The following is a 57,136-nucleotide window of genomic DNA, read 5'->3' as shown; positions in this document are numbered from 1 at the left end:
TTGAGTTCGTGTGCGCTGTGGTTGGACTTCTCGACCAGCAGCGCGATGGCCGGCTTGAGTACATGGCTGATCTGCGCCCAGACCAGGTTATGCGAAGCGGCGAATACGGCCTCATGGAACGCGACATCGTATTCGTCGTGGGTTTGCCCCTTCCAGCGTAGATCGTCTCGCTCCAGGGCGTGAATCATGCCTTCATAGGCCGTCTCGATGGCCAGCAGGTCCGCGGCCGTGGCGTGCTCGGCCGCCAGGCGCGCCACGAAGGGTTCGACGGCGACACGAAAGGCAAATATTTCGCGCTGGATACGGGGATTGGGCTGTGCGAACTTGGCCATCCAGGCACTAACCTGAGGGTCGAGAAGGTGCCAGTTGGCCAGTTCGCAGACACGCGTCCCCTGCCCCGAGATGCGCTTGATCAAGCCTGCCGTCACCAGCGTCTGAAGGGCACTGCGCACGGTACTGCGGCTGACCCCGAACTGGTCGCAGAGGTCGAGTTCCTTGGGCACGAAGTCACCCGGCCCGTAACGACCGCTGAAAATGGCTTCAGCCAGGTGTTCGGCAATGTCTGGCCGAGCGGTGCGGCCCGGTGGCGTTGCGGCGTGACTCATGGCGACCCTGCCCCGCTCCTTGTAGGACTCGATTTCTATTATGTCGGACATAGGATCGGACAAGCACGCAAAGATTGCCTTTAGACGTTAGTCCAAGGCCAGCCAGGCATACCAGTAACGCAAAGCAAAAAGGCCGCTCCGGAACGGAGCGGCCTTGTCAGGCGAGCATACGTCGCGTTATGCGATCAGTCGCGATACACCGGGTAACGCGCGCAGACGGCTTCGACCTTGCTCTGCACTTCGGCTTCGGCGGCGCTGGAGTCGCCGTTGCCCATGGCATCTAGGATGTCGCAGATCCAGCCGGCCAGGTCGCGACATTCAGCTTCACCGAAACCGCGCGTGGTCACCGCCGGGGTACCGATACGCAGGCCGGAGGTGACGAACGGGCTCTGCGGATCGCCGGGCACGGCGTTCTTGTTGACGGTGATGTGGGCGCGGCCCAGGGCAGCGTCCGCGTCCTTCCCGGTCAGGCCCTGCTTGATCAGCGACAACAGGAACAGGTGATCCTCGGTACCGCCAGAGACCACCTCAAAACCGCGCTCGATGAACACACCGGCCATGGCCTGGGCGTTCTTGACCACCTGCTGCTGGTAAGCCTTGAACTCCGGTTCCATGGCTTCCTTGAAGCACACCGCCTTGGCGGCGATGACGTGCATCAGCGGGCCACCTTGGCCGCCCGGGAACACGGCGGACTGCAATTTCTTCTCGATCTCGGCGTCGCCTTCGGCGGAGAGGATCAAGCCGCCACGTGGGCCGCGCAGCGTCTTGTGGGTCGTCGTGGTCACTACATGCGCATGAGGCAACGGGCTCGGATAGATGCCGGCCGCCACCAGTCCAGCGATGTGCGCCATGTCGACCAGCAGGTAGGCGCCCACCTCGTCGGCGATCTCGCGGAACCTGGCCCAGTCGATGATCTGCGAGTAGGCGGAGAAGCCGGCGATGATCATCTTCGGCTGGTGCTCGCGTGCCAGTCGTGCCACCTCGTCGTAGTCGATCAGGCCGCCCTCGCCCAGGCCGTACTGCACCGCCGTGTAGTGCTTGCCGGAAAAATTGGGCTTGGCACCGTGGGTCAGGTGACCACCGGCATCCAGACTCATGCCCAGCACGGTGTCGCCCGGCTTGACCAGCGCCTGGAACACGGCACTGTTGGCCTGCGACCCGGAGTGCGGTTGTACGTTGGCGTAGGTGGCATCGAACAGCTGCTTGGCATACTGAATCGCCAGGTCCTCGACCACGTCGACGTGCTCGCAGCCGCCGTAGTAGCGCTTGCCGGGATAGCCTTCCGCATACTTGTTGGTGAGCTGCGTGCCCTGGGCCTGCATCACGCGCGGGCTGGCGTAGTTCTCGGAAGCGATCAGCTCGATGTGCGCTTCCTGGCGGGCCACTTCCAGCTGCATGGCATTCCACAGGGCGTCATCGAATCCGGCGATCTGCATGTCACGGGTGAACATCGGCGAGAGTCCTCGAAATCACGGGAAAATCTGAGGCCGCAATGATACCCCAGCGACCCCGCCCTTTCACATGAAAGGGCATCATGGTTAACCGAGAATTTCTCATCATGGGTTTAGCGCAGCTCAAGCCTCCCCCAGCAGACCCAGGCTGGCCATCGGCGTCTGGCGGCGTACGCTACGTGACAACACATGCCCGATCACGCCAATGAGCAGCGCCCCGCCCAGCGGCAGGGCCAGCCACATCGTCCAGTGAATACGCGGCACGAGGTCGAGCCAGCCGATATAGACCCCGGCGGCTGCCAACTCGGCCAGCAAGGCTCCCATCAGCCCACTGGTGAAGCCGAGCAGGGCGAATTCGACGCCTTGGACGCGCGAGATCAAGCGGTCGCCGGCACCGAACACGCGCAACAGGCCACTCTCATGGGTGCGCAACGAATGACTGGCAGTCAGCGCGGCGTACAGCACGCTGACGCCGGCCAGCAGCACGAAGGCCAGCACGAACTCCACGGCACGCGTGACCTGGGCCAGCAATTCGCGCACCCGGCCCAAAATCGCCTCGACATTGATCAGCGAGACGCCGGGATAGGCCGAGACCAGCTCGCCGAGCACTGTCCCCCCGGCTTCGCGTTCGAGATGAAAGGCCGTGATGTAGCTATGACCGAAGCGCTCGAGCACCTCCGGCGGGAAAATGACGAAGAAATTGGGGCGGAAGCTGTCCCAGTCGAGATCGCGCAGGCTCATGATCTCGCCGGTGATATCCTGACTGCCGATGGCGAAGGTCAGCGTATCGCCCAGCCCGATGCCCAGACGCCCGGCCAGGCCGCTCTCCACCGAGATCGGCACGGCCCGCTCCCCGCCGGCATCGTTGGTGCCGGCATCAGGCCCGAACCAGTCACCCGCCACGACGCGATTGCCCTCGGGCAGATCGTCTCGCCAGGTCAGGTTGAGCTCGCGGCGCAGCGAGTTATCGCCACGATGCGCTTCCGGCACCACCTCACGGGGCGGCTGCCCGTTAATGGCCGTGATACGTCCACGCACCATCGGGTAGAGCGCCGTCCGGCTCTCCACTGCGTCATCGACGATGTCAAGGAAACCGTCACGCTCGCCAGGCTGGATATTGATGGCGAAGTAGTTGGGCGTATCTTCGGGTAACTGCGCCTGCCAGGTGGTCAACAGGTCGCCGCGCACCAGGGTGATGATCGCCATGGCGGCGAACGTCACGGCAAAGGCCAGTAACTGGCCCAGGCTCGCCTGGCGCCGCCGCGCCAACTGCCGGGCCCCCAGGCGCAGTGCCTGGGCAACGCCACCCTGCCCATTGCCCCAGCGGCCGGCCAGACGCAGCACGCCGCCGAGCAGCAGCCAGCCCAGCCCCCAGAGCACGACCAGCGCCACCAGGCCGCCCGTCAACAGGCCCAACGACAGCCACAGGTCGCCCGAGTAGAGCCATAGCAGACCACCAAAGACCAGGCTGGCCACGCCGATGACCAACCACGCCGACGCCGGCAGCGGATCGAGTTCACGGCGCAGAACCTTGAGGGCGCTGACCCGCTTGAGGCGCAGCAGCGTCGGGCCAGCAAAGCCGATCAACACCGCCACGGCCGTCAGCACACCCATCAATAGCGGCAACCAGCCGGGTGGCGGTAACTCCAGCGGCAGGAATTGCGTCAACAATGCCAACAATGCCGCTTGCCCGGCCAACCCCAGCAGGGCTCCAATGATGGCCGAGGCCAGGGCCAGCCATAGCAACTGCAGCGCGAACAGCCGTGCCAGCTGGCGCTGGGAGGCGCCAAAGCAACGTAACAGCGCTGCGGTATCCAGGTGTCGATCGACATAGCGCCGCGTAGCCATGGCGACTGCCACCCCGGCCAGCAATACGGCGGCCAGCCCCGCCAGGCTGAGGTACTTCTCGGCACGCTCCAGCGCACTGCCCAACTGCGGCCGGTCCTCGCGCACGTCCTCGACCTCGATGCCGTCGGTCTGCAACCGAGCCAGCAGCCCTTGCACGCTATCCACCGCCTGGGGCGACCCCTTGGCCAGCAACTCGAACTCTACCCGTGAGCCGGGACGCACCAGCCCGGTCGCGTCGAGATCGTCGACGTGCATCATCAGGCGCGGATTGAAGCTGCCGAACCCGGCAGACTGGTCGGGTTCACGCTCGATCAGCCCGCCCACGGTCAAGGATGCTTGCCCCACCTGAACGACGCCGCCAACCTCAACGCTCAACAGTTGCGCCAGACGCGGCGCAATCCACACCTCACCTGCCACCGGCCCGTGCGGGACCCGAACGACACCTTCGCCGCGATCGACCAGCACCTGGCCGTACAGCGGATAGGCACCATCGACGACCTTGAGGCTGGCCAGTTGGAAGGCATCGCCATGGCTGGCCATCGACACCAGGTCGACCTGATCGGCCAGGGTCAGGCCCGCCTGTTCGAGCTGGCGGCGCAGGTCGCTACCGAACGGCTCGTCCTGCTCGAGTTTGATGTCGCCGCCCATCAACTGGCTGGCCTGGCGTGTCAGGCCACGGTCGAGGCGGTCGAGAAAGAAGCCGATCATCGTCGACGCCGCCACGGCCAACGCCAGGGCAACGAATAGCGCACGCACGTCGCTGGCTCGCAGGTCGCGGCGCAGCCCCTTCAGGGACAGGCGAAAGATATCGTCGTGCCCGGCATGTCCCGTCATGCTTCCACCTCGTCGCGGTCGAGCTCGACGAGCCGCCCGCCATCGAGCTGCAGGCAGCGCTGACAGCGACGGGCCAGGTGATGATCGTGCGTAACCAAGACCAACGTGGTCCCGGCTTCACGGTTCAGGGCAAAGAGCAGGTCGATGACCTTGCGGCCAGTGGCGCGGTCGAGGTTGCCGGTGGGTTCGTCGGCGAAAACCAGTTCCGGCTCGGTAACGAAGGCTCGCGCCACCGCCACGCGCTGCTGCTCACCCCCGGAGAGTTGCTTGGGCAGATGGTCGAGGCGTTCGCCCAGGCCGACCCGCCCCAGCCAGTCGCGTCCCCGTGACTGATGATCCCGGCCGGGCATCAGTTCGAGCGGCAGCAACACGTTTTCCAGCGCCGTCAACGTGGGCAGCAACTGGAAATTCTGAAACACGAAGCCGACGCGCCCGGCCCGCAACTGTGCGCGTCCATCCTCATCAAGGCTCTGCAGGGACTTGCCGAACAACATGAGTTCACCATGGGTCGGCGTGTCAAGGCCGGCCAGCAAGCCCAGCAAGGTCGACTTGCCGGCGCCCGAGCTTCCCAGAATCGCCACGCTCTCGCCGGGGAACACATCCAGGTCGAGACCTGTCAGGATATCGAGGCGGCGCTCGCCGCTGTCGACCTGCTTGCCCAGGCCACGGGCATGTAGAATAGGAGTGGTTTCACGCGCATGGGAGTCGGACATGGTGCAAGGTTTCCCTGTGGTTAGCGGTTTCAGAGGGTCGCTATCACTCAAATGGATTCGTCAGCTGGTGCTGGTGATTGGCCTAGTGTGGACCGGCGCAGCGTTTGCCGCCCCGACGACCGTCATGGTCATGGGCGACAGCCTGAGCGCCGCCTACGGCATCGAACGTGAATCCGGCTGGGTCAACCTGCTGCGCAAGCGCTTGCCCGAGGAGGTCGATGTCGTCAATGCCAGCATCAGTGGCGAGACGACCTCCGGCGGCGCGGCGCGGCTGCCCGAGTTATTGGGACAGCACGACCCGGACATCGTTCTGCTCGAGCTGGGCGGCAACGACGGCCTGCGCGGCCTGCCCCCGGGCCAGATGCGCGCCAATCTGGCACGCATGATCGAGGCTAGCCGGGAGAGCGGTGCCAAGGTGCTGCTGCTGGGCATAGAGATACCGCCCAATTATGGCCAGGCATACACCGACGCCTTCCAGCGCGTCTACCGTGGCCTGGCCGACGAGTACGGCATCCCGCTGGTGCCGTTCCTGCTCGACGGTATCGCCTTGGACAAGTCATTGATGCAGGATGACGGCATCCACCCCACCGCAGCGGCCCAGCCCCGGATGCTCGACAATGTCTGGCCGGCCCTGGCCCCCTTGCTGACCGATGAACAGCAACTCGCCGACCGGCCTCACTAGGCGGCTTCGGGTGTCGGGGCCTTCTGCAATTGCTGTAAGCCCAGGCCAGCCAGGATCAGCGCCAGCCCCACCAGGGTCGAAACCAGGATCGGTTCGCCAACGATGACATGCAGCAGCAGCAGCGAGACCGGCGGCGACAGGAAAATCAGGTTGGATACCTTGGCGGTACGCGAGACGCTATGTACCGCCATCTGCCATAACACGAAGGCAATGCCCATCTCGAACAGGCCGACATAAATGCCGGCCCCGACACCCTGCCAGCCATACCAGTCGAACCCCGGCCCGAAGGCCACGAGCGCTGTCAGCACGGGGAGCCCGACCGTAAAGTTCTGCCACTGGGCGACCAGCGGCTCGCGATGATCGCGGGCGTTGAGCAACCAGTACAACGCCCACAGCACGGTCGAGACCAGGGCCGCCGCCACACCCCAGGGATCGGCAAAGGCCACGTCGAACACCTGCCCCCGGGTGGCGATGGTCCATACCCCGGCATAGGCGACCAGCCCGGCCAGCAGGTCGATGCGTGTCAGCCGCTGCCCGAGGATTGGCACGGCGAGAAACGCCATAGCCAGCGCCCAGGTATAGTTGAGCGCCATGGCCTCCTGCCCCGGCAGCCGGTCGTAGGCGGCGAACAACACCAGGTAATAGGCCACCGGGTTCATCAGCCCGGCCCACAGCGCCGTACCCCAGCCTCGCCGCAAGGCGAGGCCCAACTGGTTGCGTCGCCAGACCAGACCGCCGATCAACAGCCAGGACACCAGCGCCGCGATCCACATCAGCTCCACCGGCGACATGGTCGCCAGGGCCAGCTTGAACGCAGTGGCTACCGTTGACCACAGTCCCACGGCCCCCACGCCGTAGAGCATTGCCCGCTGATCCTGCGTCATTCCTGCTCCCGTTCGACTTTTGCCGCCAACATCCATTAGGTAAGGTGCGTAGCCTAACCGTACCGCGCAAGGCAGACGAGCCTGCCGTCCCCATTTTGCCCTGTCCCTTGAGAGGTTACCCCGTCATGGCGACACCCAACGACACTGCGCCGGCAGCCCCCACCACATCCTCCCCACCCCAGACCGGCGCTTTCGTGGTTGCCTACCGACTGGACGGCAAGGGCGGCGGCCAGGCGCTCGACACGACGCAACTGCACCAGGCCTGGCATCAGGACGAGGCACCGTTATGGCTGCACCTGGACTTTCGCCATGACGATGTCATGGATTACCTGCACTCGCTGGCCGGCCTCGACGAGGCGGTCATCGAGGCACTGCTGGAAGAGGACACCCGCCCGCGTGTGGCGCGTTTCGGGCGTGGCGTGGTCACTACGCTGCGCGGCATCAACTTCAACCCTGGCGCCGCACCGGAGGATTTGATCTCGCTGCGCGTATGGATCACGCCCAAGCGCCTGATCACCCTGCGGCGGCGCTCGTTGCATGCGGTCAGCGTGGTACGTGAGCGCATCGACAGCGGCCAGGGAGCTCTCTCGATACCCGACCTGCTGGCCTGGATGATCGAGACATTGGTCGATCAGGTCGGCGACGTTACCCACCAGCTCGAAGAGCGCATGGCCGAACTGGAGGACGCCCAGCTTGCCGACGACGGCTGTTTCGAGGCAGACGACCTGACACGCCTGCGCCGCCCGTTGATTACCCTGCGCCGTTTCATGGGGCCGCAGCGCGACTGCCTGGCGCAGCTCGCCCAGGGTCCTCTGTGGCTGGATGAAGAAACCAAGGTATCGATTCGCGAGAGCGCCAATCAGCTCTCGCGCTACGTCGAGGACTTCAATGCCATGCAGGAGCGTGCGCTGATCCTGCAGGAACAGTTATGGAGCGAGCACAACGAACAACTCAACCAGCGCATGTACATGCTCGCCATCATCACCACCGTGTTCCTGCCACTGAGTTTCCTGACAGGTCTGCTCGGCATCAACGTCGGCGGTATTCCCGGTGCCGAGAGCCCCTATGGCTTCGCCGCGTTCCTCGGTATCACCCTGACCGTCGGCCTGCTGGTGTTGGGGCTGCTCAAGCGCAAGCACTGGTGGTGAACCAGGGACGGCACGGTGAACCGGGTTTACAACGCAGCATGGCCGAGCGCAGCTGTTTTCAGCCAGGCTAGCGGTCGATGTGGCCCAGATCGCGCTCCGGATCCAACCGGTCGCGCACCCGGCGCTTGAGTTCCTTGACGTCGGGAAAGCCGCCGTCACGCTTGCGCTCCCAGATCACCTCGTCGTCGAAGAGCACTTCGAAGTGGCCGCCGTGACTGGGCGCCAGCGCGACCTGCTCGAGGTCCTCGCCGAAGGTCGAGAGCAATTCCTGGGCATACCAGCCCGCACGCAGTAGCCACTGGCACTGCGTGCAATAATGGATGCGAATCCGTGCCATCGTCGTTGTCTCCGTGTCATGGACGATGGCTATCATAACAACTTGCCGGCAGACCTTCGCAGGCCACTCCCGGCAGGAATGCGACAGGCACGAGGAGTCAGTCCATGGCCGAGACCGGCATCAGCCAGTCGAAACTGTTCGAGAAGTTGACCGGCGACGAGGACAGCCGTCTTTGTCAGGATATCTCCGACGATGCCTGCCGAGAGCAACCGGGAAACTTCGTACGCCAGCTACTGGCCTCGCTGGGCAACAAGCTGGCTGACGAAATGGCCAGCGCACGCCTGGTCCTGCCCTGGCTGCTCGGGGCGATCGGGGCGCCGGTGTGGATGGTCGGCCTGCTGGTGCCGATTCGCGAGGCCGGTTCGCTGCTGCCCCAAGTCTTTGTTGCCGGGTTCATCCGCGGCATGCCGCAACGTAAGTGGGTATGGGCCATTGGCGGCGTGCTGCAGGCAGCCTGCGCCGTCCTGCTTGCGTTGACGGTGCTACTGGCCGGAGGCGTCCTGGGCGGGAGCCTGGTGCTGGGCCTGTTGGTCGTGCTGTCGCTGTCACGCGGCTTGTCCTCCATTGCCACCAAGGACGTGATGGGAAAAACCATCGCCAAGCGCCGGCGCGGCACCCTGCAGGGCTGGAGCGGCAGCGTTGCCGGCGCAGTCACGCTGCTTGCCGGCGCCATACTGATACTGTTCGACGACCAGCCAAGCATCCAGGCGCTGGCCATCCTGCTCGGCATTGCGGCGCTGGGCTGGCTGGGCAACGCCCTGTGTGTGGCCCTGATCCGCGAGGAGCGTGGCGCCACCCAGGGTGGCGAGAACGCCTGGAAAAGCGTTAAACGCGGCCTGGGCCTGCTGCGCAAGGATCGGGCTTTCCTGCAATTCAATGTCGCTCGCGCCCTGCTGCTTTCCAGCGCCCTGGCACTGCCCTACATCGCCCTGCTCGGCCAGCAGCGCAGTGGCGAGAACCTCGGTGGGCTGGGCATCCTCATCATCATTTCGGGAGTGGCCAGCATGCTCGCCAGCCCGCTATGGGGCAAGCGGGCCGACGTCTCGAGCCGCCGGGTCATGCGCGATGCCGGTCTCATCGCGGCCTTGTGCTGCCTGGCTGCGGCAGCGATCGCCTGGGCGCCGAGCGACTGGTCTACCTCGATCTGGCCATTCGCCCTCGTCTACGGCCTGCTGGTGATTGCTCATGCCGGCGTGCGGCTGGGGCGCAAGACTTATGTGGTCGACCTGGCCGACAACGACAACCGCGCCCTGTATGTCGCGCTGTCCAATACACTGACCGGGGTGCTGCTGTTGCTGGCAGGCGGAATGATCGGCTTGCTGGCTCAATGGCTAGGCAGCGACATCCTGTTGCTGGCACTGGCCCTGCTGGCGCTGGCGGCAGCCGTGACTGCGCATCGGCTACCCGACGTGGAGTGAGTGGGCTGGCTTGTGCCTTACGATATTGAAAAGCCCAGCGTGGCTGGCCATGATGAAAGATTGATCGAGCCAACAGGACCGCAAGGCGCATGAAAAGACCCCCGATGATCAACGCAGAGCTGCTGGAACGGATCGTCAACTCCTCGGAGGATGGCATCACCGTGGCCGAGCAGGAAGGCGACGATACCATCCTCATTTACGTCAACCAGGGGTTCGAACGCCTGACCGGTTACTCTGCCGACGATATTCTCTACCAGGACTGCCGATTCCTGCAGGGCGACGACCGCGACCAGACGGCCCTGGCCCACATTCGCCAGGCCATTGCCGAAGGGCATCCCTGCCGCGAAGTCATTCGCAACTATCGCAAGGATGGCAGCCTGTTCTGGAACGAGCTGTCAATTACACCGGTGTTCAACGAGCAGGACCAGTTGACCTATTACATCGGTGTACAGAAGGATGTCACGGCCTATATGGAAGCCCTGCAGGAGCTGGAAGCCCTGCGTGGCAAGCCGGAAGATATCGCAGGCTAGAAAAAACGTTCTGCAAGTCTTGTCATTGCCCTTCACTAGCGCTATATAGCGGGCAAAGGCATCATTGGGATGCCGGCTCGCTATACAGCGTCTGTGGAGGGTTTAGCATGAGCCGCGAAACGCTTGTCGACGACCAACTCGAGCAGGATTTCTTCGACGCCGTCAATGACGCGCAATTCTCCCGTTCCCGCAATAATCGCACCGATACATTGCGAGCACGCCGCCAGGTCGAAGCCCTGCTGGAAGAACGGCGACTGAAGCGAGCCATCGAGGACGACTGGCTCAACGAAATCGATGACGACGAAGACGACGCATAGCCGCTCAGGCTCGTCTTCGACGGCACGTGTCATTACTTGAATTGCTTCGATGGACAACGGACGCTATGGCGTCCGTTGCCGTTCACGCCGGTACCGACTGGCGTTTCGCCCGAGCGGCCACTATCATCTGCCCATTCTTCACTTCCAACCAGACCGGATTTCCATGGCGCAATACGTCTTCACCATGAACCGGGTGGGCAAGATCGTGCCCCCCAAGCGCGAGATCCTCAAGGATATTTCGCTGTCCTTCTTCCCGGGTGCCAAGATCGGTGTGCTCGGTCTGAACGGGGCCGGCAAGTCGACCCTGCTACGCATCATGGCCGGCGTCGATACCGAGTACAACGGCGAAGCCCGTCCGATGCCGGGCCTGAACATCGGCTATCTGCCCCAGGAGCCCGAGCTCGACGATAGCAAGACCGTACGCGAAACCGTCGAGGAAGCCGTCGGCGCGATCAAGGAAGCCCAGGCCAAGCTCGACGAAGTCTATGCCGCCTACGCCGAACCCGATGCCGATTTCGATGCCCTGGCCGCCGAGCAGGCGCGCCTGGAAAACCTGATCGAGGCATCCGATGCCCACAACCTGGAGCGCAAGCTCGAAGTGGCCGCCGAGGCTCTACGCCTGCCGTCCTGGGACGCCAACGTGGGTGTCCTTTCGGGAGGGGAGCGTCGCCGCGTGGCACTGTGTCGCCTGCTGCTTTCCAACCCGGACATGCTGCTGCTCGACGAGCCGACCAACCACCTCGACGCCGAGTCGGTGGCCTGGCTGGAGCGTTTCCTTCACGACTACCCGGGTACCGTGGTAGCGATTACCCACGACCGCTACTTCCTGGATAACGTTGCCGGCTGGATCCTCGAACTCGACCGCGGCCACGGCATTCCTTTCGAAGGCAATTACTCCAACTGGCTGGAAGCCAAGGAGAAGCGTCTCGAACAGGAAGCCAAGCAGGAAGCCTCCCGCCAGAAGGCCATCAAGGAAGAGCTGGAGTGGGTACGCCAGAATCCCAAGGGCCGCCAGGCCAAGAGCAAGGCGCGCTTGAACCGCTTCGAGGAAATGCAGTCAGGCGACTACCAGAAGCGCAACGAGACCAACGAGATCTACATTCCGCCCGGTCCGCGCCTGGGCGACAAGGTCATCGAGCTGCACAACGTTTCCAAGCGCTACGGCGACAAGCTGCTGTTCGAGAACCTGTCGTTCCAGATTCCCAAGGGCGCGATCGTCGGCATCATCGGCGGCAACGGTGCGGGCAAGTCATCACTGTTTCGCATGATCAACGGTACCGAGCAGCCCGACGAGGGTGATGTGGTGATCGGCGAGACCGTCGACATCGCCTACGTCGAGCAGCTGCGCGACAACCTCGACAACAAGCAGACAGTGTGGGAAGCGGTCTCCGACGGCCAGGATATTCTCAACATCAACGGCTACGAGGTTTCCTCGCGCGCCTACGTCGGACGCTTCAACTTCAAGGGCAACGACCAGCAGAAACGCCTGTCGGACCTTTCCGGCGGTGAACGTGGTCGCCTGCAACTTGCCCAGACGCTCAAGCAGGGCGCCAACGTGCTGCTGCTCGACGAGCCGTCCAACGATCTTGATATCGAGACCCTGCGCGCCCTGGAAGAAGCCCTGCTGGCCTTCCCTGGCTGTGCCATGGTGATCTCGCACGATCGCTGGTTCCTCGACCGCATCGCCACCCATATCCTCGCCTATGAGGGTGACTCGCAGGTTGTGTTCTTCGAGGGCAACTACAGCGATTACGAAGCGGACCATCGCAAGCGAGTCGGCAACGACACGCCCAAGCGGATGAAGTACAAGCGCATCGACGCCTGATACGCCTTCGCTGCTCCGTGCGCCCGACGCCCCGCCTCACGAGAGGCGGGGCGTCGCTTTTCAGGTCATCGAGATGTCTCTCGACGTGCCGGAAGGCATACCGGCAGTTCGGTGGTTTCCCGATGTTCGGGGGCACTGTGATGACGCCGGGTCGTGTGCCTGGCATAACGTTCGCTGAGCGACGCAGCGGACAGGCCATGCAGATAGATACTCAACAGGATGGTCCAGGCCGCGACCACGAAGACCAGCTCCGCCCCAGGCACGCCCGCGGCCTCGGCAATCAGCACCGTATAGACGATGGATGCCAGCCCACGGGGTCCGGCCCAGCCAATGAAGGAGACACTGCCTAGCGACAGCCTCGCCCCCACCAGGGATAGCGCCACGGCAACCGGGCGCACCAGGAACAAGCTGACCAGGGCATAGGCGATGATTCGCCAGGAAACATCGCCAAAAACGTCAACAACCATGATAGTGCCGAACAGCAGGAAGGTGATCAGCGTCAGCAGTTGCCCTTCAGCCTCGGCAAACCCGGTAGTGCGCGGCAGCAGCGTTCGTGCCGATGTCCCGACCGCCAGCCCTGCAGTGAAGGCCGCCACGAAGCCGTTGCCTCCCAGAAGCTCGGCACCGGCATAGGCGATCGCCGCCAGCGAGATGGTCGCCAGCCGCTGGGTGGTTTCCGTCGCCCAGTCGCGGGAGGCGCTCCACTCGAGCACACGCCCCCCCAGCCAGCCGACCAGAATGCCGATGCCAATGCCGATACCCACCAGCGAGACGAACAGTTCGGCGTAGCCCCAGGCCCCCCCTGTCTGATGCCTCGCCACGTCGAGCAGGATGGTGATGAACGGTACGGCGAGGCCATCATTGAGCCCGCTTTCCACATTCAGTGTCTGGCGAATGCGTTGGGGAACGGACGTGTTGTTGACGAACGATTGGCCCAGTGCCGCATCGGTGGGTGCCAGCGTCGCCGCAAGCAGCGCCACGGCCCCCAAGGACAGCTCGGGGAGCAGCAGCATGCCGGCCCCGGTGCCGATCAGCAAAGCCAGCGGCAAGCCGATAGCAAGCAGCCGCAGTGCCAGCGAATGTTCCTTCCAGACCGTGCGCAGGTCCATGCGCGAGGCATCGGTGAACAGCACGACGACCAGCGCCGCTTCGGCCAGCAGGCTGACCGTCTCGTTCTCGACATCGAAGTGGATGACCCCCAGCATGCCCGGCCCCAGCAATAGCCCCACCGCCGTGAAGACCATCGGCATGGTGATCGGGGTGCCCTGCAGCCGCCCGGCCAACAGGCCGAACAACAGCACGGCCAGGGCAACGACGAAGACATTCGCATCCATGCGTATTCTCCTTATTGAAGCGTCGTGCCGTATCGGCTAGTACGTCCCTCAGTAGAACCCCGCCTCACCTCTCGGCCGGGTCTTAAAGCGTCGATGCAACCACAGGTACTGCTCGGGATGCCGGCGTATCGCCGCTTCGATGACGGCATTGACCCGCGCCGCATCGGCGACCTCGTCGCCGCTCGGGAAATTCTCCAGGGCTGGCAGGTACTCCAGCGTGTAGGTGCGATCATCGGGGTTGCGATGAAAGATCAGTGGCATGACCGGCGCATCTGTCATGCGAGCGATCTTGGCAGTCAGCTTGATGGTGGCGGCCTCCACCCCGAAGAACGGCGCAAATACGCTGGCCTCGCGACCGAAGTCCTGATCCGGCGAGTACCACACGGCATGTCCCGCCTTGATCCGCCGCACCACGCCACGCAGGTCATAACGATCAATGGCCTTGCCGAAGATGCGTGAGCGCGCCCGGGTCATGAAACGCTCGAACAGGGCATTGTCATGTGGACGGTAGACGACATCGGCAGGAAAGAACAGGGAATGCAGCGCCCCGCCAAGATCCAGCGTCGAGAAGTGAATACCGATGATCAACGCCCCCTTGCCCTGCGCCATGGCCTGGTGCATGTGCTCCTCCCCCTTGAAGGACACCCGATGGCGAAGGTGCTCGGGATCGCGACACCAGCCGGTAGCGGTCTCGACGATGCCAATGCCATTGGCAACGAAGGTGTCACGCACCAGCCTGGCCCGCGTGGCTTCGTCGAGCTCAGGAAAGGCCAGGCGCAGGTTGGTCTCGGTGATATGGCGGCGACGCTTGGCAAAACGCCAGGCGAGGAGTCCGATGGTCTTGCCCACGGCCAGTTTCACCCGCCAGGGTAACCAGGCGCTCAGGCGCATCAGGCCGATCGATCCCCAGGTCGGCCAATAACGAGGATGCAGAAAGGATGTCTTGGACAAACCGTATCCTTGGGTCAGTTCGAATACCGGGCGACATTGTAGCCGCCCGGGAAGCGACCGTCAGGCCTCGCCGCTCGCCTTGTCTCTTCGATAGCGACGCGGGACCCGTGGCAACACACCGGTGAGCAGGGTATAGCTGATGGTATCGCAATGGCGGGCGACCTCATCAATCGACAGGATCGCCCCGTCGGGGTCCTGCCCCCAGAGCACGACGCGACTGCCGATCCCGGCCTGGGGCAGATCGGTAAGATCTACCGTGAGCATGTCCATCGAGACCTTGCCGGCCAGCGAAGTCCGCTGCCCGTCGACCAGCACTGGCGTACCATCGAGGGCATGCCGATCGTAACCGTCGCCATACCCGGCGGCGACCACGCCGATTCGCGAGCACCTTGGTGCTATCCAGCGCCCGCCATAGCCGACCGGCTCCCCTGCCTCGATATCGCGCACGGCAATGATCTCGGAACGCAGTGTCATTACCGGCTTCAGCTTGCGACTGGCATCGTTGGCTCCTTCCAGCGGATCGCTGCCATAGAGCATCACTCCGGGACGGTTCCAGGCGCCATGCGCACGCGGCCAGGCCAGGGTAGCCGGCGAATTTGCAAGGCAGGTGGGAGCATCGAGTTCCGTGGCCAGCGCCTCGAGCAACCCCATCTGGTGATGGAAATAGCCGTCATCGAGCAGGTCTGCGGTCGCGAAGTGGCTCATCAAATGTAGATCGGTCACACGGTCCGGCGCATCTTGCAGGCGGTGCCAGACATCAGGAAGGCACTTCGGTGGAAAACCGAGCCGATGCATGCCGGAGTCGACCTTGATCCAGACCGGGACCGGCGACCGAGGCTGATATGCCAGCAAGGCATCCACCTGCCAATCGCTGTGCACTGCCAGCCACAGGCCCAGCGCCTCGACCCGGGGCAATTCGTCGGGCGTGAAGATCCCTTCCAACAGCACGATCGGCTTGTCGATACTGCCCTGTCTCAGCACTTCGGCCTCTTCGATGCAAGCCACGGCAAAGGCCGGCACCAAGTCGCTCAGTGCATGCGCACAGGCTACGGCACCATGCCCATAGGCATCGGCCTTGATGACCGCCAATGCCTGGCTGGTAGGCGCCAGGTCACATGCCAGACAATAGTTATGTCGCAATGCGTCGAGGTCGATCTCGGCAACCAGCGGGCGCCCCATGGCAGAAGCCTCCTTGAAAAACCCCATTATTTGTCAAATGCCGCGCTTATTCACCCATCTCTGCACTAAAAAACGGCGAAACATTGGTCGAAATGACTAATGTTTCGCCGTCTTGCCGAACAATCGAGATCCAGGCTTATTGCTGGGGTGGGCGTGGCGGCTCGCCGATATCCAGATCGATATTCATGTCATTCGCTGCGCCGCCTTCCTGCCCGGGCAGCTCGAGACGCACGGCATCCTCTTCACGCAGCCAATCGTTGAGTGCACGCACGTTGCTGGTGTCGAGCACCCCCGTCTGCTGACGCAGCGCTATCATGTCGATGACGTAGGCATAACGTGCCTCGGCATAATTGGCCAGCGCGTCATAGAGATCCTGCTCGGCGTTAAGGACATCAACAATGTTACGCGTCCCGACTTCATAACCGGAACGTGTCGCTTCCAGGGCACTGCGGCTGGAGATGATCGCCTGACGCTGCGCCTCCACCGTCTGCACGTCGTTGACTACCTGCGTGAACAGCGAGCGCACCTGCTGTACCGTCGAGCGCCGCTCGGATTCGAACTCGTACTGGGCGGACTCGAGCAGGTAGCTGGCCTGGTTGATCTGGGCACTGGTACGTCCCCCGGTAAAGATCGGCACGTTGGCAGAAAGCCCGATTTCGGTCCCCGAGTTGTAGCCCGACACGTTGTTCTGGTCCGTGTCGGAGTAATTGTACTGGGCGTAGGCATCGAGTGTCGGCAGATAGCCGGCCTGGGCGATGTCGACGTCGCTGCGCGAAATTTCCACTGCTTCCTGGGCAGCGAGCAGGGTCGGATAGTTTTCCAGCGCCAGCGCCACCCAGGCATCACGCGAACTCGGCTGCGGGGACTCGACGGGCAGTGCGTCGGTCAGCCCATCGATGGTGTCGTAATTCTTGCCGGTCAGTTGCTCGAGAGCCTCGAAGCTGATCTGCAGGTCACTCTCGGCAGCGATACGCTGCGCGCGGGCCTGGTCCGCCGATGCCTGGGCCTCGTGCACATCGGTAATCGCAATCAGGCCGACCTCGAATTGCTCACGCGACTGTTCGAGCTGACGCAGGATGGCGCGTTCCTGGGCGACACGCGCCTCGAGTACGTCACGGGCGCGCAGTATCTCGAAATAGGCTTCCGTGACGTTGTAGATCAACTGCTGCCGGTCGCCCTCGAGCACCAGGGCCTGCTGATCTATCTGGTCGGCGGTCTGCCTGTACTGATACCAGTTGGTGGCATCGAAGATCGCTTGGGTCGCCTCGACACTGACATTAGCGCCATTGTATCCGTCATCGCCCCGCCCCGAGGCCACCCCCGCCTGCTGTTGTCTCTCGAAGCTGTCGCTACGTGCGACGCCCGCCGAGGCGCCCACTTGGGGCAGCAGGTCGGCGCGCTGAATATCACGGGTCGCCTCGACACTGTTATAGATCGACCGTGATGAGGCCAATGCCGCATTGTTCTCCAACGCATCACGAGTGATGGTCAGCAAGTCGGCGGCCTGAACCTGGGTAGCGAACCCGGCGGCGACACACAGGGAAAGCCACGTGCGGCGCAATGGCCGCGACTCACCACGGTGACGCTGGAAGAAACCTTGGGACGGCATCGACGTTTTTCCTTTCGTGAGACTTGCGCATATCATACATACAATGACGCATGTTAGCTTGCCAATCAATCTGGCAAATGTCGTGCACGAATTGTGCAAGTCAAAACGACAAACGCGGACCCAGAGGCCCGCGTCTGCAACGAGAGAATCGCTTTCGGTTCGCTGTTACTCGAAGATGGCATCCAGGGAGAGCCCTTGCTTCTCGAGTACGCGACGTAACTTCTTCAAGGCTTCGACCTGAATCTGACGTACCCGCTCCCGGGTCAGGCCGATCTCCTCGCCCACTTCCTCGAGCGTTGCCGCCTCGTGACCGCGCAGGCCGAAGCGCCGCACCACCACTTCCATCTGCTTTTCGGTCAGTTCGGCCAGCCACTCGTCGACATGCTGCTTGACATCGACATCCACCAAGGACGATTCCGGACCGCTCTCGTTCTCGTCGGCCAGCGTCTCGATCAGCGGCTTGTCGCTTTCGCCGCCCAGCGGATAGTCCACTGACGAGATGCGCTCATTGAGCCCCATCATCTTCTTGACGGTACTTACCGGCTTGTCGAGAAACTCGGCGATTTCCTCGGCGGTTGCTTCGTGATCCAGCTTCTGGGTCAACTCGCGTGCCGCACGCAGGTAAATATTGAGTTCCTTGACCACGTGGATCGGCAGGCGAATTGTCCGGGTCTGGTTCATCAGGGCCCGTTCGATGGTCTGGCGAATCCACCAGGTGGCATAGGTCGAAAACCGGAATCCACGCTCCGGGTCGAACTTCTCGACGGCCCGGATCAGGCCCAGGTTGCCTTCTTCGATCAAGTCGAGTAGCGACAGCCCTCGGTTGAGATAGCGTCGTGCGATTTTCACCACCAGACGCAGGTTGGACTCGATCATTCGCTGGCGCCCGGCAGGATCGCCCTTCTGGGCCAGGCGTCCGAAATGGACTTCCTCCTCGGGGGTCAGCAACGGCGAGAAACCGATTTCGTTGAGATAGATCTGGGTGGCGTCCAGACTCTGGTGGTAGTTGTTCTCTTCGCGGCTCAGCGCCTTTTCGAACGCTTCTTCATCCTCCTTGCCATCCGCGCCGTCGTCGACGATGTCGTCGACTTCATTGAGATCCACATCCTGAAGGTCCCGTTCAAGCATGCTCATTTCGCTACCCCGTTGTCTGCTACTCGTAAGATGCAGTCGTTGACCGGCCGATATTGTTGTTATGCCCTGTCTGGGGCGGCCACCGGCAAGACCGGTGGCCGTCCTTTCCCTGCGATACTGGCCCCTCAGCGTTGCGGAAGAAACTTGAGGGGATCCTGAGGCTGGCCATCCTGGCGAACCTCGAAATGTAATTTGACGCTCTCGGCATCGGTGTTGCCCATGGTGGCAATGACTTCACCGGCCTCGACGACGTCGTTCTCCATGACCCTTAGACTGTCATTGTGCGCATACGCGCTGAGATAACGGTCGTTATGCTTGAGGAGAATAAGGTTACCGTAGCCACGTACACCGTTACCGGCATAGACCACGATACCGGGCCCCGCTGCCTTGACAGGTTGCCCCTTTTGGCCTGCGATATCAATGCCGGCGGTGATATTGGAACCGTCACCGAAACGCCCCACCACCTGGCCGTCCGCAGGCCATTGCCAGGGGATATCTTTGACTGGCTGGAAGGTCCGCTGCTCGCGTGACGGCCCGCTGGCCTCGCCTGCGACGGCGGTTCCGGCATCGGCCGCTGCGCCAGTTGTCGTGGTATTGGCAGCAGTATCGCCCGCCGACGATGTCGAAGCGGTTGCAGCTTGATTGCCGGACCCGGCAGTGCCTGCTGAAGCAGCCGATGTGCTCTGGTCGGCGACACTTGCGCCACTCGCCTCGGGTGCCGAGGCCGTCGGCTGGGATGCCCCCGCCGAAGCGTTTACCTGCTGGCTGGGGCGCTGCTGGGCCAGCGCGTCGCGCTCGGCCTGGTCGCGCGCACTGAGCTGCCCGTCGGCACCGGGGCTGCCATAATTGTAGATCGGCCCGGGCGCTTCGCTGCCTCCGGCCCGGCCGGCGGCCGATAGTGCTTCGCCGCTGGGCTGTGCCGCGGCAGAGGTAGTAGAGGACGACGTCGCCTGTCCCTCGTCCAGCGAGCGACTGGTCAGGCGACGATTGCGCTCGATGGCCTGGGTGTCCGGGGTCAACCAGTCCGGTGTTTCGCCCGACGCGGCGTTGCCCGAGGCATCGACGCCGGCCACGGCGACGCCTTGCGAACGCTGGGCAACCGACCCTTGAGATGTCGTGCCTGCTGGCGCGTTACCGTTCAAGCGAAGCGTCTGCCCGGGCTCCAGCCGATAGGGTGGACTGATATTGTTGAGCTGTGCCAGCTCGCGGAAGTCCATATTGTTCCGCCAGGCGATCCCGTAAAGGGTATCGCCGCTCTGTACGGTAACGGTGTCGCCGCCTTGCGTGCTGCGACTCGCCGACAGGTCGCGCACCACCGGCGCATTGTTGGGGGGTGCGGCGCAGCCGGCAATGCCCAGCATCAATGCCGAAACCACGAATGCCTTGCGCATGTAGGGTCAATCCTCCTTGCGATTCGACGTGGAGCGTTCGCCCACGACCAGGACGAGCAGCAGTCCCAGGGCCATCAACGCTACCACCGGCACCAACTGGGCGGAATCGCCGGTCAGCAGGGCATAATCGTCCGGCAGCAGATAACGGTAATCCAATGGAATCAGCTGATCGTCGGGACCGAGACGATAGCTAATCATCTCGCGCCAGGGCCACAGCGTGGGTAGCGAACCGACGATGAAGCCGATGAGCAGCTGCAATGTCAGCTCATGGTAATGGCGAAACAACCACGACAACAGTCTCGAAAACGTGAACAGGCCGATTGCGCAGCCGGCCCCGAACTGCAGTATCAGTGCGATATCGAAGCTCTTGATGCCTTCCATGACGGTGCCATAGAGCCCCATGGTCAACAGCAGGAAGCTGCCGGACACCCCGGGCAACAGCATCGCGCTGATGGCAATGGCCCCGCTGACCACCAGCAGCAGGTTGCCCAGCCCAGTCAGGTGCGGCATCAGGTCGGGCAGGGCCTGGGCCAGCAGCAGCCCGACCACCAGCGGAAGGATGTACCACCAGCGCCACCCCCTGACCTGGCGGCTGACCACGAACGCCGAGGCCGCGACCAGTCCGAAGAAGAACGCATCCAGCAACAGCGGATGCGCCTCGAGCAGATAAGTCACCATGTGAGCTACAGTAATCAGGCTGCAGCCGATGCCTATGACCAAGGGGATCAGAAAGCCCAGGTTGAGATACTCGACCAGCCCGGCGAAGCCTCCCTGCCGCCAGGCAGGAAGCGCTTCGGGACCAAAGCGACGGATGGTATGAATCAGTTCTTCGTAGATCCCGGTAACGAAGGCAATGGTGCCTCCCGAGACACCCGGCACGGCATCGGCGGCGCCCATCCCGGCACCCTTGAGAAACAGCGCTAGCGCTCGCTTCAACGTATGACTCCTTCCAGTAGCGGCACGAAGCGCACCTGTTCGAGCCGCTGATGATCAAAACCTTCTCCCTGGCGCTGGACACGGGTCAACCACTGGTTGCCCTCGTTATCTTCCAGCGGCGTGATCAAGACGCCATCATCGCTCAACTGTGCCAGCAGTGCAGAGGGCAACTCGCTGGCACAGGCCGTCAAGAGAATGACGTCGAACGGCGCCGCTTCCGGCCAACCATGTGCGCCATCGCTTAGCCGTAGGCGCACGTTATGTGCCGCCAGCCGATTCAAGCGCCCCCGCGCCCGGGCCTGCAATGCCTGGATGCGCTCGAGCGACCAAACCTGTTCGACCAGACGCGACAGTATCAGCGTCTGATAGCCTGATCCGGTACCTATCTCGAGCACATTGCGCGGCTCGGCGGCCAGCACCAGTTCGCTCATGCGCGCCACTATCCAGGGCTGCGACAGGGTCTGGCCATGGCCGATGGGCAGCGAGGTATCCTCGTAGGCGCGGTGCGATAGCGCCTCGTCGAGAAACAGGTGGCGTGGTTCGCGGGCCATCACGTCGAGCACACGCCAATCCTGAATGCCTGACTCGATCAGCCGTCCCACCATGCGGTCACGGGTGCGCTGCGAGGTCATGCCGATACCCGTGAATTCAAGCGACTCGTGACAACGCATCCAGCCAGTCCTGTACGTCATGCAATGCGGTATGCCGTGTCAGATCGGTATGCAGCGGCGTGATCGACACATAGCCGGCCTCGATGGCCGCAAAATCGGTATCGGGACCATCATCGGCGTTCTCGCCGGCGGCCGCGATCCAGTAACGCACCCGCCCGCGAGGATCGCGAACCTCCAAGGGCCGTGCTGCGGGACCACGATACCCCATGCGCGTGACCCGGAAGCCCTGGATCTGCTCCCAGGGCAGGTCGGGCACATTGACGTTCAGCAGACTGCGCGGCGGCAACGACAACGTATCGGCTGCACCGACCAGACTCGCCGCTACGCGCCCGGCAGTCTCGAAGTGGCGCGAGCCGACCAGCGACATGGCGATCGCCGGCATACCCAGATTGCGCCCCTCCATGGCCGCAGCGACGGTGCCCGAGTAAAGCACGTCATCCCCCAGGTTGCCGCCATGATTGATCCCCGAAATCACCAGATCAGGACGTTCGTCCCAGACCCCGTTCACGCCCAGATACACGCAGTCGGCCGGCGTGCCATCGACGCTGTAGAAGCCATTGTCCAGTGCCGTGAGCGCCAATGGCCGCGACAGCGTCAGCGAATTGCTGGCGCCACTCTTGTCGCGATCGGGCGCCACCACCCGCAACCGGGCATGCGACAGCAAGGCATCATGAAGTGCCCTGAGCCCCGGTGCATGGACGCCGTCGTCATTGGACAGCAAGAGCTTGCGCATCGTGTCTCCTCGGGCCGCCCGCAGCTGTGGCTGCAAGACAGGCTCTCATTGTTCGATCCGCCCCGTCACGCCGCTCTAGACAGGGTCGGGTGTTCCATCAATTCGCGCAGTACCGCCGTGGCAAACGCGCCACGCGGCAACTCGAACCGCAATTCGCACGTCTCGCCTGCAGGTATGAGTTCGGCGTCGGCCAGGCGTACGCGCAATGCCCGACGCGCCAGGCGAACCCCGGCACGCTCGAGCCCTGCGCATAAGCCGGCATGGCTCTTGGCCAACCGGATTTCATATTTCCCCGCCTCGCCCTGCGCCAACGATGAACCGATTCCCCACAGCACACCGGCAGGGTGCAGGTCGAGGCACGCTGCGCGTTGGACCAGGGCAGGATCGACCTGATCGACCGAGAATATGCTGGCGCTGCCGTCAAGCATCAAGACCTCGCCATCGAGCGGCGTCGCCCAGTTGCCATCGACCAGGCGCGCCGCCAGAAGTTCGTTGAACAGATAGCTGCGCGCCGTGGACAGCATCAACCCCTCGCGGTCGTCACGCTTGCGCCAGCCACGGGCCAGGATCGCTCGTGCCCGCTCGAGATTGCGTCCTTGCGGCCCGAAGCGCTGCGGTCCGAAGTAGTTGGGGACACCCTGCTCGATCAGTTGCCGCCAGCGCGATGTCAGCTCGGAATGCTCGACGGCCGGACCGCTGATTCGTAGCCGGAAGCCATTGGCACGATGCACGCCGCGCTTGAGCTTGCGCGGGTGACGGCGCTGCTCGAGCACGCGAACCGGGGTGTTTCCCAGGCGCTCGAGCAGGTCGTTCGGTGCCTCGCGACCCGGCAGATGCACCGACAACCACTGGCGTGTCACCGCCGTACGATCCTTCATGCCCGAGAACCCCACGTCCCGTAGCGAGACCTCGCAGGCCCGGGCCAGGCGACGCGCCAGTTCCAGCGTGGTCAGGTCACGCTTCTCGACCCACAGCCAAAGATGCTCGCCCTCGCCTTCCGGCGTGAAGTCAAGCCGCTCCTCGACCACGAAGTCCTCGGGAGACGTCCGGTACTCGCCTGCCGCCAGCGGCCCGCCATGGGCATGGGGCCAGCCGGGAGGCCAGCCCGAGGTCATCGGCGCCCCCCTTCCTGCTCGGCAGGCTGAGGCTCAAACAACGCCTCGGGCTCGAAGGGCTGGCGGGACGGCGCCGGGTCGTTGCTCGCCTCGAGCAGGACCACCGCCTCGGCGGCGATGCCCTCTCCCCGACCGGTAAAGCCCAGTCGTTCGCTGGTGGTCGCCTTGACATTGACGGCCCCGAGCTCGACACCGAGATCCTCGGCAATCACCGCTCGCATTGCCGCAATATGTGGGGCCAGCTTGGGTGCCTGGGCAATGACAGTGGCATCCACGTTGCCGATCCGATAGCCCTGCTCGGCGACCAACAGAACCACATGACGCAGCAGCGCACGGCTGTCGGCACCGGCCCAGCGTGCGTCGGTGTCAGGAAAGTGATGACCGATGTCACCTAGCGCGCAAGCACCAAGCAGCGCATCGGACAGGGCATGCAGCAGCACGTCTCCATCGGAGTGGGCGATCACGCCCCGCTCGTAATCGATGCGTACCCCACCGATCATTACATGGTCACCATCGCCAAAGCGGTGCACATCGAAACCGTGGCCGATACGGAGCATGTCATTCCTCGATTGCGGCATCCCGCTCCCGCGCCTGGGCCTCCAGAATGAGTGCAGCCAGGCTCAGGTCTTCGGGATGGGTGATCTTGAGATTGTCACGGCGGGCAGCGACCAGGCGGGGCGCCAGTCCCAACGCCTCGATCGCCGACGCCTCGTCGGTAACGGCAATGCCGGCGCGCCGTGCCGTAGCCAGCGCCTCGCACAGCATGCCATAGCGAAATCCCTGGGGCGTCAGCGCATGCCACAGCCCATCGCGGGATTCGGTAGCAGCCACTCGCCCCTGGTCATCGGCGCGTTTCATGGTGTCGGCGACCGGCGCCGCCAGCAACGCGCCGACTCGCTCGTCCTGCAGGACGCCGAGCAGATGCGTCAGGTCATCGATATGCACGCAGGGACGCGCCACGTCATGGACCAGCACCAGATCGTCCTGCCCGGCGCTGCCGGCCAGGTCATCCAGCGCCCGGGTGACCGAATCCACGCGCTCCTGCCCCCCGGGAACTCGACGCCAGTCGACAAACGGTACCCAGGCCGGGTCGAACCAGGCATCGGCCTCATCCAGGCACAGTCGCAACGACGCCTGCGGGTAGGCGCGATGTAGCCGAGCCAGGGTATGCGCTAGCACGGGCCGGCCGTTCAGGTCCAGGTACTGCTTGGGCCGGCTGGCCCCCATGCGCCTGCCCTGGCCAGCTGCAGGCACTATCAGCCAGAGTCTTGGCATCAAACTCATGGGCGCCCCTCCTCCGAGATAACGGACGGCGGTGTGGCCGGCACACCCGCCGGAGGCAGACCGGCCCCTTCCCGGCCAGCCACCGGCGAATCCTCGGCCTCGACACCCGGCACCCAGAAAAACTGCTCGTCACTGCGCACCATGCCGATATCGCTGCGTGCACGTTCCTCGATGGCATCCAGGCCGTTCTTGAGATCCACCACCTCGGCGGCAAGACGCTGGTTACGCGCCTCCAGCGTCTCGGTCTCGGCGGCCAGGGTATCGACACGGGCACGAATATGCGTCAGCTCGCGCAAGCCACCCTCACCCAGCCAGAGGCTGTACTGCAATAGACCGAGCAGAGCGATCAGCACGACCGCAAGCCACTTGAGCATCGGGATATCCAGACCTTGAAAAGCGAAGTACGTACGGCAGGCATTATGCCATCATCAGGGGGCACGCGCAGGCCGAATCACCTGCCAGGCAACGCCCAACTCTCGCACACCTCAAAGGAGTTCACATGTACAAGCTGGCATTCTTCGTACCCGTCGGCGAGGCTGAACCTGTCAAGGAAGCGGTCTTCGCGACCGGCGCCGGACGCATCGGCGACTACGAGGCCTGCTGCTTCCAGACGCGTGGCCTCGGCCAGTTTCGCCCACTCGACGGCGCCAACCCGCACATCGGCTACGTCGGCGACCTGGAGCGTGTGGCGGAACTCAAGGTCGAGCTGGTATGTCGCGACGACCTGATCCGCGACGCCATCGCCGCGCTCAAGGCTGCTCACCCCTACGAGGAACCGGCCTACGAGGTGTGGCGGCTGGAGGACATCTAGGCGGAGCCGAAGTAGCGCTCGCGATCTTCCTCGCCGATATCGCTGATATGCAGCGGAAACACCTCGCCGGGCCGGTCGGCAAAGTAATGGCGCAGTGTGCGCTCGATGGTGGGAAAAGCCAGGTCGCCCCAGGGGATCTCCTCCTCGGCGAACATGGCCACTTCCAGGCTTTCGGGGCCGGCAGCGAAGCCACCCTGGAGATCGGCCAGGAAGATCATGTAGACCTGGTTGATATGCGGCAGGTTGATCAGCGTATAAAGGTCATGCACATCGACCCGGGCGCAGGCTTCTTCCCAGGTCTCGCGGGCCGCCGCCTCGAGCGTCGTCTCGGCGTTTTCCATGAACCCGGCGGGCAGGGTCCAGTAGCCCTTGCGCGGTGCAATGGCACGACGGCACAGCAGCACCCGACCGTCGCGCACCGGCAGTGTGCCGGCCACGATACGCGGGTTCTGGTAGTGGATGGTGCCGCAGTCGTCGCACAGGTAACGCGGGCGATCGTCGCCCTCGGGAATCGCGAGACGCACACGTTGGCCACAGTGGCTGCAGAAATTCATGGGACACCTCGCGACTTGGCTTGACGCTTACCGGGGGGCTGGGTACAAGGAATGAAACCCGACGGATGTTCCATGTTAGAGAAACTCCACGAACGCCTGCAAGCGCATCGACCGCGCAAGCTCAGCCCGGCGCTTCGGCAGGCCGCGGTACTGATCCCCATCGTCGAGCACGACGAGCCGACGCTGCTGTTCACCCGGCGCGCGGCCCATCTCAAGCAGCATGGCGGCCAAGTGGCCTTTCCCGGCGGCAAGCGCGACCCCGAGGATCCCGACCTGCTGACGACGGCACTGCGCGAGGCTCAGGAAGAAATTGCCCTCTCGCCCCGGCGAGTGCATTTGCTGGGCCAATTGGGCGATGTGATCTCGCTGCATGGGTTGCGCGTCACGCCATTCGTCGGCCTGATTCCTCCCGGCCTGGCGCTACGCCCCGAGCCGGGCGAACTGGACACCATCTTCGAGGTCCCGCTCTCCGTGTTCCTCGAGGATCGCCGCAACCACACCGATGTCATCATCGCCGGCGAGCGCACCCTGTACGTTCCCAGCTATGAGGCGCAAGGGCATGTCATCTGGGGACTGTCGGCGATGATGCTGGTGGAGTTGCTGTCGGTGGGATTCGACATGTCGATCAGCCTCGATCATGCCCCGCCAGGCAGTCCCTTGAACTACCGCCCCGAACGGCGGCGCGCCGTTCCCGATATCGACACCGACACGTAAGGTCCGCGATGAACGCGACTCTCATGGTACCGGGCGGCCTGGCCGGCCTGGATGGCAGTGCCCTGGCACAACTGGTCGATGCGCTGGTCGAGCGGGGCTGGTTCGCGGGCGAGCGCTTCATTGATGCCGCGCTGTGCCAGGCCCTGCACGACGAGCTTCGACAGCTTTCCGCCAGCCAGGCACTGAGTGAGGCCGGCATCGGCCGCGGCGACCATCATCAGTTACGCCGCGACATTCGCGGTGACGCCATCCACTGGCTCGATCGCGAAAGCCAGGCGCAGCGACATTACCTGACGCTGATGGCGGAACTGCAGCAACAGATCAATCGTGCCCTCTACCTGGGCCTGTTCGAGTTCGAGGCGCACTTCGCCGAGTATCCCCCCGGCGCCTTCTACAAGCGCCATGTCGACAGCTTCCAGGGACGCGCCAACCGCGTCCTGTCCACCGTGCTCTATCTCAATCCCGAATGGCCGGCCGACGGAGGTGGCGAGATGGCCATCTATGCCGAGGATGATGAGACGCAGGAAGTGGCGCGCATCCGACCCGAGGCCGGCACGTTCATGTGTTTCCTCTCCGACCGGGTGCCTCACGCCGTACTGCCGACCCGCTACCCGCGGGCCAGCATCGCCGGCTGGTTCCGGCGTAATGCCTCGCTGGGCGGACGCATCGACCCCGCCCGTTAGCGGGCCTCCACCGGCCGCGAGTGCAACTTGTCCTCGTCCACGTACTCGATGATCATCTCTTCCCGACGCGGCGGCCCGTGTAGCGGTTCCGCCACGGACACTTCGGGCACTGCATGGGAAAGGTCTTCGACATGCTCGTGCTCGATGGCGCCCTGCACCAGTTCCTCGGTGACATTGAGCTCAGCCCCGACGACTGTCATCGGCGGGTTGGGCGTGAACGGCGCCATCGGCAGCGGCGCGGGACGCTGGCTACGCCGCCAGGTGAAGAAGACCGCCAGGAAGCCGCCCAGGCCCGCCAGGGCCCAGAACAGCCCAACGTCGCCAATGTGGCCCATCAGTGGTGTAATCAGCGGCGGGCTGAGGGTCGAGCCGACGGCATTGATCAGCAGCAGGCCCTGACTCATGCGCACCAGTGCCCCCGCCGGGGCGCGGTCGGCAGCATGGCTGACCGCGACCGGATAAAGCGCGAATGTGCCACCCCCAAGCAGGAACAGCATGCCCGCCAGCATCCAGGGCTGCCCCGGTAACCATAGGGCGCCCAGCGAGATGGCGGCACAGGCCAGGCCGATCAGGATCAGCACCAACTGGCGGTCGTGACGGTCGGACCAACGCCCGATGGGATACTGCAGCAACATGCCGCCCAACACCACGACGGCCATCATCTGACCGACCTTGTCGACGGAAAAGCCGGTACGTTGCAGGTAGAGCGGCAACAAGCTGTAGATGGCAGCGATGGCCAGGCCTGAGCCGAAGCAGCCCATTACCCCAGTAGGCGTAAGCATGATCAGGCGATGCGGTGGCAGTGGCTCGGCATGCTCGATCAGCGGCGACACCCGCGGAATCACGGCCATGGGCAATACCGACAGCGACGCCAGCATGCCGATGACCATGAACGGCACCGCCTCGCCCGCGGCATCGGTCACGCCCAGCATCAACTGGCCGACGACGCCGGCGGCATACAGCGAAATCATGTAGAGCGCCAGCAACCGCCCACGCACCTTGGTGTCCGACGCCGTCAACAGCCAACTCTCGATGACCAGGTAGACCCCGACCGTGGCCCAGCCGCCGATCAGGCGCAGCACGAACCAGGCCCACGGCTCCAGCCATAGTCCCTGCAGCAAAACGGTGATGGCTACCAGCGAGGCAAAACAGGCATAGGCACGAATGTGTCCGATGCGTAGCAGCAGCCGGTCGTTGAGGACCGCCCCGATCGCCAGGCCAATGAAATAGGCGGATGACACCCAGCCGATGACCACCGCCGATTCGCCGGCCGCATCGAGACGCAGGGTAATGAGCGTGGCCAGAAAGCCGTTGCCGATCCCCAGAATGAACAACCCCAGCAACGGAGCCAGAGCCATGGCCAACAACTGCCGCGACATGAACGGAAGCCTCATGCTTGTCTTGAATAAAAACACACAGGGCGCGTCCACGCAGGACCTTCATCGAAATGAATGAATCGCCACCGTGAACGCGCCCCGGTAATAACCGATACCGGCCCGAGCATTGTCGAGCCAGGGTTTCGCGCGGCGAAATATAGCCTTCCGCCGCCTACCCGGCAACGCCTTTTTTGCACCGCAACAGACACGCCAGGCAACGTCGCGTGGCCCTGCCCCAACCATTGTAGAAATTGCTAATGAGCGCAAGCGCCACGCGACATCTCAAGCGCGGGAGCACGGTTTGTGCAATAGCACGACATCGGCAGCAGGAAACTCGACCTGCATGTCCAGATGGCTGGCGAGCCACTCGAACGTCGCCTCGCTGAAGAAGCTGACATGGGTCGGATCGAGAATGTAGTGCCAGCCGGCAAAGGCCTCTCGCGACTGGACACGCTTGGTCATCAGCCCCAGCCAGCCTCCGGGGACCAGTCGGCTGGCCAGCCGGGGGATTACCCGTCCCGGTTCGGCAAGGTGCTCGATCACTTCACTGGCCGTGATGAAATCGTAGCTGTCTTCGAGCACCTGGGGATCCGGCGCATAATAGACGTCGTAGAGCGCCATGGCATGTCCTGCCTCTTCAAACATTACCGATAGCGTCGGCCCCGGCCCGCAGCCGAAGTCCAGCCCTCGGGCTCCCGGGGCCAAGCGCTCGTTCAATGGCGTGAACAGGCGCGACAGGAAACGCCGGTAGCCAAGGTCCTCGGGAGAATTCTCGTGGTTGTCATAGACAGCCTTTTCGTCAGCGGATGACAGATGCTGGCCACGTTCGACGAAGACCAGTTGGCACGTTTGGCAGCGCCAGTAGTCGCGGCGGCTATCGCGATGAAACGGAAGGATATGCATTTCCCCACACAGGGGGCACGACAGGGGCATGGACGGCATCGTATCCTTGAGGAAAACAGTCAGGAGTACGCCATGTTAACCGGCCCGGACCATCTGGTCGTCACCGTCGACGATATCCCCGTTGCCGTGGATTTCTACACGCGCGTGCTGGGGCTGGAAGCCCGCTATCGTGACAACGAGCGCGTCGACCTGATGCTTGGCGACATGGCGTTGCGCCTGCACCAGTGTGATACCGCGGCCAGCCCCAAGGCCGCCCGCCCCACTCCGGGCAGTATCGACCTGTGCGTGAGAAGCGTGCTGCCCCTCGATGAGGTACAGGCTCACCTGAGCGCACTGCAGGTTCCCATCGAAGCCGGCCCGGTCTCGCGCCAGGGCGCCAATGGCCCGATCGTGTCACTCTACCTGCGCGATCCCGATGGCAACCTGATCGAGATCTGCCGCCCGGAACGCAGCTGACCGCCAAGCCGGTTATAATGCCCGACTCAATGATTCACCGCGTGGAGCCATGAGCAAGACCGATTCCGCTTCGCCCATCCAGGCCAAGGCCATCGCCACGCTGTGGCGCACGCTGTCGTCGTGTTCCCTGCCACTGTTATGGCGCCTGGCCCGCCTGCTCGGGCCAATGATCTATCGCTTCAGCCACCGTGAGCGTCAGGTCACCGACGTCAACCTGCGCGAGGTCTTCCCCGAGCTGCCGCCGGATCAGCGTCGTGCCAGGGGACGCCAGAGCATGATCCACTCCACCGCCACCATGCTGGAGCTGGGCTTTGCCTGGATGGCCGCCCCGCAGCGCGTCGAGGATTCGGTGAACGCCGTCTATGGCCGTGAACTGCTCGACGAGGCCCGTGCCGAGGGCCGCGGCGTGATCGTCCTGGCTCCGCACTATGGCAACTGGGAAATCCTCAACTTCTGGCTATCGAGCCATTTTCCCTTCACCGCGATGTACGAACCGCCCAAGATCGCCGAACTCGACCCGATCATCCGTCACGGCCGCGAACGCATGGGAGCCAGCCTGGTCCCCACCAACCCACGCGGCGTGGCCTCGCTGCTCAAGGCGCTCAAGCGCAGCGAGGCTGTCGGCATCCTGCCCGATCAGGTGCCTAGCTGGGGAAGCGGCGTGTTCGCCGACTTCTACCATCGCCCCGCCTATACCGCCACGCTGCTGCCCAAGCTGGTCGCGCGCACCCAGGCCCGGGTAGTGACCGGCGTGGCCAAACGGTGCGCCGGGCAAGGTTTCGACATCCATTTTCTCGCTGCCGACGAGCGCGTCTATGCCGCCGACGAGGTCACCTCGGCGCGTGGCGTCAATGCCAGCGTGGAAGCCGCCATTGATCTGGATCCTGTGCAGTATCAATGGGAGTACAAGCGCTATCGCAAGACGCCGGAAGAAGAACAGGGGCATCCGGAATTTCGGCGCTTCCGCCTCTATCGCTAGGCAAATCGCCGGTTCGGCTACACTGGGGGCAGACCGGATTCAAGGAGTCGAATCATGCCCCTACGCCGCCCATGGAACACTCGAGCAACGATGTCATGGTCCGCTGTCGGCCTGCTCACCAGCCTGCTGACCCTGCCCGCGACTGGCCTGGCCCAGTCCGACACGCTGCATCCGGTCGACGTGGCCGGAACCGAGCATCGCCTGAACGTGCCAGGGGACGTGCGTGTCGAGAAGGTCGCTTCCCTGGATGCCCCGCGCATGATCAGTATCGGCCCGGGTGGCGAAATGTTCATCGGCTCCAATGCCTACAAGATCTATCGCCTGGCCCCTCCCTACGATCAGGCAGACACGCTGGCCGAGTTCGATGCCTACCCCAATAGCGTGGTGCAGCGCGGCGACTACCTTTACGTCGCCACTACCGATGCGCTACTGCGCGCGCCCTACCGGACCGGCGATTCGCCATCGCGCGACGATTTCTCGGTCTATGCCGAATTACCCGGCGGCGGTGGGCACGATACCCGCACCCTGGCGGTCGGGCCGGACAACCGGCTTTACGTGTCACTTGGCATCCAGGGCAACTGCTCCGATCAGTACATTGGCGAGGATTATGACTTCGAGGACCGGCGTGGCGGCATTCTGGTGCTCGACGAAAGCGGTGACTCACCAACGTGGCAAGCCTATGCCAGTGGCTTACGCAATCCGGTCGGTCTCGCCTGGGACGACACGGGAACGCTCTATGCCATCAACAATGGCCCCGACCATTGGGGATACGAGACACCACGCGAAGTCCTGGTCCGCGCTGAAGAAGGCAGTTTTCATGGCATGCCATGGTTTCAGTGGGTCGATGGCGAGTATCAGCGTGACGACTGCATCTCCAGCGAGCCGCCGCGCCCGGCCAGCGAGATTCCCCAGCCGGTCGCGACATTACCCGCCCGCAGCGCCCCGCTGGGCCTGGATTTTATGCCTCAGGGCAGCATGCTTCCCCTGGATGCAGTCACCGCCGTGCATGGCAGTTGGGGAACCCAGCCCGATGGCAGCGCCGCCGGCGACCCGGCCACACGCCGCGAACCGCGGATTGCCGGTATCGTCATCGATGCGCAGGGCAACGGCCAAGTCAACGACCTGATCACCGGCTTCCAGGACGAACAGGGCAATCGTTGGGCGCGTCCCACCGGGATCGCCTTCGGCCCGGATGGTGCCCTCTACTTCACCTCGAACAGCGGCGAGACCGGCCTCTACCGGGTCACCTTCGGTGACGGCCCCGTCGGCGCCGAGCCGGAACTGCTCGGCACACCCAACGACACCGAACAGGACGCGGCGCCAAGCTCGTAACATTGTTAAAGGAGTGAGACACTAGAATTTTCGATTGCGGAGCGAGACGATGACGCAAGCATCGCCCAATACTCACGAAACGTCGCAGGAAGAGCCGCAGGAGAACCGGGAAGCAAGACAGCACGAGCGCAAGGAAGACATCACCATTCCCCAGGTGATCTACGTGCTGTACCTGGCCGGCCTGCTCACCGTCAATGCCACGTTACTGATCGGTGTGGTCATGGCATACGTTTACCGGGCGGATGCCCCCCGCTGGCTGCGCGCTCATTACCGTTACCAGATCCGCACCTTCTGGATCGGCATGCTCTACTCCGTAGCCGCCTTCGTGCTCAGCCTCTTTGCCGTGGGCGCTCTTGCCTGGCCGCTGCTGGCCGTCTGGCTGGTGGTACGCTGTGCAATCGGCCTTCGCGACGTGCGCCGTCGTCGCTCACCGGCCAATCCCTATAGCTGGCTGTGGTAATCATGCCTGAATGCGGCGGCAAGCCCACTGGCACCGCCGCGCCAACCTGCTAGACTGCCGTACGTTATCGAACGCTTGACGGGGTGCCGGTGGAACCGGCTGAGATGGTCGATGAGCTTGCCCATGCATGCTCCAGGGCCGATCCCGCAGAACCTGATCCGGGTGATTTCGTTGGCCTCCTTACGAGGCCGAGGGAAGTGAACCGGCGTAGGGATCAAGCCTGGGCGGTACTTTCACTTCCCTTCGCGTGACTCCCTGCGTGCCATTTCGCGGCGTCCAAGCGCCTCGACAGGAGCACGACGTGACCTACCGTTTCGCCGACCTCAAGGCCGCTTGCCAGGCAGATTGGCAAGCCTACTGCGAGCACGACTTCGTGACTCGTCTGGGTGCCGGCACCCTCGCGCCCGATGCATTTCGTCATTACCTGCAGCAGGATTACCTGTTTCTGGTCCACTTCGCCCGCGCCTACGCGTTGGCGGCCTACAAGAGCCGTACGTTGGCCGAACTGCGCCAGGCCTATGACGCACTCAGGACCATCCTCGACGTGGAACTCGACCTGCATGTCGGCTACTGCCACGAGTGGGGCATCAGCGAAGCCGACCTGGCCACGCTGCCCGAGGCCCGTGCCACGCTGGCCTACACCCGATACGTGCTCGATACCGGCAGCCGTGGTGACCTGCTCGACCTGCATGTCGCCCTGGCCCCGTGCCTGATCGGCTACGGCGAGATTGCCAACTGGCTCAATGCCCAGTCGTTCACACACCACGAGGGCAATCCTTACGCCGACTGGATCGCCATGTACGCCAGTGACGAGTTCCAGCAGGCGATGCATGCCGAGACCGCTTGGCTGGATGAACGCCTTGCCACACTCGATGCCTCGCGTTTCGACCAGCTCGTCACGATCTTCCGTGACGCCACCCGACTGGAGATCGATTTCTGGCAGATGGGGCTGGATCAGTCCACCTGAGCCCCCTCTACCGAACGCCGGACACCGCGAGGTGGCCGGCAACTCAGGCGCCGCCAAGCGGCGCCATCGCTTGACGGGGTGCCGGTGGAACCGGCTGAGATCACCCTACGGCACGGCTATCAGTGTGTCGTCACGGTGGGGCCCGTTGAACCTGACCTGGCTAGGACCAGCGTAGGGATCAAGCGACACGCAGGCCGCTCCACATTCGTGTGTCCTGCCCCTGTCCTCCTCCGCTGTCCTCCCTGACGACGAACGTTTACTGGGAGAACAACTATGGCAAAGACCGATCATTTCCTCGCCGACACGGCACGCGTCGACGACGCTGCCATCCAGGCTCTGCCCGGCTCGCGCAAGATTCATGTCGAGGGCTCGCGCCCCGACATTCGCGTGCCGTTTCGCGAGATCAGCCTGTCGCCGACCAGAACCTCCGGCGCCGACGAGGCCAACCCGCCGCTGCTGGTCTACGACACCTCCGGCCCCTATACCGATCCCGACGCACGTATCGACCTGCGCCGCGGCCTGCCCGAACTGCGCCGTGCCTGGATCGACGAGCGCGATGACACCGAGTTTCTCGACGGCCCGACCTCCGTGTACGGCCGGCGCCGGGCCAACGATCCCATGCTCGCCCCGCTGCGCTTCGAGCTGACGCGTACGCCGCGACGTGCCAGGCCCGGAAAGAACGTCACGCAACTCCATTACGCCCGCCAGGGCATCATCACGCCGGAAATGGAATTCATCGCCATACGCGAGAATCAGCGCCGGCAAGCACTGGGTAGCGACGAAGTCGAACGCATCCTCGGCCACCAGCACCCCGGCCAAGGCTTCGGTGCCCGGCTGCCCGAGGAAATCACGCCGGAATTCGTGCGCCGCGAAGTCGCCGAAGGCCGGGCGATCATCCCTTGCAACATCAATCACCCCGAATCCGAGCCGATGATCATCGGTCGCAACTTCCTGGTGAAGATCAACGGCAACCTGGGCAACTCGGCGGTCACCTCCTCCATCGAGGATGAGGTCGACAAGATGACCTGGGGCATCCGCTGGGGCGCCGATACCATCATGGACCTGTCCACTGGCGCCAACATCCACGAGACGCGCGAGTGGATCATCCGCAATGCACCGGTGCCCATCGGCACCGTTCCGATCTATCAGGCGCTGGAGAAGGTGGGCGGCGTGGCCGAGGACCTGACCTGGGAAATCTTTCGCGACACGCTGATCGAGCAGGCCGAACAGGGCGTGGACTACTTCACCATTCATGCCGGCGTACTGCTGCGCTACGTGCCGCTCACCGCCAGACGCGTCACCGGCATCGTCTCGCGTGGCGGCTCGATCATGGCCAAGTGGTGTCTCTACCATCACCAGGAGAGCTTCCTCTATACCCATTTCGAGGAAATCTGCGAGATCTGCAAGCAGTACGACGTCGCTTTCTCGCTGGGCGATGGCCTGCGCCCGGGCTCGGTGGCCGACGCCAACGACGAGGCCCAGATGGCCGAACTCAAGACGCTGGGCGAACTGACCCACATCGCCTGGAAGCACGACGTGCAGGTGATGATCGAGGGGCCCGGCCACGTGCCCATGCACCTGATCAAGGAGAACATGGACAAGCAGCTCGAGTACTGTGACGAGGCCCCCTTCTACACACTCGGGCCGCTGGTCACCGACATCGCCCCCGGCTACGATCACATTACCTCGGGCATCGGCGCGGCGATGATCGGCTGGTACGGCTGCGCCATGCTCTGCTACGTCACCCCCAAGGAACACCTCGGCCTGCCCAACAAGGACGACGTCAAGACCGGCATCATCACCTACAAGATTGCTGCGCATGCCGCCGACCTGGCCAAGGGCCATCCGGCCGCGCAGCGCCGCGACAATGCCCTGTCCAAGGCGCGTTTCGAATTCCGCTGGGAGGATCAGTTCAATCTGGGGCTGGATCCTGATACTGCACGCGAGTACCACGACGAGACGCTGCCCAAGGACTCAGCCAAGGTGGCTCACTTCTGCTCGATGTGCGGGCCCAAGTTCTGCTCGATGAAGATCAGTCAGGAAGTCCGCGATTACGCCAGGGACAAGGGCCTCGACGGTGACCGGGAAGCGGTCATGAAAGGCATGGAGGAACAGGCGGAGAAGTTCCGTCGCGAGGGTGCCGAACTCTATAAAGAGGTCTAGGCGGAAAAGGACTGAACGCCAGACGGCACGCGCCGGTCATCGACCGGCGCGTTTTACGTTGGCGCTACTTGCTTGCCACGGCCTCGTTGCCGTCCGGCTGCCACTGCCCCACTTCAGACGATACCCGCCTCGCCGACACAGCAGGCTGACTGGCCGTTTGCGGGGCAATGCCCAGCCGACGCCAGGGGTCGAAGCGCAGCAGGCGCAACGCATTCAGCGTGACCAGCACCGTCGCCCCCGTATCGGCCAGGATGGCCAGCCACAACCCGGTGATGCCGAACACGGTAGTCACCAGAAAGATGCCCTTCAGGCCCAAGGCAATGGCAATGTTCTGGCGAATATTGGCCATCGTCGCCCGCGCCAGGCCGATCTTGGCGGCCACGTCGACGACGCGATTACGCAGCAGTGCGCCATCCGCGGTTTCCAGGGCGACATCGGTACCCGAGCCCATCGCCACGCCGACATGCGCCGAGGCCAGCGCCGGGGCGTCGTTGATGCCGTCGCCGACCATCATCACCCGCTCGCTGACGATCAACTCGCGAATCGCCGTCACCTTGTCGTCAGGCAGCAATGAAGCGCGATATTCCATGCCGAGACCATCGGCGATAGCCGCTGCCGTGCGTGGATTGTCGCCGGTAAGCATCACACTTCGCACACCCTGCTTGCTGAGACTCTCCACGCCTTGAGCGGCGTCGGCACGCGGCTCATCGCGCAGCGCGATCAGCCCGACCAGCGACGCTTCACGGCACACCACGGCCACGGTCTTGCCTTGATCTTCCAGCGTCGCGATCCGCGCCCTGATCGTGCCGCTCAGCATACCGGCTTCGTCGGCATAGCGCGGCGAGGCAACGACGCAGCGCACATCATCGACCTGCGCCTCGACGCCATGGCCGGCAATCGCACGCGCCTGGCTGGCACGTGAAAGCCGGATGCCCTGCGCCTCGGCATGCGCCAGGATGGCGACCGCCAGCGGATGGCTGGAGCCACTCTCGACGGCAGCCGCCAAGGCCAAGACCTCGTGTCGCTCTCCCGCAAATGCCTGCACGTCAGTGACCTCCGGCCTGCCATGGGTCAGCGTGCCGGTCTTGTCGAAGGCCACCAGACTGGTGCGCGCCGCCTCTTCGATCACTACACCGCCCTTCATCAGCAGGCCGTGACGCGCCCCGGCGGACAAAGACGAGGCGATCGATGCCGGTACCGAGATCACCAGTGCACAGGGGCAGCCGATCAGCAGCAGCGCCAAGGCACGGTAGACCCATTCGCCCCAGGCGCCGCCAAAGGCCAGCGGCGGTATTATCGCCACCAGGATCGCGGTGCCGACCACAGCCGGCATGTACACGCGGCTGAAGCGGTCGATGAAGCGTTCGGTCGGAGCGCGGGCCTCCTGGGCTTCTTCGACCAGCCGGATGATGCGGGCAATGGTATTGTCTTCGGGTGCCTTGGTGACCCGCACACGCAGCACCGCGTCGGTATTGATCGACCCGGCATAGACCGCCTCGCCCACACTCTTGCCCTTGGGCAGCGACTCGCCCGTGACCGGCGACTCGTCCAGCGAGGCCGTTCCCTCGATGATCTCGCCATCGGCTGGCATGCGGTCCCCCGGCCGGACCTGCACGACCTGGCCGATGCGCAACTGCGCGGCGTCGGCCTGACGAACCTCGCCGTTCTCCTCGACCCGCGCCGTCCTGGGTATCAGATTGCCCAGCGCCCGGATCCCGGCCCGAGCCCGGTCGGACGCCACGCCTTCGAGCACTTCGCCGACAGCGAACAGGAAGATGACCAGCGCCGCCTCCTCGGCAGCCCCGATCACCAGAGCGCCGCCGGCCGCCAGGGTCATCAACATCTCGATGGTAAAGGGCATGCCGGCACGCAGGGCGGCAAAGGCCCGTTTCGCCACGGGTATCACCCCGACCAGGCACGCCAGCGCAAAGGCCCAGTCCCCCAGGGGGGCCGGCGCCACCAGACGGACGATCAGCGCCGTCAGCAACAGCAACCCGGTCAGCAGCACTAGGCGGGCCTTGCCACTTTTCAGGGCCCGCTTCATCCTGACGGCCAGGGAGGACGGTTCGGCGTTACCGTCATTGCCTTGAGTGCCGCCCCGCGGGGCGTTGGTCGTATCGGAAGTACGATAACCGAGCCTGACGATTTCACGCTCGACATCGGCACGCGAGGTGTGGGCTTCATCGAGCTGCAGGGTAAGCGTTTCGCGCATCAAAGAGACCTGAACATCCGCGACACCTGGTAAGCGCTCCACCGCGCCGCGTACCTTCGACACGCAACTGGGACAATCCATGCCCTCGACATGCCAGCTCAACCTGCCATCGGCCGAGGCGGGGGCTGCGTCCTCTTTCGACGCCTGGCTGCCACAGCAGGATGACTGGCAACAGGTACCGACCGCTTCCCGGGGCTCCAGGGTTTTCGGTGCAATGCCATAGCCCAGGCTCTCGACCGTACGCTCGACCTGCGCCGGCGACGTCTTGTCCGAATCGAGCCACAACGATACTGTCGCGTCCTCGTCAGAGACCCAAATGCCGCCGACGCCGGGCATGCGCTCCAGGGCGGCACGAATCTTGGCGGCACAGCCTGGGCAGTCCATGCCCTGAACGATCCATTGATGCGTGATGTCGAATGTAGCGGATTGCGTTGCCATGAGCGGCCTCCGACGCGTTTTGCCGGCAGTCTATTCCCTATAGCGGCTACAGACTCAAGGCATCGCATCACGCCGTAGGGCGACGCATCCATTGGACCCGACGATGCCGTTCGTTTAGTTTACGGCCTCCACACGGCATTCCGCCCCACCAAAGGAAACGATCGACAGGTCACGAATGATGCGAGCATGGAAACGAGGGATGGGTCATTGGATGGCGCTGGGCATGCTGGTCATGCCGCGCCTGCTGCTGGCACAGGAGGACGCGGCAAGCCCGGACGGGCGTTATACGCTCCCCGAACAGGGTGATGTCGTCGGGCAGGTCCAGACGGTCGAGGCGTCACAGCAAGACACCCTCATCGATATCGGTCTCGATCATGGCATCGGCTACAACGCCATGCGCGCCGCCAACCCGGATACCCGGGTGTGGCTGCCCGGCGAAGGGACCGACATCGTGCTGCCGACTCGCTACATCCTGCCGCCCGGCCCGCGCGAAGGTCTCGTCGTCAATCTGGCCGAGTTGCGTCTCTATTACTATCCCTCGGTGGGTCATGGCGAGCAGCCGCGTGTCGAGACCTATCCGATCGGCATTGGCCGACTGGACTGGCAGACCCCGTTAGGCACGACCACGGTCACCCACAAGCTGGAAAACCCCGCCTGGTATCCACCACAGAGCATCATCAAGGAAAAGGCCGAGATGGGAGAAACGCTGCCCAGCGTGGTACCTCCCGGGCCGGACAACCCCCTCGGCGAGCATGCCATGCTGCTGGGCATTCCGGGCTATCTGATTCACGGCACCAACCGCCCTCAGGGCGTCGGCATGCGTGTCTCCCACGGCTGCATCCGCATGTTGCCGGGCGATATCGAGGATCTTATCTATCGTGTACCCAAGGGTACGCAGGTCCGCCTGATCAACGAGCCGGTCAAGATCGGCTGGTCGCCGGCCGGCGTGCTCGAGGTGCAGAGTTACCCTATCCCCGAGACCTCCCAGGAAGAACTGGCAACGCGCGTCGAGAAAACCTTCGCCTCGGTGACCCAGGCCGCCAATGAGCGAGGCGTACTGGTCGACTATGCCCGCTTGCAATCGCTCATAGTGAATGCCGATGGCATTCCGCATCCCGTGACACTGACCGAAGCGCCCTTCGAGGTGCCTTACCATTTCTACGACCAGGTGACACTCGACCCGACGTTGCTCAGCCAGCTCGACGCATCGCCCGTACAACCTCAAGAAAATTGATCCACATCAGGGAACCCCGACGCCTTCATCAACGCGTGACCTCTCCTGCCGATAGTGACATCGGCAGGAGAGCGTCATGAACAGGTAACGACGACAATTCACTTACCTTTCCTGCCGCGCCCATCGTATTCGCCCAGGAAGGTTCCCAATGACGTCCGTACTGCATCGTATTCCTGTCAGTCGCAAGTTCCTGCTTGCCCTGGTCCTGCCCGTATTGGCCATGCTGTTCTTCGCCGGGAACGGCATCGTCGAACGACAGCGAGTGGTGAGCAGCATGGACCGGCTCCAGTCCCTGACTGCCCTGGCCCAGCAGGCCGGGAGCCTGATTCACGAACTCCAGAGAGAGCGCGGCATGACGGCGGGGGTTCTGGGCAGCGGCGGCGACAATTTCGCCATTGAACTGCGCGAACAGCGCCCCATTACCGATGCCCAGGCAGCAGCTCTGCTGTCCCGGCTCGACACGCTCGATACCGATTACCTGAGCGAGGACCTCGCCAGTCAGGTCGACGTGGCCCGCCAACGCCTGTCTGCCACGGTCGACCTACGCCGCCGCGTGGATAAGCTTGCCGTGCCCGTCGCCGAGGCGCTGAGCCATTACACGGGGATCAATGCCGCCCTGATGGATCTAGCTGGCAAGCTGAGCCACATGGTCGACGAAGCCGACATCGCCCGTCGTCTGGCGGCCTATTATCAGCTGCTGGAAGCCAAGGATCTTGCCGGCATAGAGCGCGCCCTGCTCTCCAACGCCTTTGCCGCCGACCAGATGACACCGCCCCTGTATCGTCGTTTCATGAACCTGATTGGCGAGGAAGCGGCATTCCTGCAGGGGTTCGATACGCTGGCCACCCCCACGATGCGCGACAGGTATCAGCAGGCGCTTTCGGGGCCCGACATCGAACGTCTGGACGGGCTGCGTGAATTGGTCATCGAGCGGGTCGACCAAGGTGGCTTTGGTGTCGACCCGCAGCAGTGGTTCGACTGGCAAACGGTCAAGATTGGCCAACTCAAACGTGTGGAAAATGCCGTGACCGAGGAAATCCTGGCCACGGCCCAGGCCCTGCGCAGCGACGCACGTATCGCGCTGTGGGGATATGTCGCCATTGCCGGCCTGGCCTCGCTGCTGACCCTCGCACTCACCGTGGCGATCGTGCGCGCCATCGTTGGCCCGCTCAAGCGCACCTTGCAGGCTATCACCCATCGCGGCGGCGATCTGACCCAGCGTTTGGACGTACCGGGCAGCGACGAACTCTCGCAGCTCTACCAGGCCTTCAACGCAGCCACCGACGACACCGAACGTCTGGTCACCAACATTCGGCGCAGTGCGTTGTCCATCGAAGTCGCCAGCGGCGAGATCGCCCAGGGCAATCAGGACCTTGCCCAGCGCACCGAGGAGCAGTCCGCCTCGCTGGTGGAAACCGCCTCGAGCATGGAGCAGATCACCTCGACGGTGCGCCATACCGCCGACAATGCTGGCCAGGCACAGAGCCTGGCCACCGAGGTCGCTGGCCAGGCCCAACAGGCCAGTGGCGTTGCCGATCAGGCTCGCCAGGCGATGTCCCACATCCACACGGCCAACCAGGAAGTCACGGCCATTGTCGCGGCCATCGACAGTATCGCCTTTCAGACCAACCTGCTGGCGCTCAACGCCTCGGTGGAAGCGGCACGCGCCGGCGAGCACGGCCGCGGCTTTGCAGTGGTCGCTTCCGAAGTCCGCCAACTGGCCAGCCGCAGCGCCAGCGAGGCCGAACGCATCCGCACGCTGATCGCGCGCAACGTCACGACCATCGACACGGGGAATCGCCTGGTCTCGACGACCCACGAGACCCTGGCGGAGATCGCCTCGCGTATCGGCCAGGTCGCCTCGTTGGTGCACGATATCTCGGCTGCCGCTACCGAGCAGTCGGCGGGTATCGAGCAGATCAACCAGGCCGTGTCCCAACTGGAGGAAGTGACCCAGCAGAACGCGGCCCTGGTCGAGCAGGTCGCGGCCGCCAGCAAATCACTCGACGAACAGGCTGGTGACATGGCACGGGAGGTCGGCCAGTTCACGGTCAGCGACACGCTTCACTTGGCCGCTCCCCGCGCGGCCTTGCCCCAACCGACCCGACACAGCCTCGTCACGGCCTGATGCCTGACTTGCCGGGCGGGCTTCGCCCGGCACTCCCCTCCCTTTGCCTGACCGTGCCTCTGTCATGCAGGACTGGCCGGCGCTCTCTGTAACGAATATCCTCAAGCTTTGTATACAGAGAATAAGGAGATAGCGGCTATGCCTGGCCTGCTGCCCGACGTGGACCCAGACGGTCTGCTCGAATATTCCGTGGTCTACACGGATCGTTCACTCAACCACATGTCACAGGCGTTCCAGAGCGTGATGCGGGACCTATCCCGTACACTCAAGCAGGTCTATCACGCCGATGCGGCAGTCATCGTTCCGGGTAGCGGCACCTTCGGCATGGAGGCGGTCGCCCGCCAGTTCGCCACCGGCCAGCCCTGCCTGGTGATTCGCAACGGCTGGTTCAGCTACCGCTGGACGCAGATCTTCGAGATGGGCGGCATACTTTCCCGGGAAACGGTACTCAAGGCCCGGCCCGTGGGCAGCGGCCCGCAGGCACCCTACGCCCCGCCCCCTATCGACGAGGTGGTCGCCACGATCGAGGAACAGCGGCCGGCCCTGGTCTTCGCCCCTCACGTGGAAACCGCATCGGGTATGCTGCTGCCTGACGACTATCTGCGTCGCGTGGCCCAGGCCACGCACGATGTCGGCGGTCTGTTCGTGCTCGACTGTATCGCCTCAGGCACGCTGTGGGTGGACATGCAGGATATCGGCGTCGACGTGCTGATCAGTGCACCGCAGAAGGGGTGGAGCGCCTCTCCTTGTTGCGCCATGGTCATGCTGAGTGCACGCGCGCTCGAACGTATCGAAACGACCACCAGCACCAGCTTCGCAGCCGACCTGCGCAAGTGGCTATCGATCATGCAGGCCTACGAGCGTGGTGGCCATGCCTACCATGCCACCATGCCCACTGACGGGTTGACCCGGCTGCGCGACATCATGCGCGAGACCGAAGCCTATGGCTTCGCCGAGGTGCGTGCCGAACAGCAATTGCTCGGCGACCGGGTGCGCACCCTGCTAAGCGAACGGGGGTTCCGCAGCGTGGCCGCGGAAGGCTTTCAGGCACCTGGCGTGGTGGTCAGCTATACCGACGACGCTGGGCTTGCTGCCCGGTTCGCCCAGGCCGGCCTGCAGGTCGCAGCCGGCGTACCGCTGATGTGTGACGAGGGCCAGGATTTTCAGACCTTCCGTATCGGCCTGTTCGGTCTCGACAAGCTTCATCATGTCGATCGCAGCGTCGAGACATTGGCGCATACTCTCGACAACCTGCCTTCCTGAGCCTGCAACGAGAAACGCCCTGACCGACAGGCCAGGGCGTTGATTCGGCAAGGACGCCAGTAACACCTTCCGCGCTGTTCCTGCCTTTCTACAGCGACAGGCTGGCGCGCAGGAAGCTATCGATCTGCGGCTGGGCATCGGCCAGCATGGTTGCCGGCTCTCCCTGGAAGTCCACCGCCATCATCACGCTGAGCGCGGTGATCATGACGATCGAGAAGGCAAACTGCTTCTTCGCCCAGGCATTGTCGTCGCTCTTGCGATAGCCCAGCGAGGCGAGGTAGAGCCAATACAGGCTCATCGTCGCCGCGACGGCAAAATAACCGTAGCCGGCATATCCCAGCAGTGACAGTGCCAACGCCGCCGCCATGAACGCCACGATGTACAGCACGATGGAGCGCTTCGCCGCGGCGATCCCCTTCTTCACCGGCAGCACCGGAATCGATGCTGCACGGTAATCGTTGAAGCGGAAGATCGCGATCGCGTAGGAATGCGGCATCTGCCAGAGACTGAAGATCAGCAGCAGAATCGCGCCTCCCATGTCGAACTGGCCACTGGCTGCGCAGTAGCCGATCACCGGCGGTGTCGCCCCGGACAGGCTGCCAACCAGCGTGCCATAGACCGAATTGCGCTTCAGGTAGAGGCTGTAGAGCACGACATAGACGAAGAAACCCAGCACGGCGAACAAAGCCGCCAGCGGGTTTGCGCCCCAATAGAGCAGCGCGAACCCGGCCAGCCCCAATGCCGTGGCATAGGCCAGCGCGATGCGTGGTGACACCAGCCCCCGGGCCAAGGCCCGGTTGCGGGTACGCTCCATCTTGACGTCGATATCGCGGTCGATGACGTTGTTGAACACGCAGCCGGAAGCGATTACCAACGCGACCCCGGCCAGCGTAGCGAGAAACAGGGGGAGATCGAACTCCCCCCGGGCGGCCAGAAAGTAGCCGCCCGTCACGGAAATCAGGTTACCGAAGATGATTCCCGGCTTGGTCAGGTTCAGATAGAGCTTGATCATCGCCTCGCCCGCTTAGTCGAGCATCATGTTCATGTGCAGGTTATGCATGATCCACAGCGAACCGCCAATGACCAGCACCAGAATCTTGACCGTGAAAACGAACGACATCAGATTCCAGCCTTCATCGGCCTTGGTGTTCATGTGCAGGAACATGACCAACTGCACGAGAAGCTGAAGTACCGCCGCAGCAACGATCACGATTACCGTGGTCAGCGTACTGAATGCCCCGGTCATGACCATGCCGAACGCGACGATGGTCAGGACGATGGACAGGATCAGGCCGATCACATAGGACTTGACGCTGCCGTGGCTGGCCTCACCGTGGCTAGAGTGTGAACCGCTCATGTCACATGGCTCCCATGAGGTAGACGAAGGTGAACACGCAGATCCAGACGATATCCAGGAAGTGCCAGAACAGGCTCAGGCACATGATGCGTGGCCGAGTCATGTCGTTAAGGCCCTTGGTCTGAAGCTGGACCAGCATCACCAGCATCCAGACCATGCCGAAGAACACGTGCAGGCCGTGTGTGCCGACCAGCGTGAAGAAGGCCGACAGGAAGGCACTGCGATCCGGGCCGTAGCCTTCGTGGATCAGATGCTGGAACTCGTAGAGTTCCAGCCCGATGAAGCCGGCACCCAGCAGAAAAGTGACCCACAACCAGGCCTTGAGCTGACCGACACGATTGTCGTTCATGGCCAGCACGGCCATGCCGTAGGTGAAACTGCTGAACAGCAGGAAGAATGTGCCGGCCATGATAAGCGGCAGATCGAAGATCTCACCCGGCGTCGGACCATCCGCCGTGCCCCCGACGAGCACGGCATAGGTGGCGAACAGCGTCCCGAAGATGATCAGGTCGCTCATCAGGTAGACCCAGAAGCCGAACACCTTCATGCCGCCGGCATCGTGATGGTCGTGCTCATGGGCGTGCATGTCGTGGCCCTGATCGCGTCCGTGATCGCTCGGCTCAACGATGCGGTTGCCAATAGTATCGGTAGCCATTACGACTGCACCCCCAGATTTCCGACCTGTACGTTGCCACGCACATTATGCTGCTTATTGGCTTCGGCGAGACGCTTGTGGTGCGCATTCTCGATGCGCTCGACTTCCGCAGCAGGCACGTAGTAGTCGATGTCATCGTTGAAGACGCGTGCCAGGAAACTGACGAAGACACCCAAGGCACTGGCAATGGCCAGCCACCAGATATGCCACACCAGTGCAAAACCGAGGATGGTCGCGAACAGGCTGATGATCGGACCGGCGGCCGTGTACTTGGGCATGTGAATGTCCTTGTACGGCGGCTTTGAGGTCTCGAACTCGCCGGCCTGCTTCATTTCCCAGAAGGCGTCGATGGACTTCACTTCCGGCAGATGCGCGAAGTTGTAGAACGGCGCAGGTGACGAGGTCGCCCACTCCAGGGTACGTCCGTCCCACGGATCGCCGGTCACGTCGGCCAGTTGTTCGCGGTTGCGATAGCTGACGACGAACTGGATCACGGTACAGGCGATGCCCAGCAGGATAATGACGGCACCTACCCAGGCGATCAGCATCCAGACGTGGTACTCGGGATTGTCATAGGACTGCATGCGGCGCACCGCGCCGTAGAAGCTCAGCACATATAGCGGCGAGAAGGCCACGAAGAAACCGACGATCCAGCACCAGAAGGAGCGCTTGCCCCACTTCTCGTCCAGCTTGAAGCCGAACGCCTTGGGGAACCAGAAGGTCAGGCCCGCCAGCATACCGAACACCACACCACCAATGATGACGTTGTGGAAGTGCGCGATGACGAACAGGCTGTTGTGCAGCACGAAGTTGGCTGCCGGTACCGCCAGCATCACCCCGGTCATGCCACCCAAGGTAAAGGTGATGATAAAGCCCAGCGTCCACAGCACCGGCGAGGTGAACTCCAGACGGCCACGATACATGGTGAACAGCCAGTTGAAGATCTTAACCCCGGTGGGAATGGCGATGATCATCGTCGCGATGCCGAAGAAGGCATTGACGTTGGCACCCGCGCCCATGGTGAAGAAGTGGTGCAGCCAGACGATGAAGGCCAGGAAAGAGATCGCCATCGTCGCCCACACCATGGTGTGGTAGCCGAACAGGCGCTTCTTGGCGAAGGTCGCGATGACCTCGGAGAACACGCCGAATGCCGGCAGGATCAGGATGTACACCTCGGGATGGCCCCAGGCCCAGATGAGGTTGACGTACATCATCTGGTTGCCGCCCAGATCATTGGTGAAGAAGTGCGTGCCCAGGTAACGATCCAGCGTCAGCAGCGCGATGGTTGCCGTGAGAATCGGAAACGAGGCGATGATCAGGATGTTGGCGCAGAACGAGGTCCAGGTGAAGATCGGCATGCGGAACAGGGTCATGCCCTTGGTGCGCATCTTGAGGATCGTCACGAAGAAGTTGATACCGGTCAGGGTCGTACCTATCCCCGATATCTGTAGTGCCCATATCCAGTAATCGACACCCACGCCCGGACTGTAATCGATACCCGACAGCGGCGCATAGGCCAGCCAGCCGGTTTTGGCGAACTCACCGACGAACAGGGAAACGTTGATCAGGATGACACCCGCAGCGAACAGCCAGAAGCTCAGGTTGTTCAAGAACGGGTAGGCCACGTCGCGTGCACCGATCTGCAGCGGCACGACCAGGTTCATCAGGCCTATGACCATGGGCATGGCCACGAAGAAGATCATGATCACGCCATGGGCGGTGAAGATCTGGTCATAGTGCTCGGGCGGCAGATAGCCTTCCGGGCTGCCGACAGCCATGGCCGCCTGCTGAGATCGCATCATGAGCGCATCGGCAAAGCCACGGATCAGCATCACCAGAGCGACGAGGAAATACATGATACCGAGCTTCTTGTGATCGACGGAGGTGATCCACTCCTTCCACAAGTAGCCCCAGTTCTTGCTGTAGGTGATCCAACCGACGAGCCCGGCAATGATCACGGCCATACCCGCGACCACTACCATGATGATGGGATCATGGTAAGGGATCACATCCCAATTTAATTTTCCGAACATAACTGTTACTCCGCTACCTCTGCGCTCATGGCTACGTCATGCCCTTCATCATGTCCGGCACTTTCCGCCGCATGCTGTCCGCCATGACCGCCGGTATGTCCCGGCTGGACGGCCGTGCCGTTCTTGAAGCTCTGAACGATGTTGTCGTAGAGCTCGGCCGGTACGCTCGAGAAATACTCGACCGGATGGTCGATGGTCGGTGCGGCGAGTTCCTCATAGCCTTGCTCGAAGGAGAGCGTCTCAGGCGCCTGACGCACCTTCTCGACCCAGGCTTCGAACTCATCCTGCGAGGTGACATGCGCCTTGAAGATCATCTCCGAGAAGCCGGCACCGCTGTAGTTGGTGGAACGACCGGGATAAACGCCCTCTTCTCCGGCGATCAGGTTAAGATCGTTGTCCATGCCGGCCATGGCGTAGAGCTGACTGCCCAGGCGCGGAATCATGAACGAGTTCATCACCGTACCCGAGGTGATATTGAAGTTCACCGGCGTGTCGACCGGGAACGCGACTTCATTGACGCTGGCAATACCCAGGTCGGGATAGATGAACAGCCATTTCCAATCGAGCGCGACCACGTCGATTTCCATCGGCTCGACACCCTCTTCGGCCTCGATCGGCACATTGGGATTGAGCGAGTGGGAGGTCTGCCAGGTGATGAGCGCCAGGAAGGCAATGATCACCAGCGGCACGAACCAGACGATCGCCTCGATGACGTTGGAGTGGGCCCAGTTCGGTGTGTACTTGGCCTTGTAGTTGGTGTTGCGGTAACGCCAGGCGAACAGGAAAGTCATCACGATGACCGGGACGACCACGATCATCATCAGCCAGAAGGCAGTGATGATCAGCGACTTGATCTCACTGCCAACTTCCCCTTTGGGATCCATCAACGCCATGCTGCAGCCACTCAACAGCAGCGGCAGGATCAACAATGGCAACGCTTTGAAAAAAATGAGGTTTCTTATCCTCACCCTACGGCTTCGTTCAGGCATGGAAGTGGCCATCTAATACACCCAGGCTAATGAATAGCAGGATAATAAGTTGACTTATCAGGGATCGGATGCTGTTCCGCCTTCCTGGCGACACCCGTACGAGAGTTCACTCGAGTGACGCGTCCCGACACGTGAACACGCCTTTTGAGCGGCCCGCTTCGTCATGAGAAGAAGGGATGAGGCCGCCAAATCGAGAGAGCGGCGAATTGTCGCGTAATCGGTGCGACACAAAAAGGGGCGTTTTGTCGCAGGTCAAACAAAGACCTGAAAGGGAGGGAAGCTATTGACTTTCAGTGGGCTGCAGTTCAACCCATGCAGCTTGACCATCGCCTGCCCGATGGCCAAGCCTATCTCAATCCGTTGATTCGAAACGACGCCGCAGATACCGATTGATATCCTCGGACTCGTACATCCACGTTGCCTTGCCCTGCTCGTCGGTAATTTTCAGGCAAGGTACCGTGCCGCGTCCGGTGCTATCGATCTGCTCCCTGCGATACTCGGGATTGCGAGCCACGTCGCGTAACTCGATAGGCAACTTCAGCCGGTCGATTTCCCGGCGTACCTTGACGCAGAACGGGCAGGATTGTGTCTGATAAAGCGCCAAGCCCTGACACTGCCTGTCCAACTCGGCCTGCTGCTCGGGTGAGCGCTCCTTCGCCTTATGTCCAAACATGAGCTTTTCCATCCTTGCCAAGGGCAGGGGCAACTTGCCCTGCCCTGCTCGATGCCGTTACCGTCGCCGTTCGAACGTTTTACCTGCGATTCGGATCGTCTGTCCGACCGGCCTGGCTGCCTGACTTCAGGGTATCCTTCAAGTCCCCCTTGGCCTGCTTGGCATGGCCTTTCGAGGCCTGAGCCTGGCCCTTGGCTTCGGTATCACGATCCTTGCCCGCCTTGCCGAGCGCTTCCTTGGCCTTGCCGGCGGCGCGGTCGATCATGCCTTCGGTCTTGTCCGATTTGGAGTCCTTCATGAGACACCTCCTTGGTCTGTTAGGCTGAGCGAGGAAAAGAAATCCGCTCGCTCTTGTCAGCGTAGCAGGTGTGAGCGTGTGTCAAGCACGCCATGGCCTACGGGCGCCGGGCGGGCCTAGGTTACCGCTTCGATCTCGATGATCCGTGAGCGGTTCATGATGATCTTCCAGCGCTGGATCGTGGCCTGGCGCTCCCCTTGCGCCTGTCGGGTCACCAGGTTGACCAGATAGCGCTTCTCGACCGTTTCACATGCCACTTCGCCTTCGACCAGCCGATAGACATCGTGCGCGCCCTTGTCCATGAGCCTGGACAGCACGTCGAGGTCGAGCAGCAGGGTTTCACGGACTTCTTCGTAACCGCTCAAATAGCGGGTCGGGGACATGCGTGAACTGCTGCCGTAGTGCAGCACGATCTCCTCGCGCTGGGTCACGTTGGCCCGTCGCACCGCGAGGATGTCTTCATCGAGCTTATGCACCCGCTGATAGTCGAACCACTCGAGCTGACGGCCGACAAGCTTGCCACTATTGGCATCGAAGTAGTGACGCCGCCACTTGGGCCGCCCCTTGCGCAACCACCGCCACAAGGTGTTGCGCAGGTCGTCCTTGAACACCTCACGCAGCGCGTAGATGACCGCCAGCACGAGCACGAACAGGGTAGTCAGGTGACTGAGCACATGATTCGCCTGCAACACCAGCAACGTGACGAAGATCATGACGATCGCCGTGGCCGTACCCTTGACCAGCTTCTCTTCGCCCTTGCCGAGTTCCTGCACCTGGGCGCCGAGAGTGACCGGATGCTCGATGAGCCGACGCAACAGGCGCATCTTGTTGGACATGCGCTCGGGATCCTGGATGGCATGACTGGAGTTGTAGTTCTGGTCATCGCGGTAGGCACTTTCCGCCTCGCAGATCTCGCGCAACCGCTCGCGAACCGACTGGTACTCCTCGCCGGGCGGCAGGCTGACGATCAATGACAACAGACGCTGCTCGGTAGCCCACGAGAGGTAATTGTCGATGTTAACATAGTACTGCAGCATGCCATCGTCGCTGGGCGTGTTACGCCGCAGCCGCTTGAGGATACCCAGGGCCAGGTCGACCAGTTCCTGGAGCTGCTCGAGTCGGGTTTCCTCATCGCCGTTCAGCACCTCACGCGTCGAGGTTTCCAGGGCGACCACGTACTGGTAGGCATACAGGCTGAGGCTCAAACGGTACTGCTCGCTGGACAGCTTGCCGCGGCTGGCCAGACGGCTATGCACCAGCGGCAGGTGATGCGTATCGCTGTAATAGGTACGCTTGACGTGAATGGCATTGTGATAGAACTCGCTTTCCGGCACGACATGGGTATTCAGGCCCAGTTCGCCGGGCACGAAAAGGTAGATATCCAGCTTGTGCGACGTTGCCTCACGCAGTCGCCGCGATATCTTGACGTTGAAGCCATCTTTTTTCTCGACGCTTATCACCCTGTTGGCGGTCCCCGAATCGATAGAAGTGGTAGATGATCCTGCCATCGGCCATAGAAGGCCATTGGCCGAAAATGAGCCCCTGGCGAGCACTTTTCGTTGCGCTTTTCTCACAAGAGCGGCTGCCGACAAATGCCATGGGCATTGGGTATACTTCAGCGTCCTTGAGCATAACAACACGTTGGAATCTGCCGGAGTCAGGCATGGCGACAACCCGCTTTTCACCGTTCGAGCTGCTGCTGCTGAAAAGCAGGAACCAGACGGATACGGCTGCCCTGCTCCTGCTGACCTGGGTGGCTGCCAGCAAGGGCAGCCTGTCAGAGACAGACCGGCACCGAATCGCCGCCATGTCGGCCAGCATGCGTCACGGACACGACTGCCAGGCAATTATCGACATCGGCGCCCGACAGGACCTGGACGCCATCCAGCTAGCTGCCGAAGTGTTGCAGAAGGATCGTTGGGGTGCTCAGGCTTCGCCGTTTCTAAGACAGGCGATCGAGGTCGCCGTGACCGAAGGCACCCTGGCCGCGGCCACCAACCACATCCTGCGTTTTCTGGCCGACCTGCTGGGCACTGCCCCGCAGCCGTTCGCCCAGTTGTACCGCGAGGTGACCGGCAAGCCCTTCGAAAGTCCAGACGACCCCAGCCGCGAGACCTACTGGCAGGCGCGTGAGCATGCCCGACAACAGCAGCGCTCGCAATCCGAACAGCGTCAGCGACACTCGCAGCAGGAGCGCAGCCACGGTAGCTCCCGGCAAGGCCACGAGCGGCCGCATGGTGACAAGGCCTTGCGCGCCCTGGACATCCTGGGGCTCGACGCCACGGCTACGCGCAGCGAGATCAAGAAAGCCTACCGGCGCCTGGCGCAGAGCCACCATCCGGACCGCTTCTTCGCACTCGGCGAGCGGGATGTCGCCTCGGCATCGATGCGATTCCAGAAGATTCAGAAAGCCTACGAATACTTGATGCAAGATGCGCGATTTATATAAACGCCTGGGCATCAGCCCGGCCGCCTCCGACACGGAAATCTCCGCAGCCATCGAGGCTTGCCAGCATACCGCCTTGAAGGCCGAAGCCAGTGTCGTGCTGGGCGTGAAATCACGCCGCGAGGAGTACGACCGCCTGCACGCGCTGCTGTGCGATATCGGTCGCTTGCGGGCTCGCCTCGGCCTTTCCCACGGCCAGTATTGGCTGGACAACGCCGCCAACGACTTTTCGATGTCCCCGGATAACGATCACTCGCGTCACGAAGCCCTGGTTCACAAGGTCACACAGGCCGTGGCGCTGCATGACACTTTCCTGCGTTGGCGCCGCTATGCTCCGTGGATCGTCGCGGGCGGGTTTGCACTCATCACCACGGCGACCCTCGCCGTGGGCTTTGTTGCCGGCTGAGCACACAAGCACTAGCCCGGTACAGGGCACGAACATGATGCCAAGCTATCCCTGAGCCCCCTGCATCGATGCATGCCGTCGCGGTGTGACCGGACCCTGGCTGGCATCGTCCCGGGTCTCGTGGAACTCGCCGCCCGGCTCGGCGTTTTCCATGGTGACACTCATGCGAGGCACGGCCAGGCTCTGCCCCAGCTCGTCGAGACGCTGCTTGAGCCGCAGGTTGAAGGCGCGCGCCACATCCCACTGCATGACCGGGGCCGTGCGCATGCGGATGCGCAGCAATGCCGTCCCTTGTTCGAAGGCCTGGACGCCCTGTACCTCCAATGGCGACCAGACGTAGTGACGCATCATCGGGTCCTTGCGCAGGTCATCTGCCACCGAGCGCATCAGCTCGATGGCTTCATCGATCTTCATGTCATGGGGGATATGAATGCGCATCAGTGCAATGCCGAATTCACGCGAGAAGTTCTGTATCCCCTTGATCTGGCTGAACGGGATGATGTGCACGATGCCATCCAGGTCGCGCAGGCGCACCGTGCGCAGGCTCAGGCGCTCTACCGTCCCCATGTGGCCGCCGACGTCGACGAAATCATCAATGGTCAGCGAGTCCTCAATGAGAATGAACAGGCCGGTGATCAGGTCCTGCACCAGCGTCTGCGCCCCGAAACCGATGGCCAGGCCGATCACCCCGGCACCGGCCAGCAGCGGCGTGACGTTGACGCCAAGGTTGGCCAGCCCCACGATCAAGGCGATCACCACGATGGTGATGAAGATCGCGTTGCGGATCATCGGCGTGATGGTCTGGGCCCGGGCACTGTGCACGCGACGCCCCCGCGAACGTGCCGAAGCGTTCAAGGCACGCTGGATCGCGGTGTCGGCAAAGATCCAGGCCAGCCAGGCCAGCAGTACCGTTGTCCCGACACCCAGCAGTGCTTGACCGATACGTGCACTGATTGCGCCTTCTTCACCAATGCCCAGGAACGACAGCCCCCAGACGCGCAGTGACAGCTCGGCAAAGATCGCCCAGAACACGAAATACAGCAGGGTATAGCCAAAGCGCTCCAGGCGACGCCGGTATTGAGACTTGCGGCGCCGATGCGTGGCCTTTTCGCTGTGGCGCTGGATGACGCCATTGATCACCAGCGTCAGTACCAGCAGCGCTGCGCACACGATGGCCCGAGTGAAGGTGCCATCGGCCTCCCCGGCGGAAAAGAAGATTGCCAGCAGCGAGGCGCCGATCAGCAGCAGTGCCGGTACATGCCAGAGCCGGCCGATGACATTGATGACTTCCTGACTGGTGGTCTTCTCACGGCGTTGCGGGTAGGGCCGGTTGCTGATCAGATGCTTGACCGGACGCCGATAGCGGATCACTAGGCCACCACTGATGATAGCTGCAAGCACGTTGCAGGTTACCGAGACCCAGCCAGCCAGCTCATCCCCCATCTGCTCGCTGAGGCGTTCACTGCTGGCCGCATCGCCCAGGGCGGCCAGTGCACCGATGAGGAACAATCTGCCCAGCGCCCCCTGGCGGAGGATAGCCACCGCCACCCGGCGGTGCCCGCGTGTGAACAGCGAAATCACCACGTCGAACACCGTCGACAGCAGCCGGCCGCACATGGTGATATAAGCTACCACCAGCACGATGGTACGCGCGGCCTGCGAGACGTCGAGCCAGTTCAACGCGGCCAGCATGACGGCGAACGCCAGCATCCAGGGCAACGCCTTGCGCAGGAAATGCATGACCAGCATCCAGCCGCGTGGCTCGGGTGGCAAGATCCTAGGCCAGTCATGACGCCGAGCCAGCAGGCGTCCCGCCCCGATCAACGCGACCAGCAAGCCAACCCAAATTCCCAGCAGAACCGCCGCCTCGGCCAGAACGCGCAGCAATTCCTCACGGCTGATGGAGGAAAACAGCGATTCCAGGTCCTCGCCGGCACGCAAGGTCCGCTGTGTCCAGATATCCAGCGGCGCCTGCCCGGCCTGGGCCTGATCGCCATATTCCGTAAAGGAGTCGGCCAAGGCACCGAGCAGCCCTCCTTGCCCCGCCTGGCTCTCTCCCGTGCCGCTCGCCACCGTATCGGTGGCCTGGCGCAGTTCCTTGAGCCTGGCAAGCAGCTCCCCCCGCTGGGCGTCGCTTTCCAGCGTGGCGATGACCTGGTCGAGCGAGGCTTGCAGCGCCTGGGGGTCGACCTGGGTCTGCTGCTCGCCGTCACCTCCCCCGCCGCCCCCAGCGAGTCCGGATAACGACACCCCCTGGGCCTGGGCCGGCAGGCTCGATGCCAATACCAGTAATACACTCGCGACCAGCATAAACGCGACCGGCCACGTCCGAACCATCCTTCGTGAGAGCGGCATGCCACCTCCTGCGGCAATCGTTGTCCTACCCGCAAGGGTGCCGTGTGAGGGGGGAAAATCCAAGGCCGCAACGGCGCACGGGCCGGGACGCGCGCCACCGGTATACCTGCCGGTGGCGCGTGGTTTCGATCAGCTTGCGGGGCGAAGCACCAGTACGCCAAGCGGGGGCAACGTCAACGACACGCTGGCCGTCTGCCCATGCAGCGGAGTGTCCTGGGCCTGTATCTGTCCCATGTTGCCGAGGTTGGTCCCGCCATAGCGCTCCGCATCGCTGTTGAAGATCTCTTCCCAAGGACCCATGGTGGGCACGCCGAGACGATAATCGTAGCGGGGAACCGGTGTCATGTTGGCCACCACCAGTACCGGCTCGCCGATCAGGTTCCAGCGCAGCCAGGCAAAGACGCTGTTGGCACTGTCATCGCCGACCACCCAGGCAAAACCTTCCGGCTCAGTGTCGCGCTCATGCAGCGGCGTCTCCTCCTGGTATAACCGGTTAAGATCGCCGACCAGGCGTTGGATGCCAGCATGGTGCGGCTCGCCGAGCAGCGACCAGTCGAGTTCACGATCATGACTCCATTCGCGCCACTGACCGAACTCGCAGCCCATGAACAGCAGTTTCTTGCCGGGTTGGGTCCACATGGTCGAGAGATAGGCTCGCAGGTTGGCGAACTGCTGCCACTCGTCGCCGGGCATCTTGCCAATCAGCGAGCCCTTGCCATGAACCACCTCATCGTGGGAGATGGGCAGCACGTACTTCTCGGAAAACGCGTAGACCATCGGGAAGGTCAGCTCGTTATGGGCATACGAGCGATAGACCGGGTCCTTCGAGATGTATTCCAGCGTGTCGTGCATCCAGCCCATGTTCCACTTGTAGGCGAATCCCAGGCCGCCATCGTGGGTCGGCTGGGTAACCCCCGGCCAGGCCGTGGACTCCTCGGCGATCACCGAGGCCCCCGGCACTTCCTCGTGGACCACCTCATTGAGATGGCGCAGAAATTCGATCGCCTCCAGGTTTTCCTGGCCACCGTACCTGTTGGGAATCCACTCTCCCTCGTTACGGGAGTAGTTGCGGTAGAGCATCGAGGCAACGGCGTCCACACGCAGCGCATCGATATGGAAGTGCCGCAACCAGTGCAGTGCCGAGGCCAGCATGAAGCCATGCACCTCACGCCGGCCCAGGTTATAGATGTAGGTGTTCCAATCCTGGTGAAACCCCTCGTAGGGATGCTCGTACTCGTAGAGTGCCGTGCCATCGAAGCGCGCCAGCCCGTGCGGGTCGGTGGGAAAGTGCGCCGGTACCCAGTCGAGGATGACCCCCAGTCCGGCCTGGTGGCAGGCATCCACGAAATAGGCGAAATCCTCGGGCTTGCCGAAGCGCCCACTGGGCGCGAACTGACCCAACGGCTGATAGCCCCAGGAACCACCGAACGGATGCTCCATGATCGGCAGTAATTCGACATGCGTGAAACCCATGTCGAGCACATAGGGAATCAGGTGCTCGGCCAGATCGCGCCAGCTGTAGGTCACGCCGTCGTGCCCGCCGTGCTTGCGCCATGAGGCGGCATGTACCTCATAGATGCTCATCGGCCGATCGGGCGCCTGGTGCTCGCCACGCTGGGCAATCCACTCGGCATCGTGCCAGGCGAACGGCGTGGTATCGGCGACCACCGAGGACGTGTGCGGTGGCGTCTCGGTGGCCAAGGCCACCGGATCGGCCTTGAGGGCGAGGGTGCCGTGGGCATCGAGAATCTCGTACTTGTAGACCTCGCCCGGCCCCAGCCGGGGCACGAATAGCTCCCAGACACCAGCGGGGTGGCGCAGGCGCATCACATGACGCCGCCCATCCCAGGCGTTGAATTTCCCGACCACCGAGACGCGCCGGGCATTCGGTGCCCAGACGGCGAAACGCACCCCGGAGACGCCATCCACCTCCATGGGCTGCGCGCCCAGACAGTGGCCGAGATTGCGGTGGTTGCCCTCGCCGATCAGGTAGAGATCCATCTCGCCGAGTAGTAGTCCGAATGAATAGGGATCCTCGGTTTCCTGCTCGCCCCCCGGCCAGCGGATACGCAGCCGGTAGGGCGCCACATGCGGTAACCGCCCGGCAAACAGCCCCGGGATCTGTATACCGGTCAGGCTGCAGCGACGCTCGCCGGTATCGCGGTCGAGCACGTCGACACCCAGGGCCCCCGGCAGATAGACCCGCAGCAGGCAGCTTTCTGCATCCTCATCGCCGCAGGCGTGCACGCCGAGCAGGGCGAACGGGTTGCCGTGCGTGCCTCGCGCCAGCGCTTCGGCGTCGTCAGGGGACAACCACAGGGC

53 protein-coding genes and 2 riboswitches (2 of these 55 cut by a window edge) are annotated in these 57,136 nt (G+C 63.1%); of the genes, 20 read left to right on the top strand and 33 right to left on the bottom strand.

Going from position 1 to position 57,136, the window contains the following annotated elements; genetic code table 11:
* The 4 genes from BM194_RS13435 to BM194_RS13420 all read right to left on the bottom strand — a co-directional run.
* On the bottom strand, positions 1–605 hold the 5' portion of the coding sequence (locus BM194_RS13435) for a FadR/GntR family transcriptional regulator (protein WP_092847525.1). Its footprint begins 169 nt before the window's first position; only the first 605 of its 774 coding nucleotides appear in the window; the start codon lies at positions 603–605; its stop codon lies off the left edge, out of view.
* 185 nt (positions 606–790) lie between these two features.
* On the bottom strand, positions 791–2,056 hold the full coding sequence (glyA, locus tag BM194_RS13430; RefSeq protein ID WP_092847522.1) for a serine hydroxymethyltransferase: 1,266 nt from the start codon (positions 2,054–2,056) through the stop codon (positions 791–793).
* A gap of 123 nt (positions 2,057–2,179) precedes the next feature.
* Positions 2,180–4,738, bottom strand: coding sequence for an ABC transporter permease (locus tag BM194_RS13425; protein ID WP_092847518.1), 2,559 nt, complete (start codon positions 4,736–4,738; stop codon positions 2,180–2,182).
* Positions 4,735–5,451, bottom strand: coding sequence for an ABC transporter ATP-binding protein (locus BM194_RS13420; RefSeq protein ID WP_092847515.1), 717 nt, complete (start codon positions 5,449–5,451; stop codon positions 4,735–4,737). Before BM194_RS13420 ends, BM194_RS13425 begins: the two co-directional genes overlap by 4 nt.
* Between BM194_RS13420 and BM194_RS13415 the strand changes: the two genes are divergently transcribed.
* Entirely contained in the window at positions 5,450–6,133 is a 684-nt protein-coding gene (locus tag BM194_RS13415) for an arylesterase (protein WP_092847512.1), read from the top strand. The two genes, BM194_RS13420 and BM194_RS13415, sit on opposite strands and share 2 nt — an antisense overlap.
* On the opposite strand, the gene BM194_RS13410 is transcribed toward BM194_RS13415, so the two are convergent.
* Positions 6,130–7,017, bottom strand: a complete 888-nt coding sequence (locus tag BM194_RS13410; RefSeq protein WP_092847509.1) for a DMT family transporter — start codon at positions 7,015–7,017, stop codon at positions 6,130–6,132. The two genes, BM194_RS13415 and BM194_RS13410, sit on opposite strands and share 4 nt — an antisense overlap.
* 125 nt (positions 7,018–7,142) lie before the next feature.
* On the opposite strand from BM194_RS13410, the gene BM194_RS13405 reads away from it, so the two are divergent.
* Positions 7,143–8,165 (top strand): zinc transporter ZntB, encoded by a 1,023-nt coding sequence (locus tag BM194_RS13405; RefSeq protein WP_092847506.1) that lies wholly within the window; start codon positions 7,143–7,145, stop codon positions 8,163–8,165.
* A gap of 67 nt (positions 8,166–8,232) precedes the next feature.
* Here the strand turns inward: BM194_RS13405 and BM194_RS13400 are convergent, their stop codons facing one another.
* Complete coding sequence (locus BM194_RS13400; RefSeq protein ID WP_092847503.1) at positions 8,233–8,502, bottom strand: Rdx family protein; 270 nt, start codon at positions 8,500–8,502, stop codon at positions 8,233–8,235.
* A gap of 104 nt (positions 8,503–8,606) precedes the next feature.
* Between BM194_RS13400 and BM194_RS13395 the strand changes: the two genes are divergently transcribed.
* From BM194_RS13395 to ettA, 4 genes are all read left to right on the top strand, one after another.
* Positions 8,607–9,920 (top strand): MFS transporter, encoded by a 1,314-nt coding sequence (locus BM194_RS13395; protein ID WP_092847501.1) that lies wholly within the window; start codon positions 8,607–8,609, stop codon positions 9,918–9,920.
* Between the two features lie 89 nt (positions 9,921–10,009).
* A complete protein-coding gene (locus BM194_RS13390) occupies positions 10,010–10,450 on the top strand; it encodes a PAS domain-containing protein (RefSeq protein ID WP_092847497.1) in 441 nt (146 codons plus the stop codon).
* Between the two features lie 107 nt (positions 10,451–10,557).
* Positions 10,558–10,767, top strand: a complete 210-nt coding sequence (locus BM194_RS13385) for a PA3496 family putative envelope integrity protein (RefSeq protein WP_092847491.1) — start codon at positions 10,558–10,560, stop codon at positions 10,765–10,767.
* Positions 10,768–10,930: 163 nt separating this feature from the next.
* Positions 10,931–12,592 (top strand): energy-dependent translational throttle protein EttA, encoded by a 1,662-nt coding sequence (gene ettA, locus BM194_RS13380; RefSeq protein ID WP_092847489.1) that lies wholly within the window; start codon positions 10,931–10,933, stop codon positions 12,590–12,592.
* Positions 12,593–12,657: 65 nt separating this feature from the next.
* Here ettA and BM194_RS13375 read toward each other — a convergent pair whose 3' ends face one another.
* From BM194_RS13375 to ftsB, 13 genes are all read right to left on the bottom strand, one after another.
* Complete coding sequence (locus BM194_RS13375; RefSeq protein WP_092847487.1) at positions 12,658–13,926, bottom strand: cation:proton antiporter; 1,269 nt, start codon at positions 13,924–13,926, stop codon at positions 12,658–12,660.
* Between the two features lie 48 nt (positions 13,927–13,974).
* Positions 13,975–14,877, bottom strand: coding sequence for an LpxL/LpxP family Kdo(2)-lipid IV(A) lauroyl/palmitoleoyl acyltransferase (gene lpxL / locus BM194_RS13370; RefSeq protein WP_092847484.1), 903 nt, complete (start codon positions 14,875–14,877; stop codon positions 13,975–13,977).
* 60 nt (positions 14,878–14,937) lie between these two features.
* Positions 14,938–16,056: an alanine racemase gene (gene alr, locus BM194_RS13365; RefSeq protein ID WP_092847482.1), complete on the bottom strand. Its 1,119-nt coding sequence runs from the start codon at positions 16,054–16,056 to the stop codon at positions 14,938–14,940.
* A 136-nt stretch (positions 16,057–16,192) separates the two neighbouring features.
* Complete coding sequence (locus BM194_RS13360) at positions 16,193–17,665, bottom strand: TolC family outer membrane protein (protein ID WP_092847481.1); 1,473 nt, start codon at positions 17,663–17,665, stop codon at positions 16,193–16,195.
* 165 nt (positions 17,666–17,830) lie between these two features.
* Complete coding sequence (gene rpoS, locus BM194_RS13355; protein WP_092847480.1) at positions 17,831–18,799, bottom strand: RNA polymerase sigma factor RpoS; 969 nt, start codon at positions 18,797–18,799, stop codon at positions 17,831–17,833.
* 125 nt (positions 18,800–18,924) lie between these two features.
* A complete protein-coding gene (locus BM194_RS13350; protein ID WP_092847478.1) occupies positions 18,925–20,190 on the bottom strand; it encodes a peptidoglycan DD-metalloendopeptidase family protein in 1,266 nt (421 codons plus the stop codon).
* Positions 20,191–20,196: 6 nt separating this feature from the next.
* Positions 20,197–21,126, bottom strand: coding sequence for a DUF368 domain-containing protein (locus BM194_RS13345; RefSeq protein WP_092847476.1), 930 nt, complete (start codon positions 21,124–21,126; stop codon positions 20,197–20,199).
* Positions 21,123–21,797 carry a protein-L-isoaspartate(D-aspartate) O-methyltransferase gene (locus tag BM194_RS13340; RefSeq protein WP_092847475.1) on the bottom strand — a complete coding sequence of 225 codons (675 nt, stop codon included), beginning with the start codon at positions 21,795–21,797 and terminating at the stop codon, positions 21,123–21,125. The genes BM194_RS13345 and BM194_RS13340 overlap by 4 nt, the downstream gene beginning before the upstream one ends.
* Complete coding sequence (gene surE, locus BM194_RS13335; protein ID WP_092847474.1) at positions 21,775–22,530, bottom strand: 5'/3'-nucleotidase SurE; 756 nt, start codon at positions 22,528–22,530, stop codon at positions 21,775–21,777. Before surE ends, BM194_RS13340 begins: the two co-directional genes overlap by 23 nt.
* 65 nt (positions 22,531–22,595) lie before the next feature.
* Positions 22,596–23,645, bottom strand: a complete 1,050-nt coding sequence (gene truD, locus BM194_RS13330) for a tRNA pseudouridine(13) synthase TruD (RefSeq protein WP_092847473.1) — start codon at positions 23,643–23,645, stop codon at positions 22,596–22,598.
* On the bottom strand, positions 23,642–24,202 hold the full coding sequence (gene ispF, locus BM194_RS13325; RefSeq protein WP_092847471.1) for a 2-C-methyl-D-erythritol 2,4-cyclodiphosphate synthase: 561 nt from the start codon (positions 24,200–24,202) through the stop codon (positions 23,642–23,644). The genes truD and ispF overlap by 4 nt, the downstream gene beginning before the upstream one ends.
* A 1-nt stretch (position 24,203) precedes the next feature.
* Positions 24,204–24,920, bottom strand: coding sequence for a 2-C-methyl-D-erythritol 4-phosphate cytidylyltransferase (ispD, locus tag BM194_RS13320; protein WP_092847566.1), 717 nt, complete (start codon positions 24,918–24,920; stop codon positions 24,204–24,206).
* Between the two features lie 5 nt (positions 24,921–24,925).
* Positions 24,926–25,303, bottom strand: a complete 378-nt coding sequence (gene ftsB, locus BM194_RS13315; RefSeq protein ID WP_092847470.1) for a cell division protein FtsB — start codon at positions 25,301–25,303, stop codon at positions 24,926–24,928.
* A 125-nt stretch (positions 25,304–25,428) separates the two neighbouring features.
* Between ftsB and BM194_RS13310 the strand changes: the two genes are divergently transcribed.
* Positions 25,429–25,740, top strand: coding sequence for a YqfO family protein (locus tag BM194_RS13310; RefSeq protein ID WP_092847469.1), 312 nt, complete (start codon positions 25,429–25,431; stop codon positions 25,738–25,740).
* Here the strand turns inward: BM194_RS13310 and BM194_RS13305 are convergent.
* A complete protein-coding gene (locus tag BM194_RS13305) occupies positions 25,737–26,294 on the bottom strand; it encodes an NUDIX hydrolase (protein WP_092847468.1) in 558 nt (185 codons plus the stop codon). The two genes, BM194_RS13310 and BM194_RS13305, sit on opposite strands and share 4 nt — an antisense overlap.
* A 72-nt stretch (positions 26,295–26,366) precedes the next feature.
* Between BM194_RS13305 and BM194_RS13300 the strand changes: the two genes are divergently transcribed.
* Both BM194_RS13300 and BM194_RS13295 read left to right on the top strand, forming a co-directional pair.
* Positions 26,367–27,008, top strand: a complete 642-nt coding sequence (locus tag BM194_RS13300; RefSeq protein ID WP_092847466.1) for a CoA pyrophosphatase — start codon at positions 26,367–26,369, stop codon at positions 27,006–27,008.
* 23 nt (positions 27,009–27,031) lie between these two features.
* Positions 27,032–27,691 carry a 2OG-Fe(II) oxygenase gene (locus tag BM194_RS13295; RefSeq protein WP_092847465.1) on the top strand — a complete coding sequence of 220 codons (660 nt, stop codon included), beginning with the start codon at positions 27,032–27,034 and terminating at the stop codon, positions 27,689–27,691.
* On the opposite strand, the gene BM194_RS13290 is transcribed toward BM194_RS13295, so the two are convergent.
* Positions 27,688–29,070, bottom strand: coding sequence for an MFS transporter (locus tag BM194_RS13290; RefSeq protein WP_092847463.1), 1,383 nt, complete (start codon positions 29,068–29,070; stop codon positions 27,688–27,690). The two genes, BM194_RS13295 and BM194_RS13290, sit on opposite strands and share 4 nt — an antisense overlap.
* A gap of 279 nt (positions 29,071–29,349) precedes the next feature.
* Positions 29,350–30,000, bottom strand: coding sequence for a class I SAM-dependent methyltransferase (locus BM194_RS13285; protein WP_092847461.1), 651 nt, complete (start codon positions 29,998–30,000; stop codon positions 29,350–29,352).
* A gap of 42 nt (positions 30,001–30,042) precedes the next feature.
* Here BM194_RS13285 and BM194_RS13280 point away from each other — a divergent pair, with 42 nt between their 5' ends.
* The 6 genes from BM194_RS13280 to thiC all read left to right on the top strand — a co-directional run bounded on the left by BM194_RS13280 (position 30,043) and on the right by thiC (position 36,327).
* On the top strand, positions 30,043–30,426 hold the full coding sequence (locus tag BM194_RS13280; RefSeq protein WP_092847459.1) for a VOC family protein: 384 nt from the start codon (positions 30,043–30,045) through the stop codon (positions 30,424–30,426).
* Between the two features lie 49 nt (positions 30,427–30,475).
* Positions 30,476–31,405 carry a lysophospholipid acyltransferase family protein gene (locus BM194_RS13275; RefSeq protein ID WP_092847458.1) on the top strand — a complete coding sequence of 310 codons (930 nt, stop codon included), beginning with the start codon at positions 30,476–30,478 and terminating at the stop codon, positions 31,403–31,405.
* A gap of 90 nt (positions 31,406–31,495) precedes the next feature.
* Positions 31,496–32,737 carry a PQQ-dependent sugar dehydrogenase gene (locus BM194_RS13270; protein ID WP_244890968.1) on the top strand — a complete coding sequence of 414 codons (1,242 nt, stop codon included), beginning with the start codon at positions 31,496–31,498 and terminating at the stop codon, positions 32,735–32,737.
* Positions 32,738–32,786: 49 nt separating this feature from the next.
* Positions 32,787–33,197, top strand: a complete 411-nt coding sequence (locus BM194_RS13265) for a DUF4870 family protein (RefSeq protein WP_244890967.1) — start codon at positions 32,787–32,789, stop codon at positions 33,195–33,197.
* A gap of 69 nt (positions 33,198–33,266) precedes the next feature.
* Positions 33,267–33,428, top strand: a riboswitch (TPP riboswitch).
* Between the two features lie 70 nt (positions 33,429–33,498).
* Positions 33,499–34,164, top strand: a complete 666-nt coding sequence (gene tenA, locus BM194_RS13260; RefSeq protein WP_092847455.1) for a thiaminase II — start codon at positions 33,499–33,501, stop codon at positions 34,162–34,164.
* Positions 34,165–34,228: 64 nt separating this feature from the next.
* Positions 34,229–34,359, top strand: a riboswitch (TPP riboswitch).
* A gap of 78 nt (positions 34,360–34,437) precedes the next feature.
* On the top strand, positions 34,438–36,327 hold the full coding sequence (gene thiC, locus BM194_RS13255; protein WP_092847454.1) for a phosphomethylpyrimidine synthase ThiC: 1,890 nt from the start codon (positions 34,438–34,440) through the stop codon (positions 36,325–36,327).
* Between the two features lie 64 nt (positions 36,328–36,391).
* Here thiC and BM194_RS13250 read toward each other — a convergent pair whose 3' ends face one another.
* A complete protein-coding gene (locus BM194_RS13250; protein WP_092847453.1) occupies positions 36,392–38,977 on the bottom strand; it encodes a heavy metal translocating P-type ATPase in 2,586 nt (861 codons plus the stop codon).
* Positions 38,978–39,176: 199 nt separating this feature from the next.
* On the opposite strand from BM194_RS13250, the gene BM194_RS13245 reads away from it, so the two are divergent.
* From BM194_RS13245 to BM194_RS13235, 3 genes are all read left to right on the top strand, one after another.
* Positions 39,177–40,211, top strand: a complete 1,035-nt coding sequence (locus tag BM194_RS13245; RefSeq protein ID WP_092847452.1) for a L,D-transpeptidase family protein — start codon at positions 39,177–39,179, stop codon at positions 40,209–40,211.
* 148 nt (positions 40,212–40,359) lie between these two features.
* Positions 40,360–42,339: a methyl-accepting chemotaxis protein gene (locus BM194_RS13240; RefSeq protein ID WP_143097594.1), complete on the top strand. Its 1,980-nt coding sequence runs from the start codon at positions 40,360–40,362 to the stop codon at positions 42,337–42,339.
* A gap of 138 nt (positions 42,340–42,477) precedes the next feature.
* On the top strand, positions 42,478–43,602 hold the full coding sequence (locus tag BM194_RS13235) for an aminotransferase class V-fold PLP-dependent enzyme (protein ID WP_092847450.1): 1,125 nt from the start codon (positions 42,478–42,480) through the stop codon (positions 43,600–43,602).
* Positions 43,603–43,690: 88 nt separating this feature from the next.
* Here the strand turns inward: BM194_RS13235 and cyoE are convergent, their stop codons facing one another.
* The 8 genes from cyoE to BM194_RS13195 all read right to left on the bottom strand — a co-directional run bounded on the left by cyoE (position 43,691) and on the right by BM194_RS13195 (position 51,067).
* On the bottom strand, positions 43,691–44,614 hold the full coding sequence (gene cyoE / locus BM194_RS13230; RefSeq protein ID WP_092847449.1) for a heme o synthase: 924 nt from the start codon (positions 44,612–44,614) through the stop codon (positions 43,691–43,693).
* Between the two features lie 12 nt (positions 44,615–44,626).
* Positions 44,627–44,959 carry a cytochrome o ubiquinol oxidase subunit IV gene (gene cyoD, locus BM194_RS13225; protein WP_092847448.1) on the bottom strand — a complete coding sequence of 111 codons (333 nt, stop codon included), beginning with the start codon at positions 44,957–44,959 and terminating at the stop codon, positions 44,627–44,629.
* 1 nt (position 44,960) lies between these two features.
* On the bottom strand, positions 44,961–45,614 hold the full coding sequence (gene cyoC, locus BM194_RS13220) for a cytochrome o ubiquinol oxidase subunit III (protein ID WP_422730662.1): 654 nt from the start codon (positions 45,612–45,614) through the stop codon (positions 44,961–44,963).
* A complete protein-coding gene (gene cyoB / locus BM194_RS13215) occupies positions 45,614–47,647 on the bottom strand; it encodes a cytochrome o ubiquinol oxidase subunit I (RefSeq protein WP_092847446.1) in 2,034 nt (677 codons plus the stop codon). Before cyoB ends, cyoC begins: the two co-directional genes overlap by 1 nt.
* A gap of 5 nt (positions 47,648–47,652) precedes the next feature.
* Positions 47,653–48,636: a ubiquinol oxidase subunit II gene (gene cyoA, locus BM194_RS13210; RefSeq protein WP_092847556.1), complete on the bottom strand. Its 984-nt coding sequence runs from the start codon at positions 48,634–48,636 to the stop codon at positions 47,653–47,655.
* Positions 48,637–48,988: 352 nt separating this feature from the next.
* Complete coding sequence (locus BM194_RS13205) at positions 48,989–49,309, bottom strand: glutaredoxin family protein (protein ID WP_177223414.1); 321 nt, start codon at positions 49,307–49,309, stop codon at positions 48,989–48,991.
* Between the two features lie 79 nt (positions 49,310–49,388).
* Entirely contained in the window at positions 49,389–49,607 is a 219-nt protein-coding gene (locus BM194_RS13200) for a CsbD family protein (RefSeq protein ID WP_092847444.1), read from the bottom strand.
* A 116-nt stretch (positions 49,608–49,723) separates the two neighbouring features.
* Positions 49,724–51,067, bottom strand: coding sequence for a hypothetical protein (locus BM194_RS13195; protein WP_092847442.1), 1,344 nt, complete (start codon positions 51,065–51,067; stop codon positions 49,724–49,726).
* Positions 51,068–51,270: 203 nt separating this feature from the next.
* Here BM194_RS13195 and BM194_RS13190 point away from each other — a divergent pair, with 203 nt between their 5' ends.
* The gene (locus tag BM194_RS13190) at positions 51,271–52,056 is read left to right on the top strand and encodes a J domain-containing protein (RefSeq protein ID WP_092847441.1); all 786 of its coding nucleotides are present in this window, start codon (positions 51,271–51,273) and stop codon (positions 52,054–52,056) included.
* Positions 52,040–52,459: a J domain-containing protein gene (locus BM194_RS13185; protein WP_092847439.1), complete on the top strand. Its 420-nt coding sequence runs from the start codon at positions 52,040–52,042 to the stop codon at positions 52,457–52,459. The genes BM194_RS13190 and BM194_RS13185 overlap by 17 nt, the downstream gene beginning before the upstream one ends.
* A gap of 45 nt (positions 52,460–52,504) precedes the next feature.
* On the opposite strand, the gene BM194_RS13180 is transcribed toward BM194_RS13185, so the two are convergent.
* Complete coding sequence (locus BM194_RS13180; RefSeq protein WP_092847437.1) at positions 52,505–54,814, bottom strand: mechanosensitive ion channel family protein; 2,310 nt, start codon at positions 54,812–54,814, stop codon at positions 52,505–52,507.
* Positions 54,815–54,943: 129 nt separating this feature from the next.
* Positions 54,944–57,136: the 3' portion of a 1,4-alpha-glucan branching protein GlgB gene (gene glgB / locus BM194_RS13175; RefSeq protein ID WP_092847435.1), read on the bottom strand. The gene runs 36 nt beyond the window's last position; 2,193 of the gene's 2,229 nt are visible here — the last part of the coding sequence; the start codon falls outside the window, past its right edge; its stop codon occupies positions 54,944–54,946.

The sequence above is a fragment of the Modicisalibacter xianhensis genome (assembly GCF_900113605.1).
GTDB lineage: Bacteria > Pseudomonadota > Gammaproteobacteria > Pseudomonadales > Halomonadaceae > Modicisalibacter > Modicisalibacter xianhensis.
The sequence above is the reverse complement of the archived record's forward strand: the minus strand, read 5'-3'. Positions and strand labels throughout refer to the sequence as shown.

What these genes read in the sequence shown, in the direction of transcription:
- glyA (WP_092847522.1), bottom strand. Translation starts at nt 2,056, where the DNA reads ATGTTCACCCGTGACATGCAGATCGCCGGATTCGATGACGCCCTGTGG.
- BM194_RS13425 (WP_092847518.1), bottom strand. Translation starts at nt 4,738, where the DNA reads ATGACGGGACATGCCGGGCACGACGATATCTTTCGCCTGTCCCTGAAG.
- BM194_RS13415 (WP_092847512.1), top strand. Translation starts at nt 5,450, where the DNA reads ATGGTGCAAGGTTTCCCTGTGGTTAGCGGTTTCAGAGGGTCGCTATCA.
- BM194_RS13420 (WP_092847515.1), bottom strand. Translation starts at nt 5,451, where the DNA reads ATGTCCGACTCCCATGCGCGTGAAACCACTCCTATTCTACATGCCCGT.
- BM194_RS13410 (WP_092847509.1), bottom strand. Translation starts at nt 7,017, where the DNA reads ATGACGCAGGATCAGCGGGCAATGCTCTACGGCGTGGGGGCCGTGGGA.
- BM194_RS13405 (WP_092847506.1), top strand. Translation starts at nt 7,143, where the DNA reads ATGGCGACACCCAACGACACTGCGCCGGCAGCCCCCACCACATCCTCC.
- BM194_RS13400 (WP_092847503.1), bottom strand. Translation starts at nt 8,502, where the DNA reads ATGGCACGGATTCGCATCCATTATTGCACGCAGTGCCAGTGGCTACTG.
- BM194_RS13395 (WP_092847501.1), top strand. Translation starts at nt 8,607, where the DNA reads ATGGCCGAGACCGGCATCAGCCAGTCGAAACTGTTCGAGAAGTTGACC.
- BM194_RS13390 (WP_092847497.1), top strand. Translation starts at nt 10,010, where the DNA reads ATGAAAAGACCCCCGATGATCAACGCAGAGCTGCTGGAACGGATCGTC.
- BM194_RS13385 (WP_092847491.1), top strand. Translation starts at nt 10,558, where the DNA reads ATGAGCCGCGAAACGCTTGTCGACGACCAACTCGAGCAGGATTTCTTC.
- ettA (WP_092847489.1), top strand. Translation starts at nt 10,931, where the DNA reads ATGGCGCAATACGTCTTCACCATGAACCGGGTGGGCAAGATCGTGCCC.
- BM194_RS13375 (WP_092847487.1), bottom strand. Translation starts at nt 13,926, where the DNA reads ATGGATGCGAATGTCTTCGTCGTTGCCCTGGCCGTGCTGTTGTTCGGC.
- alr (WP_092847482.1), bottom strand. Translation starts at nt 16,056, where the DNA reads ATGGGGCGCCCGCTGGTTGCCGAGATCGACCTCGACGCATTGCGACAT.
- BM194_RS13360 (WP_092847481.1), bottom strand. Translation starts at nt 17,665, where the DNA reads ATGCCGTCCCAAGGTTTCTTCCAGCGTCACCGTGGTGAGTCGCGGCCA.
- rpoS (WP_092847480.1), bottom strand. Translation starts at nt 18,799, where the DNA reads ATGAGCATGCTTGAACGGGACCTTCAGGATGTGGATCTCAATGAAGTC.
- BM194_RS13350 (WP_092847478.1), bottom strand. Translation starts at nt 20,190, where the DNA reads ATGCGCAAGGCATTCGTGGTTTCGGCATTGATGCTGGGCATTGCCGGC.
- BM194_RS13340 (WP_092847475.1), bottom strand. Translation starts at nt 21,797, where the DNA reads ATGCGTTGTCACGAGTCGCTTGAATTCACGGGTATCGGCATGACCTCG.
- surE (WP_092847474.1), bottom strand. Translation starts at nt 22,530, where the DNA reads ATGCGCAAGCTCTTGCTGTCCAATGACGACGGCGTCCATGCACCGGGG.
- truD (WP_092847473.1), bottom strand. Translation starts at nt 23,645, where the DNA reads ATGACCTCGGGCTGGCCTCCCGGCTGGCCCCATGCCCATGGCGGGCCG.
- ispF (WP_092847471.1), bottom strand. Translation starts at nt 24,202, where the DNA reads ATGCTCCGTATCGGCCACGGTTTCGATGTGCACCGCTTTGGCGATGGT.
- ispD (WP_092847566.1), bottom strand. Translation starts at nt 24,920, where the DNA reads ATGCCAAGACTCTGGCTGATAGTGCCTGCAGCTGGCCAGGGCAGGCGC.
- ftsB (WP_092847470.1), bottom strand. Translation starts at nt 25,303, where the DNA reads ATGCTCAAGTGGCTTGCGGTCGTGCTGATCGCTCTGCTCGGTCTATTG.
- BM194_RS13310 (WP_092847469.1), top strand. Translation starts at nt 25,429, where the DNA reads ATGTACAAGCTGGCATTCTTCGTACCCGTCGGCGAGGCTGAACCTGTC.
- BM194_RS13305 (WP_092847468.1), bottom strand. Translation starts at nt 26,294, where the DNA reads ATGAATTTCTGCAGCCACTGTGGCCAACGTGTGCGTCTCGCGATTCCC.
- BM194_RS13300 (WP_092847466.1), top strand. Translation starts at nt 26,367, where the DNA reads ATGTTAGAGAAACTCCACGAACGCCTGCAAGCGCATCGACCGCGCAAG.
- BM194_RS13295 (WP_092847465.1), top strand. Translation starts at nt 27,032, where the DNA reads ATGGTACCGGGCGGCCTGGCCGGCCTGGATGGCAGTGCCCTGGCACAA.
- BM194_RS13290 (WP_092847463.1), bottom strand. Translation starts at nt 29,070, where the DNA reads ATGTCGCGGCAGTTGTTGGCCATGGCTCTGGCTCCGTTGCTGGGGTTG.
- BM194_RS13285 (WP_092847461.1), bottom strand. Translation starts at nt 30,000, where the DNA reads ATGCCCCTGTCGTGCCCCCTGTGTGGGGAAATGCATATCCTTCCGTTT.
- BM194_RS13280 (WP_092847459.1), top strand. Translation starts at nt 30,043, where the DNA reads ATGTTAACCGGCCCGGACCATCTGGTCGTCACCGTCGACGATATCCCC.
- BM194_RS13275 (WP_092847458.1), top strand. Translation starts at nt 30,476, where the DNA reads ATGAGCAAGACCGATTCCGCTTCGCCCATCCAGGCCAAGGCCATCGCC.
- BM194_RS13270 (WP_244890968.1), top strand. Translation starts at nt 31,496, where the DNA reads ATGTCATGGTCCGCTGTCGGCCTGCTCACCAGCCTGCTGACCCTGCCC.
- BM194_RS13265 (WP_244890967.1), top strand. Translation starts at nt 32,787, where the DNA reads ATGACGCAAGCATCGCCCAATACTCACGAAACGTCGCAGGAAGAGCCG.
- thiC (WP_092847454.1), top strand. Translation starts at nt 34,438, where the DNA reads ATGGCAAAGACCGATCATTTCCTCGCCGACACGGCACGCGTCGACGAC.
- BM194_RS13250 (WP_092847453.1), bottom strand. Translation starts at nt 38,977, where the DNA reads ATGGCAACGCAATCCGCTACATTCGACATCACGCATCAATGGATCGTT.
- BM194_RS13245 (WP_092847452.1), top strand. Translation starts at nt 39,177, where the DNA reads ATGGGTCATTGGATGGCGCTGGGCATGCTGGTCATGCCGCGCCTGCTG.
- BM194_RS13240 (WP_143097594.1), top strand. Translation starts at nt 40,360, where the DNA reads ATGACGTCCGTACTGCATCGTATTCCTGTCAGTCGCAAGTTCCTGCTT.
- BM194_RS13235 (WP_092847450.1), top strand. Translation starts at nt 42,478, where the DNA reads ATGCCTGGCCTGCTGCCCGACGTGGACCCAGACGGTCTGCTCGAATAT.
- cyoE (WP_092847449.1), bottom strand. Translation starts at nt 44,614, where the DNA reads ATGATCAAGCTCTATCTGAACCTGACCAAGCCGGGAATCATCTTCGGT.
- cyoD (WP_092847448.1), bottom strand. Translation starts at nt 44,959, where the DNA reads ATGAGCGGTTCACACTCTAGCCACGGTGAGGCCAGCCACGGCAGCGTC.
- cyoC (WP_422730662.1), bottom strand. Translation starts at nt 45,614, where the DNA reads ATGGCTACCGATACTATTGGCAACCGCATCGTTGAGCCGAGCGATCAC.
- cyoB (WP_092847446.1), bottom strand. Translation starts at nt 47,647, where the DNA reads ATGTTCGGAAAATTAAATTGGGATGTGATCCCTTACCATGATCCCATC.
- cyoA (WP_092847556.1), bottom strand. Translation starts at nt 48,636, where the DNA reads ATGCCTGAACGAAGCCGTAGGGTGAGGATAAGAAACCTCATTTTTTTC.
- BM194_RS13205 (WP_177223414.1), bottom strand. Translation starts at nt 49,309, where the DNA reads ATGTTTGGACATAAGGCGAAGGAGCGCTCACCCGAGCAGCAGGCCGAG.
- BM194_RS13200 (WP_092847444.1), bottom strand. Translation starts at nt 49,607, where the DNA reads ATGAAGGACTCCAAATCGGACAAGACCGAAGGCATGATCGACCGCGCC.
- BM194_RS13190 (WP_092847441.1), top strand. Translation starts at nt 51,271, where the DNA reads ATGGCGACAACCCGCTTTTCACCGTTCGAGCTGCTGCTGCTGAAAAGC.
- BM194_RS13185 (WP_092847439.1), top strand. Translation starts at nt 52,040, where the DNA reads ATGCGCGATTTATATAAACGCCTGGGCATCAGCCCGGCCGCCTCCGAC.
- BM194_RS13180 (WP_092847437.1), bottom strand. Translation starts at nt 54,814, where the DNA reads ATGCCGCTCTCACGAAGGATGGTTCGGACGTGGCCGGTCGCGTTTATG.